This is a genomic window from Streptacidiphilus sp. MAP5-3 (genome assembly GCF_041262505.1).
Classification (GTDB): domain Bacteria; phylum Actinomycetota; class Actinomycetes; order Streptomycetales; family Streptomycetaceae; genus Streptacidiphilus.
In genome coordinates this window covers 1-57,671 of sequence record NZ_JBGCCL010000025.1, presented here as the reverse complement: position 1 = coordinate 57,671, position 57,671 = coordinate 1, and the positions used below count along the sequence as shown (strand labels likewise).

Below are 57,671 nucleotides of genomic sequence, written 5' to 3'. Positions count from 1 at the left end.
CCGTACCCGGACGAGCCGGACACCCGCCGACGCCACCCTCGCAGCACGGCTCACCGCTCGACTGCGCCACCTGGACCAGCGAAGAAGGAGTCGGTCGACGATGGCCCCCGCCGCGGCGCAGCAGTCCGGGCTGCTGAGCGTGCGAGGCGTCAGCAAGCGCCACGGCATCGTCCAGGCGCTGGACGCGGTCGACCTGGATCTCCAGCCGGGCGAGGTGGTCGCGCTGGTCGGCCCGCCGGGCGCCGGGAAGACCACGCTGTGCCGGGCCATCCACGGGACCGAGCCCATCGACTCCGGGGTGATCCTGCTGGACGGCACGCCGCTGCCCGCACGTGGGAGTGCGCTCCGCGCGGTCCAGGCGGACATCGGACTGGTTCCCTTCCCCGACCCGTGGGAGCGCGGCCCGCGCCTCCTGCCGCGCTGCCCTCCGGCGCTTCGTCGCACCGTGCTGGGCGAGCTGACCCGGGCCCAGGTCCGCGCCCGCGGCGTCACCCCGCAGGAGGCGGAGCGCCGCGCCCTCGCCGAGTTGGACCGGGTGGGGGCCGCCGGCGCCGCCCCGCTGGTCCGGGCCGGGCTGAGCGAGAGCTGCCGCACCCGCGTCGCGCTGGCCCGGGCTCTGGCCCTCGACCCCAAGGTGCTGCTGGTCGACGAGCCGACCCCGGCCCTGCACGACCTGACCAGGGAGCTCACCCGCGAACTGGCGGACGACGGGCTGGCCCTGCTGATCGTCACCGAGGAGCCGGACCTCGCCCACGACACCGCCGACCGGGTCCTCTTCATGAACGCCGGACGCATCGTCGAGTCCGCTCCCCCGGCCGAGTTCTTCTCAGCCCCGCGCACCTCCCGCGCCCGCGACTTCGTCTCCCGCCTGCTGCGTCGCTGAGCCGTGCCGCCGAGCCGGCCGCCGAGGGGGCCGCTGAGCGGTGCCGCCGAGTGCTGGTGAGGGCCGCCGCGGCGGGTCGGCGGACGGGCCCAGGAATCGAACATCATCGCGCATGCGTGTGAAGTGAACCGGCGTACGCCCGACGCTGCTTGACGGGGTAGCAGCTGATCTGGTGCATTTCCTTCTATGACTGGCCCCGCCCATTCCGGATCCGACCCTGTGATCATCGCCGGTGCCGGTCCTGTCGGCCTCGCGATGGCGCTCGCCCTCGCCCGGCACCAGGTGCCGAGCATCGTCGTCGACGAGGGCAGCGGGGTCTGTCCGGAGGGGTCCAGGTCGACGGTGCTGCGGGCCGACACGGTCGGCTTCCTGCAACGGATCGGGTACACGCGGGTGGTCGCGGACGGGCGGGGCTGGACCGCCTGGCGGACGCTGCGCCGCAACCGCGAACTGCTGACCGTCCCGTTGCAGCAGGACGACGTGCTGCACCTGGCGCACCACCGGCTGCTGCGCGGCCTGCGCGACGCCGTCTCGGCCACCCCACTGGTGCAACTGATCACCGAGTCCGCCGTGTTGGAGCTGGAACACGACGCGGACTCGGTCAGCGTCCACACCGAGCAGACCTGGCTGCGCGGCAGCCACCTGGTCGGCTGCGACGGCCCCCGCTCGACGGTCCGCAAGCGGCTCGGACTGCGCTTCCCCGGCAGGGCCGCCGCCGACCACTACGCGCTGGCCACCGTCCGCGCCGACCTTCCGTTCCCGGGCGAGGCGCAGCTGCACCGCGATCCCCCGCGCGGCCCGGGTGGGCCGGGAGCACGCGAGGTGACCGCGCGCCCCCTCCCCGACGGGGTGTGGCGGCTCGACTGGCGGCTGCCGACCCGCGCCCCCGCGCTCACCCCCGACCAGCTGATCGAGCAGCTGCGCGCCAGCCTCTCGGCCTGGAACGGCGGCGCCGTGCCGTCCTACGAACTGATCTCCACCGCCGACTACGTGGTCCAGCAGCGCCTGTCGACCCGCTTCCAGGTCGGCCGGGTCTTCCTGGCCGGAGACGCCGCCCATGTGCTGGGCGCGCTGGGCATGCAGAATCTCGACGAGGGGCTGCGCGACGCCGACAACCTCGCGTGGAAGCTGGGCCTGGTCTGGCACGGCTGCGCGCCCGAGGAGTTGCTCACCAGCTACCAGCAGGAGCGGCGCGGGGCGGTGATCGCCCGGCTCCGCGCGGTCGACCAGGCCATGCCGCTGCTCCAGCCGAGCACGCCGCTGCTCGAAGCGCGACGCAGCCTCCTGTCCGGCTCGCTGCGCCGCAACGCGCCGCTGCTCTCCGACGGCACCCTCGGCACCGGTCGGCTCGGCGGCGCGCCCGCCTACCCGCAGCGCTCCCGTCCCGCGCTGACGCCCGCGCTCGCCCCGACCAGCCCTGGCGTGCTGGTCCCCGACTTCACGGTGGTCACCGCCGACGGCGCCAAGGACCGGCTGCGGGCGCGGCTCGGACGCGGCTTCCTGGTGGTGCTGGTGGCCCCCGGTACGGGGGTGTGGGCCAGCGAGCACTGGCTCGGCGCAGGTCTGATGCCGCAGCTGACCGAGGCGACCGAAGCCCTGCCGCTGCCGGCCGAACTGCTGGTCACCGAGGCCTATCCGGGCGCCGCTCCGCACACCGTGCTGCTGATCCGTCCGGACGGCCACCTGGTTGCCGCCCTGCACGGCTGCCGTCCCGAGGAGCTCTACGACCTGGCCGACCGCGCCCGCAGCGGCCCGGCCGACCTCCCCGCCCCGCACGGGGGCACGGCGGACGCCGACGACGCGGGTGAGTCCGGTGACCAGGGCGGCTCCGGTGGCGCGGGTGGAGCCGCGCGCGCTCCTGCGCGTGAGCGACTGAGCGCGGGTCGTCCTTGACCGTCGCTCAGCCCCGTGCTCTACTCGCGACATGAGGATCATGAGCGGGTGGGCTGTCCGCAGCGCACGACCGGACGACGTCCGGTGCCCCCGCCTGTCCTGTATCCCGGGCTGACCTGACGCCCGGCCGGAGAAGCACGCTCCCCCTCTCCCACCGTCGTCATGGACGGCCCTTCACAGAGCCCCGCGCACCCCGCGTGCCGCGACATGGCCTGATGTTTCGCTGAACGCACGGACGACGTGCTGTCGTCACTTCGCGTTGCTGTGCGTTCCCTCACGTCCGTCCGCACGTCCGGCAGGTCCGGCACGTCCAGCATGTCCGGCATGTCCGGCAGGTCCGGCAGCGCAACGGCTCTGCTTCGCTGTGCCCACTGGCCCGTTGACCGGTTCGTTCACCACTGACGCCTTCGAGGACGCCACATGCACGACTCCCTCGCGCCCGTATCACCGCCCGTATCACCACCCGTGTCACCACCTGCATCCCCGCCCGCGACGCTCCCGACCCTCACCGACCTGCTCGCCTTCGCGCGGACGGCCGCCGCCGATCCGGCCGTCACCGCCCGCCTGACGCTCCATCCGACCGAGCGGACCTGGGTCCGCCTGGACGGACCGGGCGGCAGCGAGGCGTGGGTCATCGGCTGGCCACCGGGGTCCGAGACCGGTTGGCACGACCACGGCGGCTCGAGCGGGGCCTTCGTCACCGCCAGCGGCCGACTCAGTGAACTCTCCCTGGTGATGCCGCTGCCGACCGTCGGCTGGCGCAGCCTGGAGCTGGAGGACGGCGTCGACCGACAGCGCACCCTGGGCCCCGGGGCCGGGCGCTCCTTCGGCCCCCACCACGTCCACCAGGTGATCAACCCCGCCACCGACCGGCACGCCGTCTCGGTGCACTGCTACTACCCGCCGCTGCCTGAGCTGCGCCGCTACGCTCGGGCAGGCGACGTCCTGCGACTGGCCCGGGTCGAGGGGAGGACGGACTGGTGAGCACGCCGGACGCACCCCTGGGCATCGACGCCCTCCTGGAGCAGGAACGGGACCATCTCCACCGTCTGACCCCGCATCAGGCCGCCGATGCCGCAGCGCAGCAGGACGCGCTGCTCGTCGACATCCGCTACGCCGCCCTGCGGGACCGGGACGGCCTGATCCCGGGCGCGCTCGTCGTCGAACGCAACGAGCTCGAATGGCGACTCGACCCCCTCTGCGCCTACCGCGCACCGGAGGTGCGGCATGATCACGACCGTCTGGTCGTCGTGGTCTGCAACGAGGGCTACGCCTCGTCCCTCGCCGCCCGCTCCCTGCACGCGCTCGGTCTGCACCGCGCCACCGACCTGGTCGGCGGCTTCCAGGCCTGGGCCGCCGCCGGACTCCCGGTGATCGCCCCGAGCCCGCAACCGGCGGGCGCCGGACCGGCGGACGCTGAACTGGCGGACGCCGGACCGGCGGACGCGTAACAGGCGGATGCGTGAGCGCGGGACGTGCCGCATGCCGACGTGTAGCGTGCCGGGGGTGACCAGCACTCCCACCGCCCTGATCGGACCCGCCGACATCGACGCGGCAGCGGAGCGCATCGCCGGGCAGGTGCGCCCGCTCGCGCTGGCCGAGGCGACGCCCGGCGCCTTCTGCCCACCCGGCTCCGACGCGACGGTGTTGCTGGCGCTGGAGTTCCTGCAGTACACCGGCACCTTCAAGGCCCGTGGCGCGGCCAACCTCGCCGCCTTCCACCGTGACGCGGGCACCATGCCGGAGGCGGGCATCACCATCGCCTCCGGCGGCAACGCGGGCCTGGCCTGCGCCTGGGCGGCGCGGGCCACCGGGACCCGGGCGACCGTCTTCGTGCCGGTCACCGCGCCTGCGGTCAAGGTCGCCAAGCTGCACGAGTACGGCGCGGAGGTGCGTCAGGTCGGCACCGAGTACGCCGAGTCGCTGGCCGCGTCGGTCGAGCACGCCGAGAAGACGGGCGCACTGCTCTCCCACGCCTACGACAACCCGCTGATCGCGGCGGGCGCGGGCACGCTGACCCGGGAACTTCTCGCGGCCGTCCCCGATGTCGACACCGTCGTCGTCTCCGTCGGCGGAGGCGGCCTCTTCGCCGGAACCGCCGCTGCTGCTGCCGCGGCGGCCGACCGCGGGATGCGCGTCCTCGCGGTCGAGCCGGAGAACTGCCGGGCCCTCAACGCGTCGGTCGAGGCCGGCGGCCCGGTCGACGTCACCGTCGACTCCGTCGCCGCAGACGCGCTCGGCGCACGCCGGGTCTCCCGGACGGCCTTCGAGCTCGCCACCCGGCCCTATGTGTCGAGCGTCCTGGTCAGCGACGCCGACATCGTCGCCGCGCGACGATCGCTCTGGTCCGCCCACCGGCTTGCGGTCGAGCACGCCGCCGCGGCTGCGCTGGCGGCACTCACCAGTGGCGTGCACACCCCCGCCTGCGGCGAGAAGATCGCCGTTGTCCTCTGCGGCGCCAACACCGACCCGAGCGACCTGGCCTGACGCACCACCACCCGGCGCGCGGACGGGGCGGGGCTCAGCTGCGGGCGGTCATACCGGTCACCGCGCGGAGATCACGCCGGTCACCGCGCGAAGCTGGTGGCCCTGCTCTCACGGATCACCGTGATCCGGATCTGGCCCGGGTAGGTCAGCTCCGCCTCGATCTCGCGGGCCACATCCTTGGCGATGACCTGCGCCTGAATGTCGTCCACCGTCTCCGGGAGGACCATCACCCGCACCTCGCGCCCGGCCTGCATCGCGTAGACCTTGGTCACACCCTCGTGGCGGCGGGCGATCTGCTCCAGTTTCTCCATCCGGCGTGCGTGCAGCTCCACCGACTCGCGCCGCGCGCCCGGACGGCCCCCGGAGCAGGCGTCCGCGGCCTGGGTCAGCACCGCCTCGATCGTCTGCGGGTCGACCTCGTTGTGGTGCGCCGCGACGGCGTGCACCACCTCTTCCGACTCCCCGTAACGACGCACGAGTTCGGCGCCGATCATGGCGTGGCTGCCCTCGGTCACAGCTGCCCCGCCGACGCCGCCCACGCTGCCGACAGTGCCGCCCGGCGGCTGTGCGACGGTGACTGCCTTCCCTATGTCGTGCAGCAGCGTGCAGCGCTTGACCAGGGCCGGGTCGACCTGCAGCTCCGCCGCCATCATCCCGGCGATGTGCGCGGACTCGACCAGGTGGCCCAGCACGTTCTGACCGTAGGAGGTCCGGTAGCGCAACCGCCCCAGCAGGCGCAGCAGTTCGGGGTGGAGCTCGTCCACGCCCACCTCGGTGACGGCGTCCTGTGCGGCGACCGCGCAGAGCCGCTCCACCTGCAGCTGGTTGCGCTCGTGCGCGTCCTCGATCCGCTGCGGGTGGATCCGGCCGTCGGCGATCAGCTCCTCCATCGTCAGCCGGGCCACCTCGCGTCGCACCGGGTCGAAGCAGGAGAGCAGCACCGACTCCGGGGTGTCGTCGATCACCAGATTGACGCCGGTCACCGCCTCGAAGGAGCGGATGTTGCGGCCTTCACGGCCGATGATCCGGCCCTTCATCTCCTCGTTCGGCAACTGGAGAGTGGTCGCCACCGAATCCGCCGTCTGGCGCGCCGCGACACGCTGCACCGCCGAGGCGACGATCTCCCTAGCCCGGGCCTCCCCCTCGGCGCGCGCCTGACGCTCGATCTCACGGACCGTCAGCACGGCCTCGCGCTTGGCCTGCTGCTCGATCGTGTGGATCAGCTCGGCACGAGCCTCCGCCACGCTGAGCCCGGCGGTGCGCTCCAACGTCCGGCGTCGCTCCGCGCCCAGCTCCTCGGCACGGACCGCCAGTTCGACCGCGGCCTGGGCCGCCTCCCGCTCACGCTCGTGCAGGCGGCGCTGCTCGGCGTCGAGCCGGACCTCCCGCTCGGCGCTGCGCTGCTCCCTGCGCTCCAGCTCAGCGGCCCGTTCCCGTGCACCGCACAGCAGTTGACGTACTGCCAGACCGGCGACCAGCACCAGGATCAACCCGAGCGACAGCGAGAGCAGCGGAACCGCGTCCGTGGTGCCCAGTGCCAGATCCATCGGCCCTCCCGTCCGGGCGCGGGAGCACGCCGCGATCACGGTGCGATCTCGGTGCGAGGTGAGCAGAGGCCCCTCATCGCTCATGGCGAGGCTAGGTGGGTGTTACGAAACGGTCAAGATGGCGACCATTCCGGACCTCGTCGGGCAAATGCTTCGCAGAGCCACGACCGTTGGGGTATCAGGAAGTTGGGCGGATCAATCCGTCGAGTCCAGGTCGAACGACTCCTCGTCGAGCAGCTCCGCGTCGTACGATTCCTCCTCGTCGAGCGCCGAGCGGACCACGCGCAGGGCAAGTCCTTCCGGGTAGCCGCGTCGGGCCAACATTCCTGCCAGGCGGCGCAACCGGACCTGACGGTCCAACCCGGCGGTCGAGCGAAGCTTGCGCTCCACCAGGCGTCGGGCCGCCGCCTCCTCGTCCTCCGGTTCGACCTGGGCGACGGCGCGCTGCACCACGTCGCCCGCCACACCCTTGGCCCGCAGCTCGTTGGCCAACGCCCGTCGGGCCAGGCCTCGATGGCGCTGCCGTTGTTCCACCCATGCCTCGGCATAGGCTGCGTCGTCGATCAGTCCGACCTGTTCCAGGCGGTCGAGGACCTCCTCGGCCACCTCGTCCGGGATCTCCTTACGCCGCAGCGCATCCGCCAGCTGCCGCCGGGTGCGCGCGGAACCGGTGAGCAGCCGGAGACAGATGTCCTGTGCCCGCGCGGCGGGATCAGCGACCTCCGCGCGCGACTCGTTCCCCTCATCGTCCTCGCGGCGTTCGCGCCGCTTGCGCCCACCACGCTCGCCACGCCCGCTGCGTCCCCCGCGTCCGTCGGTACGCGCGCGCGTCACCGAGGCGGACGCCGGTGGCGGCTCGGTGGCAAAGGGCGCAGGCTCCGGGGCCGGAACTGAATCCGGACCCGCAAGGTTCTCCTGCTGCTCCTCGCCACCGATGCCGTTGGCACACCAGTCGCGCGGCCCCCAGTCGCTGTCGCTGATCACCGGGCTCAGGCCTTGGCCTCCACCGGGACCGCCTCAGCGGCGGTGGCAGCCTTCGCCGGGACCGCCTCAGCGGCGGTGGCAGCCTTCGCCGGGACCGCCTCGGCAGCGGCCTTCGCCTTGGAGCCTCGGGCAGCCGGTGTCTTGGCGGCGGCCGGAGCAGCAGCCTCGGCAACGACAGGCGCGGCGGCCTCGGCATTGTCGAGCTTCGGGCCGACGCCCAGCTTCTCCTTGATCTTCTTCTCGATCTCGTCGGCGAGGTCCGGGTTGTCCCGCAGGAAGTTGCGGGCGTTCTCCTTGCCCTGGCCGAGCTGGTCGCCCTCGTAGGTGTACCAGGCGCCGGACTTGCGGACGAAGCCGTGCTCGACGCCCATGTCGACCAGGCTGCCCTCGCGGCTGATGCCCTGGCCGTAGATGATGTCGAACTCGGCCTGCTTGAACGGCGAGGCGACCTTGTTCTTGACGACCTTGACGCGGGTGCGGTTGCCGACCGCCTCCGTGCCGTCCTTGAGGGTCTCGATCCGGCGGATGTCGAGACGGACCGAGGCGTAGAACTTCAGCGCGCGGCCACCGGTCGTGGTCTCCGGCGAGCCGAACATCACGCCGACCTTCTCGCGGAGCTGGTTAATGAAGATCGCGGTGCACTTGGTCTGGTTGAGCGCACCGGTGATCTTGCGCAGCGCCTGGCTCATCAGTCGGGCCTGGAGACCGACGTGCGAGTCACCCATCTCACCCTCGATCTCGGCGCGCGGCACCAGGGCGGCCACCGAGTCGATGACGATGAGGTCGACCGCGCCGGAGCGGATCAGCATGTCCGTGATCTCCAGCGCCTGCTCACCCGTGTCGGGCTGGGAGACCAGCAGGGCATCGGTGTCGACGCCGAGCTTCTTGGCGTACTCCGGGTCGAGCGCGTGCTCGGCGTCGACGAAGGCGACGATGCCGCCGGCCTTCTGCGCGTTGGCCACGGCGTGCAGGGTGAGCGTGGTCTTACCGCTGGACTCCGGGCCGTAGACCTCGACCACACGACCGCGCGGCAGACCGCCGACCCCGAGGGCCACGTCGAGCGCGATCGAACCCGTGGGGATCACCTCGATCGGAGCCCTCGCCTCGTCGCCGAGACGCATCACGGAGCCCTTGCCGAACTGTCGCTCGATCTGGGCGAGGGCTGTCTCGAGAGCCCGCTCGCGGTCGTTCGCTGCCATGGGTGCCACCTTGGGGGTCTGTGCTGAACGCTTCATCACCGAAGACGCTAGCGCGCACCACTGACAAACAGCCCTCCGCGAGCAGCAGCCTGTGGATAACGTGCCGAATTTCAGTATAGGGAACTATAGGGAACGTGCGTTCGATTCTCGCACTCCGCCTCGCCGCCCGCCCCTGACCTGCCACCGTCCCCGCCTGCGTCCTCGGCGTCGTCCTCTCTCCTACTAGAACGACTGGTCGACGGTTCGGTCACGCGACCTGCTCGTCGGTCTCGTAGGGGAAGCGCGCCGACGGCGCCTCCTGCGCGAAGAAGGTCTTGGCGCGGACCATCGCCCGCTCGTCGTTCAGCACCTGCCCCGGGCGGCTGCCGTTGCCGAGCAGGACGCCGCCGAAGCGCATCCCCATGTAGGCCGCACTGTGGTTGAGGGTCAGCACCAGCGGCTGGGCGACGTCCTCCTCACGATGGGCCAGCGCGGTCACGCCCCACAGCGTGCGACCGGCCATCCGGTCCTTGAAGTCGGGCTCCGGCGTGCTCAACCACCGGGACCAGTAGTCGAGGTAGCGCTTGGCATAGGCGGAGAGCGAGTACCAGTACAGCGGCGAGACGATCACCACGTCCGTCGCGGAGAGCGTGGCCTGCCGCAACAACTCCTCGTGCTGCTGCTCCGGCCAGCCCTCGTCGGCGTGCCGGGTGTCCAGGAAGTCCGGCAGGCGCAGTTCGGCCAGGTCCAGCCAGCGCTGCTCGGTCCCGGACGGCAGTTGCTCCGCCGCGCGGCGGGCGAGCAGTTCGGTGTTACCACCGGGCCGGGCGCTGGCGAGAAGGAAGAGGAACGAACGGGACACGGACGACTCCGTCGGTCGGGGCGCGCCCTGAGCGCGGAGCGATCGGGACGGCCGTGCGGATCGGCGACGGCTGCGGTGCCCGATCGCCTGTACGGTCCGCAACCGCCGCCCCACGACTCGTATTCCGTGGTGCTGCGCCCCGCGCCCTACTGCCGGGACGCCGGCACCCCCATCGACGCGCAGACGACCCGCCACACGTCCTTGGCTTCCCAGCCCGCGTCCAGCGCCTCGCGGACCGTGCGGCCACCGAGTCCGCTCATCACGTGATCGGTGGCGAAGCTCTCCGCATAGGCCTCACCGAAGTGGGCGTACATCCTCTTCCAGAACTCGGTCAGACGCATGCGCCCAGTATCCGTCACAGCCCCCGGCCCGAGCGGGGCCGACCGAGAGGGCCGACCGAAGGGGCAGCCGGGCTCAGCCGGGCTCGGGCTGGCGCAGGTCGTGCAGCGTGAACGCCGTCAGCATCACCGCGTAACCGCGCGGGGAGGTGACGTCGACCCCGGTCAACTCACCCGCGCGGGCCAGCCGGTTGTCGACCGTGTTCGGATGCAGTCCGAGCTCGCGCGCCGTGCCCCGCCGATCCTGCTGCAGGGCGAGGTAGACGCGGAGCGTCTCCAGCAGGTCCGGGCGGTCGGCCAACGGGTCGAGCAGGCCGGCCAGCGCGGCACTGCTCTCGTCGCCCCGGGACAGGTGGTACTCCAACAGCACGTCGTCCAGCCGGTAGTGGCCGGGCCTCCGGCCGAGCGCGCGGACCAGGCGGAGCACCTCGGCGGCGGTCCGCCCGGCGGCGGCGATCTGTGCGGGGTCCTCGGCGACGGTCGTGGCCACCCACACGTCGGCCCCCCAGGCCTCGCCGATCCGCTCGCCCAACCCCACGGGCAGCCCGCCCGCCGCCTGCTCACGCGGGACGAGCACGTGGCCGCCCTCGGCCTCGACGACAGCCAGCACCTCGGGCCCGAAGGTCCGTTCCAGCACACCGTGGACGCGCCGCATCCGCCGCCCGAGCGCGATCGACCGCGACGCCTCGGTCCACTCGGACGACTCTGCCGCCTGGGCAGACCGGGCAGACCGGGCCGCCTGGGACGCCTCGGACGAAGACCCGCCGGTCGCGCGTGAGCCGAAGGCCACGACGAGCGCGCCGCGTGCCAGTCCGTTCTCCTCGATCCGGCCGGGCAGCACCGGGAATCCGGCCAGCAGAGCGCGAGCCAGCGTGCGCCGCGACTCCCGCCGCTCCGCCGACAGCGCCGACTGCTCGTCGAGGTAGGTCTCCGCGACCGCGCCGATCAACCGGGACTGGGTGCGGAGCAGCAGGTCGGCCAGCTCCACCAGGGCGGTCTCCTCCCCCGGCCCGGCCTCCTCGCGCAGCGCGGCGAAGAGCGCGTGCAGGCTCACCAGGTGGATACGGAGCAGCAGTTGGAGCGGCATCCCCTCCTCCGCGCGCTGGGCGGCGCGTTCGCGGAAGAGCCGGAACTCCTCGGGCAGCCCGGCACGCCCCTCCCTGACGACGGTGAAGAAGAGCCGGAGGCCGTGCCGGACGGTGGCGGCCATCTCGGTGTGCTTCATGTCCTCCGGCAGGTCCCGGTACGCGGAGAAGACGGCGAAGTCCGCTCCGGTGATCCGGCGCGCGAGCTCGTTGACCCGCGACTCGCAGCGCGTGGCAAGGGCGCGGGCCTGCTCCGACAGGGCGGCGGCCACGACGACGTCCCGGTCGCGCCGGTCGTCCCGGTCGTCCAGGTCGCGCTCCATCCGCACCTCCTGTCGCCATGGCGCTGTGGTTGTGACGGATCACAGTATCCGTCGACTGCCTTTGTGACGCGCTCCGTTGTCCGAGGCAGGGCGCGCACCGCAGACTCCTGGATCACCACCCCGAGTCCGCTGACGCAGCACATTCGCCGTGCGGTCTCCCCACCGTCCCGGAGGTTCGCCTGTGACCACTGTCTCCTCGGGTGGGGCGGGCACGCCGACGGCCGCTCCGGGCACCGGCTGGGCAGGCGGCCCGGCGACCGCCGGGGCATGGCGGGCGACCTGGCTGCTGCTGGCCTTCATGCTGATCAACTTCGCGGACAAGACGGTGCTCGGCCTGGCCGCGACGCCGATGATGCAGGACCTGCACATCACCCACGCCCAGTACGGACGGGCCGCGGCGGCGTTCTTCGCGCTGTTCAGCCTGGCGGCGCTGGGCGTCTCGGCGCTGACGCGGCGGGTCAGCACGACCAGGCTGCTGCTGGTGATGGCGGTGCTGTGGTCGGCGGCGCAACTTCCCATGCTGGTCGGCGGGGCGGGCTTCGGTGTCCTGGTCGGCACCCGGGTGCTGCTCGGAGCCGCCGAGGGGCCCGCCTTCCCGGTCGCGACGCACAGCCTCTACACCTGGTTCTCGGACCGGGACCGCACCCTGCCGACATCGGTGCTGGCGCTCGGTTCGGGGGCGGGGGTGGCGATCGCCGCGCCCGTGCTGACGACCGTGATCACCCACGCCGGCTGGCGCTGGGGCTTCGGCGTGGTGGCCATCGCGGGTCTGGCCTGGGCGGCGCTCTGGTACCGGTTCGGGCTGGAGGGTCCGGAACAGATCCGCGACGCAGCGGTCACGACGGCCGCCGCCCCCGATGCGGCCTCCGCCGACACCCCGCACGTCCCCCTCCGCCGGATCCTGCTGACCGGGACCTGGACCGCCTCCGCCCTGGCGGCCTTCGCCGCCTACTGGCAGACCACGTCGAGCCTGACCTGGGGCGCGGACTACCTGCGCACAGTGCTCGGCATGACGACCGACCAGGCGGGCCTGGTCACCATGGGCGCCGGACTCACCTCGACGCTGGTCCTGCTCGCCTTTGGCGTCGCCGCCCAGCGTGCGCGGCGGGCGGGCGGCAGCATCGCCCGGCTCGCCCCGTGGGCGGGCGGGGCCGCGGTGGTCGCGGGCCTCTCGCTGGCCGCCTTCGCTGTCGTCGGCTCCCATGCCGCGAAGGTGGCGCTGACGGTGGGGCCCTGCGTGCTGTCGGTGGTGATCCTGGTGATCGCCCAGGCCGCCTGCGCCCGGATCGCCCCGCCCCGGCAACGCGGCGTCGTGCTCGGGGCGCTGGCCTTCGTCTACTCGCTGGCAGGCGTGCTCGCGCCGCTGGTGGTGGGCCAGTTGACGACGGGCGTACAGGTGGCCTCCGGCTACCGCACCGGCTATCTGCTCACCGCGGCGATGGTCGCCGTGACGGGTGTGCTGGTCGCCCTGCTGGTCCGACCGGAGCGCGACGCCGCGCGGCTGGGCATCGGACCGCGGTAGCACGCCGTCTTGGGTGCAGGGGCGCTTCAGCCCAGCGCCCGTACCCCGGCCGTGACCAGGACCGCCGTGACCACCACGACCAGGAACGGCGCACGTCGCCACGCGGCGAAGCCGGCGGCGGCCAGACCGGCTGCCCGGGCGTCCACGGTCAGTCCGTGGCTGCCCTGACTGAACGTCTGCAACGCGGTGAGGGCGGCGAGCAGTGCGATCGGCGCGAGCGCGGCGAAGCGCCGGACGGTCGGCCGGTCCAACAGGCCTGTGGGAACGGACAGTCCGAGCAGCTTGAGGCCGTAGCAGCCTGCGGCCGTCCCGAGCACCGCCCACCAGGTCGCGTTCATCGTCCGTCCTCCTTCTCCGCCGGTGCACCCGGCACGCTCTCAGCGACCTCAGCACTCTCAGCACTGACCGTCTCCGCCCCGAGCCGCTCTCGCCCAGCCCGCTCTCGCCCAGCCCGCGCACTCCGTGCCCAGGCCACCGCCGGGACCGCGACCAGCGCCACCAGCACCGGAACGCCCGCAGGCAGCAGCGGAACCGCCGCCAGCGCCAACACCGCACCGAGCAGGCCGACCGCGCACTCCTCACCGCCTTCGCGCAGCCGAGGTGCCAGCAGGGCCAGGAAAACCGCAGGCCCGGCCACGTCCAGCCCGTAGCGCGAGGTGTCGCCGAGCGCGTTCGCCCCCACCGCGCCCGCCAGGGTCGTGGCGTTCCAGACCAGGTAGAGGGTGACCCCGGTGACGGTGAAGCCGATCCGCGCCGAGCGGCGGTCGGGCTGGACGAGTGCTACGGCAGCGGTCTCGTCGATGACCGTCTGTGCGGCGAACGGGCGTGTCCAGCGCGGCAGTTCAAGTCGTGCACCGAGCCGCAGCCCGTAGAAGGAGTTGCGCACGCCGAGGAAGAGCGCTCCCACCACCGCCGCGATCGGCGCCGCCCCGGCCATCAGCGCGCCGACCAGGGCGAACTGCGAGGCGCCGGTGAAGACCAGCAGGCTCAGCGCGCAGGTCTGCCACACCGTCAGGTGCGCGGCGGTCCCGGTCACGCCGAAGGCCACGCCGGAGACACCCACGGTCAGCCCGACCGCGAGCGAGTCCCGCACCACCGCCCGATCGGGGCGGCCGGCGGGAGATCGATCGGAACGATCACTGGATCGTTCCGCGGCACGGTCACCGGATCGTTCATACGTCGGGCTTGAAGCGGTCATACGGTCATGCTGACCGGATCAATCGATCATTTCTTGTACGTTCTTGCGCGCCCGGGCGTAGGCACCGGGCGGAACCCCGACGATCCGGCGGAAGTGCCGGGTCAGGTGCGCCTGGTCGACGAAGCCGACCGTCACGGCCACCTCCGCAGGCGGCGTCCCCGCACCCAGCAGGACCTGGGCGGTGCGAACACGCTGCTGCGTCAACCAGGCGTGCGGCGGCAGCCCGTACGCCTCGCGGAAGGCACGCAGCAGCGGGAACGGGCGGGCGTCGACGGCCGCGGCCAGTTCCTCCAGCGTCGGCGGCGCGTCCATCCGGGCCATCAGCAGGTCCCTGGCCGCGCCGGCCGTCCCCCTGCCCTCCACCGGCCGCCCCGGACCCAGCCGTTGGGACGAGTGCCGTCGTACCGCGACGGCCAGGGCGAGCCGGAGGAAGGTGCTGGCCGCCAGCACCTGGTTCTGCTCGGCCGCCCGGTGGGTCTGCTGTACCAGGCGCGAGAGTTCGTCGTCGTGGACCACGGCGGTCGCGAACCCGGGCGCGCCGGGCAGCACCCCGACCTCCTCGGCGACCTCGACGACCTGGTCGATCCCGGGATAGAGCACGGAGTAGCTCCACCCGTCCGGCACCCCGGCGTGCCCGGTGTGCACCCGGTCCGGCTCGACCAGGGCGACGCTCCCGGCCGGGACGACCTCGACCGCGCCCCGGTAGTGGAAGGCCTCCACACCGGCGGTGACCGAGGCCAGTACGTACCCGTCGTGGGTGTGCTTGCCGAAGCTGTGGCGGACGTAGTGGGCGCGCAGCAGGTCGACACCCGGCAGCGCGGGGTGCTGCCAGTAGTGTGCAATCTCCTTGGCCATGACACCCCGATTGCCTGTCCTGTCCTGTCCTGCCTCGCCGTGCTCTCCCGCCAGTCTGGCACGGGAGAAGCCCGAGGTCAGCGCCACGATCGCCCCATGAGACGCCCGCGCCTGACCGGGCCGCCACCGAGCCACCAAGCCACCCATCCGCCGAGCCACCGGAGCCACCGAGGAGCGGATCAGCGCACGTCGGCCAGGCCGTAGCCGTAGTAGGGCCCACCGGGGCAGCCCTTGCCGCCCAGTTGCCGGGACGAACAGCCCAGCGGCATGGCCTGCTGCTCCAGCAGGCGGCCGAGCGCCGCACCGCGCAGGCCCGGATGGCGCGCCGCCTCCACCGCCGCGACGCCGCTGACGCTCGCCGCCGCCATCGAGGTCCCGGCCAGCGCCGCGTACCGGCCGCCGGGCCAGTCGGAGACCACCGCCTGGGGGATACCGCCGTCCGGGTCGCCGCCAGGAGCGGCCAACGCGACCTGCCCGGCACCCCAGTTGGAGTACCCGGCCAGGCTCCCGTCCTGCACCAGCGCGGTGACGTCGAGGACACCGGGCAGTCCCCCGGGCAGCCGGATGCACTCGGCACCGAGATGCCGTACCGGAGGCGTCTCGCTGTCGGCGTGGTCGTTCGGGCTGCGGTCGTCGATCCGGGGCCCGGCCAGGTCCTGCGCGTCGTTGCCCGCGGAGGCGACGACCAGCGCGCCCTTGTCCTGGGCGTAGCGGACGGCCCGGCCGACCGCCGCGGCGATGGCCGCCTGGTCCGGGTTCTCAGGGCAGTTGTACTTCCACGGGTCGGCGAAGTAGCTGTCGTTGATCACAGTCGCGCCGTGGTCGGCCGCCCAGAGGAAGCCGCAGACCAGGTTCTCGCCGTAGTACTGCCCGGCGTCACCGAGCAGGCGCACGGCCGCTATCCGCGCGCCGGGGGCGATGCCGACCACCCCGTCGCCCGGCCGGTCGGCGGCGATGATCCCGCTGACATGGGTGCCGTGGCCGCTCTCGCCCAGCTCCGGGTCCGGCCGCCAGGCGCCGGGACTGGTGTCCGGCGTGCCGGTCGCGCAGGAGACCGACCGGCTGGGGTCGACGGCACTCCGCAGGTCCGGATGTGTGTCGTCGACGCCCGAGTCGAGGACGGCGACGACGACATGGCGCAGCGCGGTGGCGTCCGAGGCGGGCAGCGGGCCGCTCTCGCCGACCATGTTCTGGAACCACTGCAGCTGCCCGTGCGGGTCCGGAGCCATCGGGATGTCGTCCGAGGGCGCGAGCGTCGCCGACTCCCCGGACTCCTCCGGCTTCGGCGAAATCCGCGCTGGGACCGCCTCGGCGGAGGTTCCCGCTCCGGACGCCCCTACCGACCCTGACGACCCCGACGCCGCAGCGAACGCCTTCACCGCCGCCGCTCCGGTCGAGGAGCCGGTCACGATCGGGCTGGTCACCGGAGCGGTCCGGCTGGCCCCGGCGGCGGCGATCCCGGGCTGCGCCCGCACCTCGGCCCCGAAGTCCGCGTCGGAGCCGTAGGCGAGGACGACCCCGATCTGCGGGTACTCCTGCCCGACCACCCCCTGCTCGGCCCGGATCGCGTGGTCCGCGTCAGCCACGCCGGCGGCGTCCGCCCGATCCGCGACGACAAGGTAGGCGAGGTACAGACGACCGGCCCCGCCGACGTAGGGAACGGCGCCGCCGAGCAGGCAGGTGACCAGGGCGAGCACCACGGTGCAGCGCGTCGTCGCAGATCGCAGGCCTTTCGCGACACGCGCCACCGGGCCTCCACGGTTCGGGTCCGGCGCGCAAAGAAGCGCCCCGGGCGGGGATATTCATACGATATGGATCACTTTTGAACGATGCCTCCGGATGTGCTCCATGCGAGGAAGCGCGCGAGGACGAGAGCAAGGAAGCGAGCGAGGCAGAGAGCACAGAGCGGGTTTGTCAGTCCGGCACGGCACGATGGGCGCATGGCACGCGCGCACCGCACCGAATCCGCCCTGGCGAACTTCGCCGCGCCCACCCGGGCGTGGTTCGAGGGCGCGTTCCCCTCGCCCACCTCCGCGCAGGAGGGCGCCTGGCAGGCGATCGGCGCCGAGAGCGACGTGCTGGTGGTGGCCCCGACGGGCTCGGGCAAGACGCTCGCCGCCTTCCTCTCCGCGCTGGACGGGCTGGCCGCCACGCCCCCGCCCGCGGATGCCAAGCGCCGCTGCCGGGTGCTCTACGTCTCACCGCTCAAGGCCCTGGCCGTCGACGTCGAGCGGAACCTGCGCGCGCCGCTGACCGGGCTGCGCCAGGCGGCCACCCGGCTCGGGCTGCCGGAGCCGGAGATCGAGGTCGCCATCCGCTCCGGCGACACTCCTGCGGCCGACCGGCGGCGCTTCGCCACGCATCCGCCGGACATCCTGATCACCACGCCCGAGTCGCTCTTCCTGCTGCTCACCTCCGCCTCCCGGGAGGCGCTGCGCGGCGTGGAGACGGTGATCCTGGACGAGGTCCACGCAGTCGCCGGGACGAAGCGCGGCGCGCACCTGGCCCTCACCCTGGAGCGGCTCGACCAGTTGCTGCCCGCGCCCGCCCGGCGGATCGGGCTCTCCGCCACGGTCCGGCCGCCCGAGGAGGTGGCCCGGTTCCTCAGTCCCGGCCGCCGGGTGACGATCGTTCAGCCGCCGTCCGAGAAGGCCTTCGACCTCTCCGTCGTCGTGCCCGTCGAGGATCTGGGCGAGCTCGGCGGCGGTCGCGGGCCGGCCGCCGCTCCGGGCGTCGCCGAGGGGGGTCCCGAGCGCGCCGCCTCGATCTGGCCGCATGTCGAGGAGCGGATCACCGACCTGGTCCAGGACCACCGCTCCACCATCGTCTTCGCCAACTCCCGCCGACTGGCCGAGCGGCTCTGCAACCGGCTGAACGAGATCGCGGTCGAGCGCGCCACCGGCCAGGCGCTGCCCGCCGACCACGCCCCCGCCGTGACCATGGCTCAGGCGGGCGCGAACAAGGCCGCGCCCCCGGTGCTCGCCCGTGCGCACCACGGATCGGTCTCCAAGGAGCAGCGCGCCGAGGTCGAGGAGCAGCTCAAGTCCGGCCGCCTCCCGGCCGTGGTCGCCACCTCCAGCCTGGAGCTGGGCATCGACATGGGTGCGGTCGACCTGGTCGTCCAGGTCGAATCGCCGCCCTCGGTCGCCTCCGGGCTCCAACGCGTCGGCCGCGCGGGCCACCAGGTCGGGGCGGTCTCGACGGGCGTGGTCTTCCCCAAGTACCGGGGCGATCTGGTCCAGTCCGCCGTCGTCACCGAACGGATGCGGGCCGGAAGGATCGAGGCACTGCGGATCCCGCGCAACCCCCTCGACGTCCTCGCCCAGCAGTTGGTGGCGATCACGGCCATGGACGAGTGGGACGTCGACGAGCTGTTCACCCTGGTCCAGCGCGCCGCGCCGTTCTCCTCGCTGCCACGCTCGGCATACGAGGGCGTGCTCGACATGCTCGCCGGGCGCTACCCCTCCGACGCCTTCGCCGAGCTGCGTCCCCGCATCGTCTGGGACCGGGTCACCGGCACGGTCACCGGACGCCCCGGCGCGCAGCGCCTCGCCGTCACCTCCGGCGGCACGATCCCGGACCGCGGCCTCTTCGGCGTCTTCCTGGCCGGCGCTGACCCGAAGAAGGGCGGGGGGAGGGTCGGGGAGCTGGACGAGGAGATGGTCTACGAGTCGCGGGTCGGCGACGTCTTCACGCTGGGCACCAGCTCCTGGCGGATCGAGGACGTCACCCACGACAAGGTGCTGGTCTCCCCCGCGCCCGGGGTGCCGGGCAAGCTGCCGTTCTGGCACGGCGACGCGCTCGGCCGCCCGCTGGAGCTCGGCCGCGCGGTCGGCGCGTTCCTCCGTGAGATCGGCGCGCTGTCGCCGGAGCAGGCCACGGCCCGGCTGGCCGAGGCAGGTCTGGACGCCTGGGCGGCGGGAAACCTGCTCTCCTACCTCGCCGAACAGCGCCAGGCCACCGGTCACCTCCCCGACGACCGGACCATCGTCGTCGAACGCTTCCGCGACGAGTTGGGCGACTGGCGGATCGCCGTCCACTCCCCCTTCGGCGCACAGGTCCACGCCCCCTGGGCGCTGGCGCTGGGCCAGCGGCTGGCGGAGCGTCACGGCCTGGACGCGCAGGTGATGCACGCCGACGACGGCATCGTGCTCCGGCTGCCCGACGCCGACCTGCTCGACTTCCCCGACCCCGACGCCCCCGCCAAGGCCGCCGGGCCGGGCGCGGACGAGGCCCCGATCGGCGCGGACGCCGTCGTCTTCGATCCGACCACGGTCGAACAGACCGTCACCGACCAGGTCGGCGGCTCCGCCCTGTTCGCCTCCCGCTTCCGCGAGTGCGCGGCGCGCGCGCTGCTGCTGCCGCGCCGCAACCCCGGCCGCCGCACGCCGCTCTGGCAACAGCGCCAGCGTGCCGCACAACTGCTCTCGGTGGCCTCCGAGTTCGGCTCGTTCCCGATCGTGCTTGAGGCCGTCCGCGAGTGCCTGCAGGACGTCTTCGACGTGCCCGGCCTGGTCGAGTTGATGCGCGACGTGGAGAACCGGGCAGTCCGCATCGTCGAGGTGACGACCCCCGAGCCGTCGCCGTTCGCCCGCTCACTGCTCTTCGGCTACGTCGCCCAGTTCCTCTACGAGGGCGACTCCCCGCTTGCCGAACGCCGCGCCTCCGCGTTGGCGTTGGATTCGCGCCTGCTGGCCGAGCTGCTGGGCCAGGCCGAGCTGCGCGAGCTGCTGGACGAGTCGGTCCTCGCCGAGCTGGAGGCCGAACTCCAGCGGCTGACGCCCGAGCGCCGGATCAAGGACATCGAGGGCGTCGCCGATGCCCTCCGTCTGCTCGGCCCGCTCTCCGACGCGGAGTTGGAGCTGCGCGGCGCGGAGCGCCCCTGGGCGCGCGGGCTGCAGGCCGCCCGACGGGTGATCGAGGTCCGGATCGCGGGCGAGCAGCGCTGGGCCGCGATCGAGGACGCGGGCCGCCTGCGCGACGCGCTCGGCACACCGCTCCCGGTCGGCGTCCCCGAGGCGTTCACCGAGCCGGTCAAGGACCCGCTCGCCGACCTGCTGGCCCGCCACGCCCGTACCCACGGCCCGTTCACCGCGGCCGACGCGGCGGTTCGGCTCGGCCTCGGCCCAGCCGTCGTGGTCGGCACGCTGCAACGGCTGGCGGCGACGGGCCGCGTCGTCCAGGGCGAGTTCCGCCCTGGCGGCTCCGGGACGGAGTGGTGCGACGCCGAGGTGCTGCGCCGCCTGCGCCGCCGCTCGCTCGCCGCACTGCGGCACGAGGTCGAACCGGTCCCGCCACGCGCCCTGGCCACCTTCCTGCCCCAGTGGCAGCACATCGGCGGCGGCAACCGGCTGCGCGGCGTGGACGGCCTGCTGCGCGCCGTCGAACAGCTCCAGGGCGCGCCGGTCCCGGCGTCCGCGCTGGAGCGGCTGGTGCTGCCGTCCCGGGTGGCCGACTACAGCCCGGCCATGCTGGACGAGCTGACATCCCAGGGCGAGGTCTTCTGGGCCGGCGCGGGCGCGCTGCCCGGCAAGGACGGCTGGGTCGCCCTCCATCCGGCGGACGCGGCCCCGCTGCTGCTGCCCGAGCCGCTGCCGCTGGAGCTGACCCCGCTGCACTACGCGGTGCTGGCCGCGTTGGCGCCGGGGTACGGGATGTTCTTCAAACAGCTCGCGGAGGAGGTCGACCGACAGCTCCCGGGCACGGAGACACCACCGGGCGAGCTGGCCACGGCACTGTGGGAGCTCTCCTGGACGGGCAGGGTCACCAACGACACACTCGCCCCGCTGCGCGCCCTGCTCGGCTCCGGCCGCACGCCGGGCGCGACCGCCCACCGCGCGCCGCGCGCCACACCGCGCGCCCGCTACGGCGGCTCGCGGGCGATCCCCCGCGTCCCGTCGCTGCCGACGGCGGGCCGCTGGTCGGTGCTGCCGGCACCGCTGCCCGATCCGACGCAGCGGGCCCACGCGCTGGCGCAGACCCTGCTGGACCGGCACGGCGTCGTGACGCGTGGGGCGGTCCAGTCGGAGCGGGTCCAGGGCGGCTTCGCCGGGATCTACCGGGTCCTGTCGGCTTTCGAGGACACCGGCCGCACCCGCCGCGGCTACGTCGTCGACGGCCTGGGCGCGGCCCAGTTCGCCGGCGACGGCGCGATCGACCGCCTGCGCGCGGTCAACACCGCGCTGGAACGCCGGGCGGAGGCCGCGTCGGAAGATCAGCCCGAGACGGTCGTCCTCGCCGCCGCCGACCCCGCCAACGCGTACGGCGCTGCCCTGCCCTGGCCGGACCCACCGGGAGGCGCGGCCTCCTCCCACAAGCCCGGCCGCAAGGCGGGCGCGCTGGTCACCCTCGTCGACGGCGAGCTCGTCGCCTACGTCGAACGCGGCGGAAAGTCGCTCCTCTCCTGGGCCACGGACCCCACCCGCCTGCACCACGCCGCGGCAGCACTGGCCCGAGCGGTGCGGGAGGGCGCGCTGCGCGACCTGACCGTGGAACGGATCAACGGCGAGCCCGCACTGACGTCCGCGCTGAGCGCGACCCTGGAGGACGCGGGCTTCGTCCCGACGCCCAGGGGGCTTCGCCTGAGAGGGTGAACCTCACACAGACGAGGGACTCTGCCGGTGAGGGACCACGCACTATCCGGGGGCGCGGGGAACCGCCTGCGGGGTGGAGCGTCGCCCGATCCCGCAGAACCTGCGGGCCTGCACCGGCAGAAGGCTCAGGTTCCATCCCCCCGCGAACATCAAGCTCACCCCGGCAGACGTGTGCCCGCTCAGCAGGAACCCCCACGCCGCCGCGCTGAACAGCACGCACAGCCCCCACGTCAGCGGACTCCGCCGGGGTATCGACACCATCGACAAACCCTCCCCAACGGGACAGGCAGGACAGGCCAGGACAGAAACCTCATCGTATCCGCGCGGAGCGCAAACGGCCCCTCCCCGAGTCGACATCGAACACCGATCGACTCGGGGAGGGGCCGTCAAAAACCCAGCGGCGGCGTTACGCCGCGACCACGTCCATAGCGCTCGCCTTCGGCACCAGCGACGGAACGCGTTCCGCCGAAGGCACCTGCACGGGCTCCAGCCGGGCGGGACGGCCCGCCTCGCCGGAGGCCAGCTCGGCGAGCGACAGCTCGTCACTCACCTCGCGCATGACCTCGGACATTCGCACGTCGAGGGCATCGCAGATCGCAGAGAGCAGCTCGGACGAGGCCTCCTTCTGCCCCCGCTCGACCTCAGAGAGGTAACCGAGCGAGACCCGCGCGGCAGCGGACACCTCGCGCAGGGTTCGGCCCTGGCGCTGGCGCTGCCGACGCAGCACGTCACCCAACAGACGACGGAGCAGGATCATCGGTTGCTCCCTCCTAGGACCGCGACTAGAGACCTCACAGCCCCACCGTACCGCCTGCCCCGCATCGCGTGCGGGGAGCCTGGTCGTGTTCACTCTGGGCTGCATCCATGGCCCCTCCCCTGTTGTTCGCGGTATTGTCCGCGAATCTTTCCGGCCCACTGCTTGTGTTCTTCCCGGTAGGAGGCCCGTTCCTAACCCACCGGATTGCCCTGGAGCGCCCGCGTCAGCAAGTCCACCGCGGCCGCCACTGCTTTGCGTCGGATTGTGACACGATCCCCTGACAGCCGGAGCGAAGAGACGGATTCTCCACCCACGCGCGAAATCGCCACGTACACCGTGCCGACCGGGTGCCCGTCCTGGGGCTCGGGACCGGCCACTCCGGTGGTCGCCAGACCGAAGTCCGCTCCCATCAGCACCCGCACGCCTGCGGCCATCTGGGCCGCGACGTCCGGGTCCACCGCGCCGCGAGCGGCCAGCAGGTCCGCGTCTACGCCCAGCACCGAGCCCTTGAGCTCGGTCGCGTAGGCGGTGACCGAGCCGCGGAACGCCTTGGACGCCCCAGGAACCGCCACGAACTCCGCCGCCAGCAGGCCGCCGGTCAGCGACTCGGCGACGGCGACCGTGGCGCCCGCGCGCACCAGCGCCGCGAGGGCTGCCTGCGCGTCGGCGGTCACGACCCCGTGCCCTGTCCCGCACGCTCGGCCAGCCCCGCCCGGCGCAGCACGACAGCCTGGCGGATGTAGTCGAGCCCGCTGCCCACCGTGAGCAGCACGGCCACACCCATCAGCCACCAGCGTGCCGACGCCAACGGCCCCGTGAGTACCAACACGTACATGCCGACCGCGATTCCCTGGATCAGCGTCTTGAGTTTGCCGCCGCGACTGGCCGGGATCACGCCGAAGCGGATCACCCAGAAGCGCATCAGGGTGATCCCGACCTCGCGGACCAGGATCACGATCGTCACCCACCAGGCCAGATCGCCCAGCACCGAGAGGCCGATCAGCGCGGTGCCCATGATCGCCTTGTCGGCGATCGGGTCGGCGATCTTGCCGAAGTCGGTCACCAGGCCCTTGCGCCGGGCGATCTCACCGTCGAAAAGGTCCGTGATCATCGCGACGGCGAACGCCGCCCAGGCCAGGGCGCGCCACTTGGGGTCGTGCCCACCGCCTGCGAACAGCAGCGCGGCGAAGATCGGAACGATCACCAACCGGAGCATCGTCAGCAGGTTGGCCAGGTTCCACAGCCCGGGGCCGGCAGGCACGTCGTCGACCGGAGCCGCCATCGGGGCGCCCGTTCTCGCCGCCCCGCCCCCCGGACCCGGTGTCACGCCGACACCTCGGCGTAGAGGTCGACGCCCTCGCTCGCGGTGACCTCGGCCTCGACCAGGTCGCCCACCGCGAGGCCCTCGACGGCGCCGAGCAGGATGGTGATGCCGTCCGTCTCGGGCGCCTGGTGCAGGGCCCGGCCGATCACGCCGTCCTCCTCGTCGACGGCCTCGACCAGCACGGAGACCGTGCTGCCGATCCGTTCCTCGGCGCGCTGCGCGGTCAGCTCCTCCGCCAGTCGGCTGACGCGGGCCAGCCGCTCGGCGACGACGTCCTCGGGCAGCTTGCCGTCGTACTCGGCTGCCTCGGTGCCGTCCTCGTCCGAGTATCCGAAGACGCCGATCGCGTCCAGCCGGGCGTGGGTGAGGAAGCGTTCCAACTCGGCCAGGTCGTCCTCGGTCTCGCCGGGGAAGCCGACGATGAAGTTGGAGCGCGCTCCGGCCTCCGGGGCCTTGGCGCGGATCTGGTCCAGCAGCTCCAGGAACCGGTCGGTGTCACCGAAGCGGCGCATCCGGCGCAGCACGTTCGGCGCGGAGTGCTGGAACGACAGGTCGAAGTAGGGCGCGACCTTGGGCGTCGAGGTCAGCACGTCCACCAGCCCCGGCCGCATCTCGGCGGGCTGCAGGTAGCTCACCCGCACCCGCTCGACGCCCGGAACGGCGGCCAGCTCGGGCAGGAGCGTCTCCAGCAGGCGGATGTCGCCGAGGTCCTTGCCGTAGGAGGTGTTGTTCTCGCTGACCAGCATGACCTCGCGGACGCCCTGCTCGGCCAGCCAGCGGGTCTCGTTGAGCACGTCCGACGGCCGCCGGGAGAGGAAGCTGCCGCGGAAGGCCGGGATCGCGCAGAAGCTGCAGCGCCGGTCGCAGCCGGACGCGAGCTTGACGGAAGCGACCGGGTTGTCGTCCAACCGCTTGCGCAGCGTGCGCGGGCCGGACGCGGGCGCGAGGCCCTCCGGGAGGTCCTCGATCGGGGTCGCGTCCTCGGTAACACCGTCGGCCTGCTCGGCGTGCTCGGCGCCGTGGCCGGGCACCGCGACGCTCTCGGCCGCGGCCTGCCGCTCGACCGGGCTCAGCGGGAGCAGTTTGCGGCGGTCCCGCGGTACGTGCGAGACGTGCGTCCCGCCCGAGAGGATGGTCTGCAGCCGCTCGGTGATGTCTGCGTAGTCGTCGAAGCCGAGCACGGCGTCGGCCTCCGGCAGGGCGTCGGCGAGCTCCTTGCCGTAGCGCTCGGCCATGCAGCCGACGGCGACGACGGCCTGGGTGCGGCCGTGCCCCTTGAGGTCGTTGGCCTCCAGCAGGGCGTCGACGGAGTCCTTCTTGGCGGCGTCGACGAAGCCGCAGGTGTTGACGACGGCGACGTCCGCGTCGGCGGCGTCGACGACGAGCTCCCAGCCGTCGGCTTCCAGCCTCCCGGCGAGTTCCTCGGAATCGACCTCGTTGCGGGCGCATCCAAGGGTGACGAGAGCGACTGTGCGGCGTTCGGGCATGTCGCCAAGGTTACCGAGGTTTTCCGGCGTCCTGAGCATTGGCCCGGAGAGCGGCCTTCTGAACACCGGGGAGGTTGCACTGCCTCAGGGGCACGGGGACTCCTGCGCAAGGAGCCAGTTGCAACACGCAGGGGCGCGGGGAACCGCGCGACATGCCACCCACGCAGGTACAGCCCCGAACGAGCAGGCCCATCCGCACAGGGTGGATATTCGCGCAGTTCCCCGCGCCCCTCGCACTTCCGTAATTCGCACGATCGTGCGGGATGGGAGTGCAAGCATGGTCGACATGCTCACGAGCGAGTATGACGGGTGCGGCCGGTGCTTCGTGGCGGTGCGCCGACTGTCGCGGACCTCGGACGACACCAGTAGCCCGGAGCGTCAGGCGCAGCAGGTCATCGCGGCAGTTGCGGAAGCGGGCGGGCACGTGATCGCGTATGCGGACGACTGGGAGGTGTCCGGGGCGACGGACCCGGTGACCCGGAAGGGGTTCGGTCCGTGGCTGCGCGGTGAGATGGGCCCGTACGACGGGATCGCAGCGGCGAGCGTGGACCGCATCGGCCGCAACGTGCACGACACCCTGAACACGCAGTTGCTGTTGACCGGCCAGGACCGTTCGATCATCACCGCCGACCACCGGGGAGTGTGGGACTTCACCGACTCCAACCAGGAGACCGAATGGCTGTTCAAGGCCATGGGATCGCAGATGGAGTTGCGGGCGATCCAGAAGCGCAACAGGGACGAGGCGCTGCGGGCACGCGCCGCAGGCCAGCCGCGCCAGATGCCCTCCTACGGCTACATGTACGTTCGCCTCGTGCCCATGGGCAAGGTCGATCACGTCGCGGTCGATCTGGTCGCGCACGCGGTGATCTCCGAGGTAGCACAGCGGATCTTGGCCGACGAGACAGGCAAGATCACCGTTCACTCCGAGGCCGCCCGCCTCACCCGGGCGGGAGTGCCGTCCCCCTCCGACCGACGCGCCCAGCTCTACGGGCGTCCGATCAAGGGCACCCCGTGGAACGCCAAGACGGTGCGCGCGATCTTGACCAGTGACGCCGCACTCGGCTACCTGATGCACGACGGTCGCCCCGTGACCGGCAACGACGGCAAGCCCGTGCGCTTGGCCGATCCGCTGTGGGACGCGGCCACCCATCGCGCCCTTGCGGAGAAGCTGGCCCGCAAGCGGGACGGAGCCCGCACGCCGAAGGGCACGCACATGCTGTCGGGGGTGTCGTGGTGCGGCACCTGCGGAGCACGCCTGTACATCGCCGGTCGCAGCGCTGGTCAGCCCGCCGCCTACGGCTGCACCGGCCGGGTGCGCGGCATCCCCGCGTCCCAGGACTGCAAGCCTGCCCCGGCAATGGCCGTCCCGATGCTGAACCAGGCGGTAGCCGAGTGGTTCGTCAATGAGTACGGGGCGGGGCAGGTCATGGCCAAGGTGTACGACCCGGGCACCGGGTACGCGTCCGAGATCAAGGAACTTGAAGCGTCCCGGGCCCGGTTGCGGGAGGACCGCGCGGCGGGACTGTACGACGAGGCCGACGACGCCGAGTGGTTCCGGACCCGCTACGCCCAGTTGGGGCAGGAGATCGCCGCACTACGGGCACTGCCCGAGCGTGCACCCGGCATGCGGATGAAGCCGACCGGCAAGACCATTGCCCAGGCATGGGCGGACGCCGAAGACGACGACACCGTGCGGCGGGAGATGCTCAACGAGTACGACGTACGGGTCGTGCTGCACCCGGCAGGAGCCCCCGAGCGGTACGCGATCACCGGCGCAAGCCTCACGGGCATGGCCGCGTAAGCGTGATGGTGCTGCCCCGGAGACGAAGGGTCCGGGGCAGCACCGCTCAGGCTACGTCGGCGGTGGCCAGCTGGGGCATGAGGTAGCGGACCAGCCGCCCGCCGCGAGTCTTGATCAGCAGCGGACGCGCCGACAGGAGGCAGCCCACGCCCTGATCTTCCCTCTCGGGTACGAGAGCGACCAAGGTGCGCACCGGGGCGATCTGCCACAGCGGGAACGGCTTGGAGTCGAGCGCGAACAACAGACCCGGTAGGGCGTCGATCTCGACCAGGACCCCGCCGCCCTCACGCCGGAGCGCGACCGGCAGCAGCTCAGCGGGCACCACCGCCCGCCAGCCGCCATCGGTCGAGGAGGCAGCCCCGCCGAGCACGGCCGCCGCCCGTTCGGCCACCTCCTGCGATGCACTGACGATCTGCCAGGAGTCCGCGCCGTCACCGGCCCCGGGCAGCGCGCTGACGCGCCCTGATACCTCAGCCCGCATCACGACCCCCTCCGTCCGACCGCCCATCCGGATGATCATGGTCAGTGCCGGCGGCTGCCCGCCGTGCCCCACCCGCCCACCCGGGTTCGAGCTGCCGCGCCGTGCGTCTGCCCCGGTGCGCCTCATCCGCTTCCAGGTCGGCCAGCGCCGCCCGTCCAATCTGCCGGTTCCTCACGATCGACTCCGCGATCCCGGCCGCGAGTTCAGCCTCACCAGGGGTGTAGCCGCGTCCCACGTAGCGCCAGGCCGCATCCACTCCCACGGCCTCCTCCTGCATGCCTGTCCGCCCAGTCAGGTAGGCCGCACGCTCAGCCCGCAGTGCCCCGAAGGTGGTCGAGTAGCGGTAGGTCTTGGACAGGCAGTGTCCCCGGTAACCCAGCATGTGCGCGCAGGCCCTCAGCCGCAGGCGCTCCAGTTCCGGTAGCGCGCCGAGCCGCCAGCAGGTCCCGACCAGGGCCCGCACATGCCGGGTGGCCTTGAGTCTGCGGATCTGCCCGGCAGCGTCGATGCGCCGATCAAGGACGCCTGTGGCTTCCACGCCCTTGGTGGTGTACTTCGCGACGTAGGCCGCCACGTGGTCATCCGTCATCTGCTCGCCCTCTCCTCCGGTCAGGGAGTGGGCGTCCAGCTCACGACCGAACGTCAACCGCCGCTCTCCGTAGGCCGCCGACGCCGGAACCGGCAGTGCCACCGCCGCAGCGGCCGTGCGGATCGTGTCGAGCAGCAGTTCCACCGTGGCCCAGTCAGGGGGCGGGGAGTCGGAACCGGTCGGCCCGTCCAGGCGGATCACGGCGTGGAAGTGGACCATGCCGCGTCGCTGGTACTCCGCCACCTTCGCCGCCGACACGCGCAGCACCCGGCGCACCGCCGACCGGCCGACACCCGACCGCACCCCGATGTGGTGGTACAGGTTGTCCCGGAACGCCTTCCAGAGCACTCCGGCGTGCGCGTTCCACAGCACGTGTCCTACGTAGTCGTAGCAGTGCGCGCAGAGCGCTTGTCCGACCAACGGGTCTGCGTCGTCGTGGATCTGACCGCAGCCACCATCCGATCCGTGCGGACAAGCCTTGGCGCGGATGGGGTGGCACTGGCCCGACCGGTGCACCTTGCCGAACGAGGGCGCGGTCAGGGTGACGAACGCGCGGGGATGGTGCCGGACCGTGGCCGGGATGCCCTTCCCTCCGGCAAGCCCGGCACGGACCAGGTGGAACGCGTCTCCCTGGTACTGCCAGGAGCACGACGGGCACGAGGCGGCACGCCGGTTGCGGCACCGCACCGCCAGCCGCTCCCCGGGTTCGTCCCGGGTGCTGTAGTGGCTCAGGACTTCACCAGTCGCCCGGTCGTACCGAGTGGTGTGGCCGGACAGGTAGATCGGGTGGGCACATCCACCGGTTGCGGTGATCTGCCCCAACCAGCGTTCCAGGCCGGGCATCTGGCCCAGGCGCACAAGGTCCCGATCTACCGGGCTCAGCTGCTTGATGCGGTCCAGGTGGTCCAGGTAGGCGCGTCGCGCGGCCGGGCTCTCAAAGGGGTTGAGGTTCATGGTGGGTGGCTCCAAGGGAAGGGGGGCCGCCGCCCCGGCCACACCAGGCGGAACCCGGTATGACCGAAGGCGACGGCGGAGCGAGCAGGGACATGGGTGCTTGGTCGTGGTCGCATAGGAACTCCAGTTCGAACTAATGGGCGTTGGTCAGGACCTGGAAGACCTGAACCACGGCGGTGATGATCGATTCGGCGATGCGGCTGCGGTCCAGTTCGAGCCCGAGGAGCCCGACCACCACCACGTGCCAGATGCGCAGTTCGCCAGAGCGCACCAACAGGAAGACGACCACGGCCAGGAAGAGGATCAGCGTCACGGCGCGTCCACCTCCGTCTCGTCGTTCACGGTGCCCAACTCGCTCATGATCGGCGCGAGATGGGCGTACTTGTCGGCGATCCGGCGTGCCTGCTCCGGCGTGGTCAGGATCGAGCGGGCCCGCATCCACTGGCCATCCCAACCGAAGGTCACGCCGACGCCCTGCTGTGCGGCGGTGATCCGCTGAACGGCTTCCACGGCATCCGGGTCCAGGTCGCCGAGCGCCATTTCCGCTGTGCCCTTGTCCAGCACCCGGTGACAGACCCGCCCCGCCAGCTGTGCCCGCAGCGCGGTGACGCCGACACCCAGGTCCGAGCCGACACGCTGACCGGCGATCACCAGGTGAATCCCCAGGGCCGCCCCCAGCTGCGCCAGCCGCAGCAGCGCAGTGGAGACCTGCCCCACCTCCGCCTTCTCCGCCGACGAGGCCATCAGGTACAGCTCTGCCAGCTCGTCCACCAACACGATCACCGGGATAGGACGCCTCTTGTCCGGCAGTTCCCAAATCGAGCGGGCCCCGACCGAACGGCACAAGCCCATGCGGTCCGTGGCGATCGTCACCAGCTTGGAGAGCAGGTCAGCCGCCTCCGCGCGGGTCGTGGCCAGAGCCGTCAACCGCGCCTCGAACAAGGACAGTTCCATCCCGCCCTTGAGGTCGATCCCGACCAGCGCCACCCGCTGCCGTGCCCACACCGACACCAGCGAAGCCAGCAGCGTGGACTTGCCCGAACGGGTCGCCCCCACGATCAGCCAGTGCGGCACCACGCGCAGGTTCACCACCCACGCCGAGCCGTCCTCCCACTGACCCACCACGGCCGACAGCAGCGCAGGCAGCAGAGTGCGCGGCACCGACGGAGCCGCCAACGGATCCCACGCGGCAGCCGTCAACTGCACGAACCCGCGCTCATCCGAGACCACCCGCACCGAGTACATCCGCCACGCGTGCGCCAGCGCATGGGCGGCCATGGCGAACTGATAGGGGGTCTGGCCAGGGTGCAGCCGCACCCGGACCACCAGGCCGCCCCGACGCCAGCGCGCCACCCCGATCCGAGGCGGGATCAGCTTGAGCGCACGCCCCCGCACCACGATGCTGCCCACCAGCCCCAGCCCGGGGCGCTTGGACACCGACAGGTCTTGCAGATCGGTAAACCTGCGCCAGCTCCAGCGCACCCGCACCACCGCCACAGGGAACCCGAACAGCGCCCACCACAAGTGGGGAGCCCTGCGCCGCAGCACCGGAGCCACCAACAACGCCACCAGCCACACCACCAGCGCAGCCAGAAGCCAGAACCCGTACGGCGGCTGGTGCCTCACCGGAACCGTGGTAGCCGGGTGTTCCTGCATCGCGCAGGCCACGCCGATCAGGCCGCCGCAGCCGCTCACCATTCCTTCCCTCACTTCCGGACCTCCGCAATCGCGTTGATGGTTTCGATCTTCACCACGACGGTGTGGCAGATCTGATCGGCCCAGGTCTGCCGCCGGTACTGGAACAGCGGCAGGACGTAGCCGAAGAACACCGGGGCTATGTCCACGACGTGCAGCACGCTGCGGATCACGGACCGGGCCGGGCCGACCGGTGCCCCTGTGTCCGCGTCCACGGTCACGATCCCCATGAGCTTCTGGCCCAGGGACTGCCCCGTGCGCCCGCGCAAGGCCGCCTGCCAGACCAGGAAGGCGACCCCCGGGCCCCAGGACAGGAATCCGAACACCGGCTGCATCTGGATGCCCAGCACCATGCCGACCAGTTCCGCCAGGGCGAACACCGGCTTTGCCAGGTCCATCGCGTACGCGTAGGCCGTCAGGATTCCGCCCGCGATGCTGATTTCGATCAGCGACGCCGACGCCCGCGTGCTCCAGTCCGCCAGGCCCGGAATCGCCACACGCGGGCGCCTCTCACCCCGGGCGGGCGGAACCGCCCCCGGCTCCCACCAGTTGCCGCCACTCACGGCGTATCCCGGTCGGTGTCCAGCGGGGGCAGGATGACGCCGTTCTCCGCAGCCTCGTTCGCTATCTCGGTCTCCAGGTCCCGCGCCAGCCGAGCCGCGTCCTCCGCCATCGGCGCGATGATCTGGTACAGGAACCGGTACGAGCCCACCGGCAGCCCGGGAACGATCTCGTCCGCCAGGTCCGCCAGATCCATCAGCCGCTCCCGCAGGTGCCGCCAGTCACGCGCGCTCACTTGGCACCCGCCCGACCCGCACGCGGCGACTCGACACCCTCAGCCGCCGCAGCGGCGGGGGTGGCGTCCGGGGCCAGCGGCGCGGGAGCCGGGGTGACGCGGTCGGCCCGGAAGCTGAGCCCGGCCTTTCCGGCGATCTCCCACCAGAACGCCTCCGGGTTGTGCAGCTGCACGTACCCGCCGACGACCAGCCCCTCGGGCTCACCCGACACCGACACCTCGATCAGCGCACCCCGGCGGCCCTCCGGGCGCACCGCCACCGAGACCACCCACAGCGGAACCCCCTGCGGGTCTGCCTTGACCGCACCCGTGTTGTCGGTCTTCTGCTCGATGCCGACGCACATCGCCGCCCCGAGCTTCCCCGCATCCAGCGGGAGGTTCTTCAACGACATGACTCCAACCTCCAATGCCGCCCTACAGCAAACCCATGGGGTCAGTTGTAAGCACGTTTGACGTTGGCCCCAGAGTGCGCCCGCTTGACCCGGCAAGCAAGGGGATTCATGCTTACGTCTGACGCCTAAGGGCAGTCGCAGGCGGGCTGATCAGCGGGAACGATCTCGCATAAATGTTCGATAACGGGTAAACGACGGCGGGCAAACCGTCATATTGGGGGCACGGCGGCTATGGCGATCATCAAGGCAGAAGCCCTGTACAAACAGGTCGCGAACGAGATGCGCGCCTCGATCATGACCGGCGAGTGGGAACCAGGACGCCAAGTCCCACCTGAGGAGCAACTCAGCTCCCTCTACGACGTCTCACGTCCGACCATCCGCCAAGCGGTTGCCGCTCTGCGCACTGAGGGACTCCTCGACGTCCAGCAGGGCCGGGGCACCTTCGTGCGCGACCGCCAGACCCACGGCAGCGTGCTCATGGACCAGAGCGTCACCCGCACCGGAAACCGCTACAGCACCTGGGCCGACCAGTGGGCCCAGGTCGGGGAACCGGCCGCCGTGCACCTGCGCATCGACGCAGCCACGGCCGCTCTGCTGGAACTCGCCGAGAAGGACGCGGCGTACGCGGTCGAATGTCCCTTGATCCATGAGCCGAGCGGCACCCGGGCACTGCACCGCATGATCCTGCCCATGGAGAACATCACCGGCACCCCGCTCGCCAAGGACGCCGCCGTATCCGTGGCCAAGGCGTACGCGATACTCGCCACCGCACACGGCGAGTTGGAGTGGCGGGACACCGTGGGCGCGCGGATGCCCCAGCCCGACGAGCGGACGACGCTTCACCTCGCCGAAGGCGTACCGCTGCTGATCGCCCAGCGCCTCACACTCACCAGCGCAGACGATCGCCCGCTCATCCTGGAGACCACTAGCCTTGGCGCGGGTCAGGCGCAGTTCGCCTACGCGATCCAGGCCAGCCCCAAGCCCAAAGCCACCAAGGCCAAGCCACAACGCTGACCGGCCAAGCGCACCGCTGCCCCCGAGCATCTCGCCCGCTCGGGGGCTGTCGCATTTAGCCTTTACTCACTCAAGGGCGGCGCGAGCGCCGCCGGGCGGCCCCTGCCGCCCGGCCCTTGCGCATGCGGCCTTGCGGCCGTTCGCGGGCGGGCGGCCGGACCGCCCCGTGCGCTCAACTCCCCAGAGCAGCACGACCAGACGACGCCGACGACCGGCGGCCAACGCGGGGACCAGTAGCGGTGGCCGGGGGCGGCAGGCAGGCCAGCGGCCTTGGGCCGTGCCGCCCGGACGCGAGCAGCCACGCCGTCCGCCCAAGGCCGCGGGCCTGCCGGCCGCGTGCCCAGTCTGACGCTAAAGTGCAGCTCAGGCCCCTTCGCACGCCGAGGTTCTGCGTTTGGCCGTCCGGTCCAGGGCGGCACCCAACTTGCGGGCCCCTAGCGGTGTTCCCTCCAGATAGACCACGCCGGTCCCGTCCTGTGCCCAACCCGGCTGCGCCCATATCAGCGCCCGCGAGAGCCCGTGTTTCAGCAGCGCGGCGTTCACTGTATCGGCAGCCGCCCGAGCCTCCAGCCAGGCCCCCTCATAGTCCACCCCCGCGACCAGTGGCCCGCCGACGAACTCAGGCCCCGCACACGCAAAGCCGTCGCCCTCTTCGCTGTCATCCCCGTAGCTGTGCACGTTCGCCGTCCTCTGTCCGATTCCGTGCCCCACCGAAACTCCATGCGCGCGGACACCCCTCAACTCCTGGGCACCAGCGCCGAATATGCCGCCGTCATACCCAAAAGTCGGACGCATCCGACCTACCAGGGTGACACACCGTGCCGACAACATCACCCGCCTTACACCGAACCACCACTGACGAGGCGTCAATCCCGCCCCAGCGGCCAGCCCGGCTCCGAACATGCCAAAGCACCCGGGTACCATCGGCACCGGGTTCACACCCACCGGACCACCCCAGCCCGCCAGGTCACGGGTGGTCCGGCAAAATCTTGAGTTGCATGGGCCCCGGCGATCGACCGAACCGGGGCCCCGCCCCAGACACGCAGCGTGTCACCGCCGCACCCGTGCCCGGGAGTCTCAGCGGTTAGCGCAGCAAGCGCCCCTCACCCGGCCGGACCGGATGCCACTTGTGCACGTACAGCACCTGACCGCGAACCGTGGCCAACCGGGCAACCGCCACCCGCACCGGCTTGTAGCAGTAGCCGCACCGAAATCCCTGCTGTTGTGCCTCATGTCTCCGCGTAGCCATGAACCTCACCCCTCCCGCAGTCGCCCCGACACTGTCCCTGCCATCATCGCCGCCGCCACCGAGACCGACCACGGTGCCGACCCGAATGTGCACCGCTGGCAGGCAGCTCCAGGCGGGTCGCTTCCGCTGAGACGGGTCCGTCGTCGAGAAGGATCGCGTTCCACAGAAGCTCATTGAGCTTCCCGATACACGGACCGCATGCGTACGCGGGTGCCTCAGCCCCGGCGACCGACACCGGACCGATCCACAGCACCCGCGTCCACCGGTGACCGCAGTACAGCCAACAGACGCCGTTCACCCAGCGATTGCCGTCGTCCGTCTCGGCGGGGGCAGGTCTGCCGCCCCGTGCGAAGTCAGCTAGACCGGGGATCACTAACTCTGTGAGCGGGATCAACTCCACTCCCCGGGACTAGCCGTGACGTACTCGCCTGCGGTGCGTCGATAGTGACTGTGGCCGGTATCCCGCACGTGTTCCGCGATCCATCGCTCAACCTCTGCTAGCCCGAGCATCACGCCGGACTCGGCACCGCAGTCTGCGGCCTCACCTGAAACACACTCAGCCCCGAACTCCGGCATGGCCGCGCCATCGGGCGCAATCAGGTATTCGCGGAAGCGGAACCGCCGACGTGCCATCAGTGCATCTCTCCTTGGTGCTTGCGCATCAGGACGTTCACGTCCGCCGCTGCGCTGCGATCTCCAACCCCGCGCGCTGCCACTCGTTCTCCGACCAGCGCTTCGCAGTCCGGACAGTTGCCCACCGGTACGGGCTCTGGGAGGGGGAACAGGTCTTCCGGTGCGCCCTCCGGCCCCAGGCAGGCATAGACCACCTTCCCGGGCCCCAGGATGCGCGGATTCCAGCCCCACGACTGTGCCAGCGAGTCCACCAAGTGCAATCCGCGCCCCGACTCCGCCATCGCATCCAGCGAGGTCAGGCGCGGGCGTCCAGGACCGTCATCCGCCACTTCCACCCGCACCCCGGTCTGTCGCCAGCGGTGGAGCACGACGGAGACTCCCCGCGTCACGCCTGCATGCTTGATGGCATTTGTCACCAGCTCGCACACAGCGAGCGCGGCGTCATCGGCCGTCTCGTCGTCCACTCCCAGCGTCTGCATCGATTCCCAGGCCCATCGTCGTACCGCTGGCACACTCGGCAGCTCTCCTCGGAAGCTCCGGTGAAGCACCCGGGCGGTAGAAGCGGACTGCGCGGGCCTCTGCTCCGTTGCCCCCATCACCGGGCCACCGCCAGCGGTCCCGCACCGATCTTCACCCCGTGGATCCGGCGCGCCCCCACATCGACGCCCCATGTCGCCAGTAGCAGCGCGGCACGTCGACGCCACTGCACCAGCGCAGGGCAGAGCCACATAGCGATAACCTCATGCATGTCAGCCTGCTTCCTCAGGTTGGCCACGCCCCGGGGCCGTTCGCGCGGTCGCCGGGGTCCCAACTGTCTGTAAGCATGCCAATACAGAAGGGCCGGAACTATCAGTGATCTCTGATAGTTCCGGCCCTTGAATATGGGTCGTCAGATGTGCAGCCAGGACCCGAAGTTGCCGAAGGAGTCGGGCATACGCCGCTTGGCCGACTCTAGCCCGGCGTACGTCTCACGCACCTTCGGGTGGTAGCGAGTCTGCTGCGGCGCAAGCTTGCGGGCCATCTGCAAGTGCCTGAACGCGGCGTCGATGTGTCCCGTCCAAAGCTGCGCCCACGCAACCTCGGTGTAGTGGTGCGCGACCCGCGAGGGCGGCCAGCCCTCGGGAACACGCGTCTTACCGAAAGCCTCCACGGCTTCGGGGTACTGATCAAGCTCCGTGAGAACCGAAACACGGTGCACGCCAACATTGGTCGGGCCGAATGACAACCAGTGGACCTGCTCAGCAGGCCCGGTGATGCCCGCGAGCCGCTCAGCTTCGACCAGGTGTCGCTCAGCCGTGTGCTCATCCTTGTCCCTGCCCGCGAGCACAGCCGCCCCGAGGTGCAGCTGACCGGTGACAACGTCGCGCACCCGTCCATTGGGCGCAGCCTCCAGCGTCACCATGCCCGCCCGGACCAGGCGTGCACCCGTCCGGTAGTCGCTAGCGCGCAAGTACGCCAGCGAGCGCAGGTACTGACGCATCCCGCTCAGGATCGGATCAGAGGCGCGCTGCGCCGCCCACTCCATGCGGTCCAGTGCAACCGTGCACAAGTCCGCAAAACCGAGCTTCGTCGTCACGTCATAGGCAGTGCGGTAAACACTGGCCAGCAGTTGCCAGCTCTGGTCACTGCCACTGAGATGCGCGGTGGTCGTTGCTTCGCTGATCAGGCCAGGGAGCTCACTGGCCACCAGCTTGATGTCAGTAGCGCGGACCAGAGCGCAGAGCTGCTCCGAGTGCTCAACCAACTCGTGCAGCGGCCGGGGCTCAACATCTGGATCCGGGCCCAGGTCATACACATTGAGGGCTTCTCGGATGGGCTGAATCAGCCCGTCCAACTGGTCCTGCCTGAGTTCCTGAAGGTAGGGCTGCCCGTTGAGTTCAGCGACGGGCATGGAGAGAGCACGAGCCAACGCCCCGACCACCGACGGACTTGCGGGCATCACCCCTTGCTCAATCTTCGTCAGGGTGCTGTATGAGACGTTGGAGAGGTCCGCCAACTCACGCTGTGTCAAATGGCGCACTTTGCGTGCATGTCGGATGCGTGCGCCGGTGTGCTCGAAGACGCCCGGGGGCATACTGTTCTCCGTTCTGCTTCGACAACAGAACAGTACCCCTGGCGCAAGTCGGGGGAACAGCGAACGGCCCCTGCCATCAGGCGGGGGCCGTTGTGCGCCGCTGAAGACTCTCCACCCGTGAGGGACAGCCGACCCTTAGGAACGATGGCTGGGGCGGGCAAAGCTTTACGCACCTTGACGCGGCGGGACCCGCGTCGGGCACTTCTGGGGGGCCACTCGGTCACATTAAGGGCAGGCTAGGAGCCTGCCCGAGTTTGCGCGCAAGCTTACGGCCCCCCAGCAGCGCCCGACCCCAGCCCCGTCAAGGACACCGCCCAAAGCCTTGCCCGCGTGCAGCAGTGCGGGCGGCATCGATGCTGAGATGGTCACGCCATTTTGGCGAAACCCCTGATCAGCGCCTATGCCGCCCGCTACAATTGTGCATAGAGGAAGTGCCTGCCCTGAACAGTGCAACGACAGGTCTCAGCCCGCGACCGGGTCGCCCGGGGTGTAGGTGACGTTGACCACCTGGCCGGTCTGGCCGGCCATGCCGAGGTCCTTGCCGTTGGCCCAGACATGGACGGCACCCGCGTTACCCAGCACCAGCTTCAGCTGCTTCGCGTCCGTGAAGGTCTGGGTCTGGCCCTGGGTCAGGTCAGCCTGGAAGAGAGTCTTGCCGGAGGCGTCCTTCACCAGCAGCCAGCTGTCCGCGTTCTGCGCGACGAGCTTGACGGTGACCTTGCCCGCCGGGGCCGCCGCGATCGCGCTCGGCTTGACCTGGGTCACGGGCGGCAGGCTCGGGTGGAGGACGGGGCCGATCGACGGCGAAGCCGTTGTGGCCGGGGTGACGGCCTGGGCCACCGGTGCCTTCGGGCCGCTGCTCGCCAGGTTGAAGCCGATCACCGCGATGACGACGACGATCGCGGCGACCATCGCCGCCGTCCAGTTCGGGCGGCGTCGCTCGGTCGAGATCCGGCGGTCGCCCGCCGTCTCGAAGAGCGGGACCTTGGCGTCCGCGGGGTTGCCGCCGTGCGCGGCGTCGTAGCGGCGGACCAGCTCGTCGCCGTCGACGCCGACCGCCTGGGCGATGGCGCGAATGTGACCACGGGCGTAGAAGTCGCCGCCGCACCGGACGAAGTCGTCGTCCTCGATCGCGTGCACGATCGGGACCCGGACCCGGGTCCGCGCGCTGACCTCGTCGACGGTCAGGTCGGCGGCGGTACGCGCCGTGCCGAGCACCTGTCCGATGGTGGGCTGGTAGCCGCCCGGCAGCACCGGGGCCTGCGGCGCGTCGGCCGGGTCGAACACGGAGGGTGCCTTCGGGAAGCTGGGCGCCTTCGGCATGCCGGGCACGCTCGACACCGCGGGGGCTGCGGGCGCAGCCGCCGTGGTCTCCGCAGAGTCCGTGGAGTCCGCGGCAGGCACAGTGGGCTCGTTCGGCTCGTTCGATCCGGAGGAGGTCGTGCCGGTCGTCACAAGGGGCGCCTTTCCAACGTGGGCGGCCAGGCTTCGCCCGGGGATCGCCACCCCCGGGAACGCCGTCGAAACACCAGTCTAGGGGGCGGGTCTGAGCCTTGCTCAACCGGGATTCGGCCGAAAGAGAAGGTCCGCATCCGGATCGTTACCCAGTCCGTCCGCGGCACGAACCGTCCCCCGACCCGCAGCGGGACCCGCTGGTCCGACGGGGGATGTGACGGTGCGTCGGAAGCAGTCACGCATCCCCGCGCCTGTCGGTTCCCCCACGCCGACAACGTCTGCGAAGCGGTTCCGGATACGCGTTCGCCCGGTCATTCCCCCCGGAGGGTGAGGAGTACGCCATCCAGCTCGTCCGGCTGGACGAGAACGTCCCTGGCTTTCGAACCCTCGCTCGGTCCGACGATGCCGCGCGACTCCATCAGGTCCATCAGCCGACCCGCCTTCGCGAAGCCGACGCGGAGCTTGCGCTGCAGCATCGAGGTCGAACCGAACTGGGTGGAGACGACCAACTCGGCGGCCTGGACCAGCAGATCCATGTCGTCGCCGATCTCCTCGTCGATCTCCTTCTTCGGGCCCGAGCCGACCGAGACGTCGTTGCGGTACTCCGGCTGGAGCTGCGCCTTGCAGTGCTCGACAACGGCGGCGATCTCCTCCTCGGTGACGAACGCGCCCTGCATGCGCATCGGCTTGCCCGCGCCCATCGGCAGGAAGAGCGCGTCGCCCTTGCCGATCAGCTTCTCCGCGCCGGGCTGGTCCAGGATGACCCGGCTGTCGGCGAGCGAGGAGGTGGCGAAGGCGAGCCGGGACGGTACGTTGGCCTTGATCAGACCGGTGACCACGTCCACCGACGGGCGCTGCGTCGCCAGCACCAGGTGGATGCCCGCCGCACGCGCGAGCTGGGTGATGCGGACGATCGAGTCCTCGACGTCGCGCGGCGCGACCATCATCAGGTCGGCCAGCTCGTCGACGATCACCAGCAGGTACGGGTAGGGCGTCAGCACGCGCTCGCTTCCGAGCGGCGGCTGGAGTTTGCCGGACCGCACCGCGCGGTTGAAGTCGTCGACGTGGCGGAAACCGAACGCGGCGAGGTCGTCGTAGCGGAGGTCCATCTCGCGGACCACCCACTGCAGCGCCTCGGCGGCCTTCTTCGGGTTGGTGATGATCGGCGTGATCAGGTGGGGGACGCCCTCGTAGGCGGTCAGCTCGACCCGCTTGGGGTCGACCAGGACCAGCCGCACGTCGTCCGGGGTGGCCCGCATCAGCACCGAGGTGATCAGGCAGTTGATGCAGGACGACTTACCTGCGCCGGTGGCGCCGGCGACCAGGATGTGCGGCATCTTGGTGAGGTTGGTCATCACCGTCTGGCCCTCGACGTCCTTGCCCATGCCCACCTGCATCGGGTGCGGGTCGGCGGCGGCCGTCTGCGAGCGCAGCAGGTCGCCGAGGTTGACCATCTCCCGGTCGGTGTTCGGGATCTCGATGCCGACCGCCGACTTGCCGGGGATCGGGCTGATGATCCGGACGTCGGGGCTGGCCACGGCGTAGGCGATGTTCTTCGCCAGCGCGGTGATCCGCTCGACCTTGACGGCCGGACCGAGCTCGACCTCGTAGCGGGTGACCGTCGGGCCCCGGGTGAAGCCGGTGACGGCGGCGTCGACCTTGAACTCCGCGAAGACGCCCATCAGCGAGGCGACCACGTCGTCGTTGGCCTTGCTGCGCGACTTGCCGGGACCGCCGCGGGTGAGCAGGTCCAAGGAGGGCAGGCGGTAGCTGTCGCCCGGCAGCTTCAGCTGCTCGGAGCGGAGCAGGGCGCTGCCGTCGGACTCCGCTGCGGCGGCGGCCGAGTCCTCCTTGCGCGCGCCCGGGAGCGGGACCTCGGGGGCATCGGTCGGCATCGGCGGGATCCCTGGGATCCCCGCGTCCGCGAGGTGCTTGTCCATGTCGACCGGCCCGCCGCGGTCCTGCACGCCGTGCGGCGAGCCGTGCTCCGCGTCGTTGTCGAGCGACGGCACGTCGCTGGGCGGCGTGCGGTCCTTGACCCGGCCCAGGACGTCCGCGAGCGCGGGCGAGGGCTGCACGCCGTTCATCACCGCACCGTCGAGTTCGGCGGCGGCAGCGGCGGCCACGCCGATGGTGTCGAACGGGTCCGGCTGCTCCTGGTCCGCGCCAGCCCCGACGCGGCGGCGCGGACGCCTGCGACGCGGGGTGACCGCACCCTCGCGCTCCAACTGGTTGCGCTTGGCGAGCAGCACGGCCCGCTCCTCGGGCGTCCCGGGGCCCCCCTCGAAGTCGTCGATCGACGCGTCGGCGCCGGTCTCCTCGTCGTCCTCGCCGAAGCCGAGGCCGTCCAGACCGGCGAACTCGTCGAAATCACCGCCGTCGTCATGCAGGTCCGAGGGCTCGACCAGCGCGAGTCGCTCGCCCAGGACCCGCAGGCGCTGCGGGATCTGGTTGACCGGCGTGGCGGTGACCACCAGCAGGCCGAAGAAGGAGACCAGCACCAGGAACGGCACCGCCAGCGCCGGTCCGGCCGCGGACATCAGCCAGCGGGAGGCGGCCAGACCGATCAGCCCGCCCGCGTTGCGGATCTGGCCGGCCCCGGCCTGGAGCCCGGGCGCGCCGCAGCTGATGTGGATCAGTCCGAGCACGCCGATGGTCAGCGCGGTCAGGCCGATGACGATCCGTCCGTTGGCCTCGGGCCGCTCGGGGTGACGCATCAACCGCACCGCGATGCCGAAGAGCAGCACCGGCAGCACCACCGTGAGCTGCCCGAACGCGCCCTTGACCACGTCGGTCACGCTGACGCCCAGCCAGCCCTGCGGGTCCGACCAGGACCCGGCCGCGATCAGCAGCGCCAGCGCGATCAGCAGCAGCGCCAGGCCGTCCTTGCGATGGGCGGGATGGAGGTTCTTCGCGCCGTTGCCGAAACCGCGCGCGACGGAGCCGACGCCGTTGGCGACGCCGAGCCAACTGCCGCGCACGGCACGGTAGGCGAGCGGCTTGGGGGGTGCGGGCTTGGGTGCGGGCGCGGCGACGGCCTTCTTGGCCGGAGCCTTCTTCGCGGGCACCGACTTCTTGGCCGGTGCCTTCTTCGCAACGGGCTTCTTGGCCACCGGCTTCTTGGCAGCCGTGGCCTTCTTCGCCGTCCCCGCGCCTCGGGTCTGCGAACCGCTTCCGGACGTGCGTGTGGCCATGGCGTTCAGATTACTAGCGGAGACAGGGGTGCAACACGCGCCGGAGGGGGTTGCCGGGGGTGTGTCGCACAAGAAGTGCACCCGGGGTACGCGTCAAGCGCGACACGCCGTCAGACGGCGTGCGGTCAACCCTCGTTCGGGACGGGCGCGGTGCCGGACTCCGGGTCGAGGGCGTCGAGGGCGCGGCGCAGGCCGGCCAGACGGCGCTCCAGGTGGGTCGCGGTGGCCAGGGCGGCGGGCTCGGCGGCGTCCGCGTCGGCGAGCTGCTTGGTGAGCGCCTCGGCCTGCTCCTCGACCGCCGCCAAACGCGCGGAGAGCTCGGCCAGCAGCGGCGCGCCCGGGCCCTGCCCGGACTCCAGCTGTAGCCGCAGCAGCGCGGCCTGCTCCTTGAGCTGGCAGTTCTTCATGTAGAGCTCGACGAAGACGGAGACCTTGGCGCGCAGCACCCACGGGTCGAACGGCTTGGAGATGTAGTCCACCGCACCGGCCGCGTAACCACGGAAGGTGTGGTGCGGACCGTGGTTGATCGCCGTCAGGAAGATGATCGGGATGTCCCGGGTGCGCTCGCGGCGCTTGATGTGGGCGGCGGTCTCGAAGCCGTCCATGCCCGGCATCTGCACGTCGAGGAGGATGACCGCGAAGTCGTCGTTGAGCAGCGCCTTGAGCGCCTCCTCGCCGGAGCTGGCGCGCACCAGCGTCTGGTCCAGCGCGGAGAGGATCGCCTCGAGGGCGAGCAGGTTCTCCGGCCGGTCGTCGACAAGGAGGATCTTGGCCTTCTGCACCATGGCCTGCCCTCCTCGCCCGGCCCCCGCCGCGGGCGCGACGACTGTCGCCGTCCCCCGGAACGCGTCGGACCCGTTCACCGTTCGTGTGTCCACTGCTGCCCTGCCGACGGTCATGGTATCCGCACCTCACTGCCCGCATCCGGTGACCCAGCCAGTACCGGTAGCAACGCCGAGTGACCTTATCCGGTTCCTGCGGTGCGAAGCCACCACCCTTACGAGTGGGGACAGCCGATTCCAGCGAGATTACCTGTGGGACGCGAGCCGGACCTGACCGGCCGGGTTCCGGTCATGTGCCCGGCGACCAGCCCGGATCAACCCTCTCATGCCCGGACCGGGACGCATATGCCCCCCGGTCCGCGCACGACTGGACGAACGGTCCGGTGTGACGTGCTTCTCAGAACCGGATCTCAGCGTTCCCGGGCCCGCAGCCAGTGCTCCATCACGCCGAGCAGGTGGTCGGTGTCGACGGGCTTGGTCACGTGGTCGGACGCCCCGGCCGCCAGGCTCTTCTCCCGGTCGCCCTTCATCGCCTTGGCGGTCAGCGCGATGATCGGCAGCCCGGCGAACTGCGGCATCCGCCGGATCGCCTCGGTCGTCGCGTAGCCGTCCATCTCCGGCATCATGATGTCCATCAGCACCAGCTCGACGTCCTCGTGTTGCTCCAGCACCTCGATGCCCTCGCGGCCGTTCTCGGCGTAGAGCACGCCGAGGCCGTAGGTCTCCAGGACGCTGGTGAGCGCGAAGACGTTGCGGATGTCGTCGTCGACGATGAGCACCTTCTCGCCGCTGAACCGTCCGGAGAACGGTGCGAACGAATCGTCGTGCGCCCCCGCCGGATCGGATTCCACCGGCGTGACCGGCTCGTCCCCGGTCCCCTCCCTGGCACCGGCCCCGGCTCCGGTACCGGTACCGGCTCCTGCCCCGGGCAACTCGGCGAGGTCGTCGCGACCGGCCTGCCGCGGCTGGCGGGACTGCTCGCCCGGCTCCAGCGCGGCGGGGGTCGGCGCCGGCTCCACCGGACGTGCCGGGCGCGGCGACGCGGGCCGCACCGTCGGCTCCGGCCTGTTCTCCTCGCGCGGAGCCGCTCCCGGACGCGGCAGCGTCGTCGCGGCGGCGGCACGGCGGCGCTCGTGCGCGGCGCCGATCACCTCCTGGGCCCAGAGCTCGGCCGGGTTGACCTGGCCACCGCCGGGCAGTGCACCCGCGATGATCGGGTGCGGCTCGGACTCCTCACGCAGCGGCAGGTAGAGCGTGAAGGTGCTGCCGCGGTCCATCTCGCTCTCGGCGTTGATCTCGCCGCCGAGCAGGCGGGCGATCTGACGGCTGATCGACAGGCCGAGGCCGGTGCCGCCGTACTTGCGGCTGGTGGTGCCGTCCGCCTGCTTGAACGCCTCGAAGATCTCCCGCAGTTTGTTCTGCGGGATGCCGATGCCGGTGTCGGTGACCGAGAAGGCGATCAGCGGCTCCTCCGGGTCGTTGATCGCGCCGGACTCCAGCATCTGCTCCCGGATCAGCTGCGGCACCCGGTGCTGGCCGCCGTTGCCGCCCGCGGGCTGGATCAGCAGCTCGACCGCGCCGGAGTCGGTGAACTTGACCGCGTTGGACAGCAGGTTGCGCAGCACCTGCTGCAGCCGCTGTTCGTCGGTGTGCAGGGTGACCGGCAGCTCCGGCGAGACCCGGACCGCGAAGTCCAGTCCCTTGTCCGCGGTGAGCGGCCGGAAGGTGGCCTCGACGTAGTCGACCAGCTGGACCAGGGCGATCCGGGCCGGCCGGATGTCCATCTTGCCCGCCTCGACCTTGGACAGGTCCAGGATGTCGTTGATCAGCTGGAGCAGGTCGGAGCCCGCGCCGTGGATGGTCTCGGCGAACTCGACCTGCTTGGGACTGAGGTTGCCCTCGTTGTTGTCGGAGAGCAGCTTGGCCAGGATCAGCAGCGAGTTGAGCGGCGTGCGCAGCTCGTGCGACATGTTGGCGAGGAACTCGGACTTGTAGCGGGTGGAGAGTTCGAGCTGCTCGGCGCGCTCCTCCAGGACCTGGCGCGCCTCCTCGATCTCGGAGTTCTTGATCTCGATGTCGCGGTTCTGCGCGGCCAGCAGCTCGGCCTTGTCCTCCAACTCGGCGTTGGAGCGCTGGAGCTCCTCCTGACGGGCCTCCAACTCGGCGGAACGCATGGAGAGTTCGGCGGTGAGTCGCTGCGACTCCAGCAGCAGGCCCTCGGTCTTGGTGTTCACCGCGATCGTGTTGACGGTGACACCGATCATTTCTGCGATCTGATCGAGGAAGTCCATGCTGATCTTCGTGAACGCGTTGAACGACGCAAGTTCGATCACGCCGAGCAGCCGTCCTTCGAACATGACGGGCATCACGATCACGTTGACCGGAGCGGCCTCGCCCAACCCCGAGGCGATCTTCAGGTATCCGGGCGGGGCGTCCCGCAGCAGGATCGGCTTCTTCTCGGTCGCCGCCTGCCCGACCAGCCCCTCCCCGGGGTGGAACGCGGTCGGCATGGCTCGGCGCTGGTACCCGTAGGAGCCGATCAGGCGGAGCACCGTCTCGTGCTCGATCACGCCGTCGCCCGGGTCGGTCACCAGGTCGCCCCGGGTGGACGGCATGGCCAGGAAGAACGCGCCGTGCTGTGCCGAGACCACCGGTGTCAGCTCGCTCATGATCAGTGCGGCGACCGCCTCCAGATCCCGGCGGCCCTGCATCAGACCGGAGATCCGGGCCAGGTTGGTCTTGAGCCAGTCCTGCTCCTGGTTGGTACGCGTGGTCTCGCGCAGGTTGGCGATCATCTGGTTGATGTTGTCCTTGAGCTCGTCGAGCTCACCGGACGCGTCCACGTCGATGCGCAGGCTCAGATCACCGCGGGTCACCGCGGTGGCGACCTGGGCGATGGCGCGCACCTGGCGGGTCAGGTTGCCCGCCAGCTCGTTGACGGACTCGGTCAGGTCCTGCCAAGTCCCGGCCACGCCGGGCACCCGGGCCTGGCCGCCCAGGCGTCCGTCGGTGCCGACTTCTCGGGCCACGCGGGTGACCTCGTCGGCGAAGGCGGAGAGCTGGTCGACCATCGTGTTGATGGTGGTCTTGAGCTCCAGGATCTCGCCGCGCGCGTCGACGTCGATCTTGCGGGTCAGGTCGCCCTTGGCGACCGCCGTGGTCACCTGGGCGATGTTGCGCACCTGGCCGGACAGGTTGTCGGCCATCAGGTTCACGTTGTCGGTCAGGTCCTTCCAGATCCCGGCGACGCCCGGGACCCGGGCCTGGCCGCCCAGGATGCCCTCGGTGCCCACCTCGCGGGCCACGCGGGTGACCTCGTCGGCGAAGCCGGACAGCTGGTCGACCATGGTGTTGAGGGTGTCGGCCAGTGCGGCGACCTCGCCCTGCGCCTCGATGGTGATCTTCTTCGACAGGTCGCCGCCGGCGACCGCGGTGGCCACCTGGGCGATGTTGCGCACCTGGAAGGTGAGGTTCGACGCCATGCCGTTCACGTTCTCGGCCAGGTCGCGCCAGATGCCCTCGACGCCCTTGACCCGGGCCTGGCCGCCCAGGATGCCCTCGGTGCCCACCTGACGGGCCACCCGGGTCACCTCGTCGGCGAAGACCGACAGCAGGTCGACCATGGTGTTGACGGTGGTGACCAGTTCCAGGATCTCGCCGCGGGCGTCGACGGTGATCTTCTTCGACAGGTCACCGCGGGCCACCGCCGTGGTGACCTCGGCGATGTTGCGCACCTGGTTGGTCAGGTTGTTGGCCATCAGGTTCACCGAGCTGGTCAGGTCCTTCCAGGTGCCGGAGACCCCGGGCACCTGTGCCTGACCGCCGAGCCGTCCCTCGGTGCCGACGTCCGTGGCGACCCGGGTCACCTCGTCCGCGAACGAGGAGAGCTGGTCGACCATGGTGTTGAGCGTCGTCTTCAGCGCGAGGATCTCGCCGCGCGCGTCCACGGTGATCCGCTGGGTCAGGTCGCCCTTGGCGACCGAGGAGGCCACCTGTGAGATGTTCCTCACCTGGAAGGTGAGGTTGGAGGCCATGAAGTTGACGTTGTCGGTCAGCCCGCGCCACACCCCGGCCGCGCCGGGGACCATCGCCTGACCGCCGAGGATGCCCTCGGTGCCGACCTCGCGGGCCACCCGGGTCACCTGGTCGGCGAAGCCGGAGAGCTGCGCCACCATCGTGTTGATGGTGTTCTTCAGCTCCAGGATCTCGCCGCGCGCGTCCACCTCGATGGTCTGCGACAGGTCGCCGCGGGCCACCGCGGTGGTGACCTGGGCGATGTTGCGCACCTGGTCGGTCAGGTTGGACGCCATGAAGTTGACGTTGTCGGTCAGGTCCTTCCAGGTGCCGGCCACGCCCGGCACCTCGGCCTGACCGCCCAGCCGGCCCTCGGTGCCCACCTCGCGGGCCACCCGCGTCACTTCGGCGGCGAACGAGGAGAGCTGGTCCACCATCGTGTTGACGGTTTCCTTCAACTCCAGCATCTCGCCCGCCACCTGGGCGGTGACCTTGCGGGACAGGTCGCCCTTGGCGACCGCCGTGGTGACGAGCGCGATGTCGCGCACCTGCGCGGTCAGCCGACTGGCCATCATGTTGACCGAGTCGGTGAGGTCCCGCCAGGTGCCCGACATGCCGCGGACCCGGGCCTGGCCGCCCAACTTGCCCTCGGTGCCGACCTCGACGGCCAGCCGGGTCACCTCGTCGGTGAACTCGGAGAGCAGTTCGACCAGGCCGTTGACGGTCCGACCGATCCGCAGGAACTCGCCGCGCAGCGGATGCGTCCCACCGTCCGGGCCCACCGCGCGCAGCTCCATCCGCTGCTCCAGGTCGCCCTCGGCGATCGAGCCCAGCACCCGGCCGACCTCGGCCATCGGGCGGGCCAGGTCGTCGATCAGCGCGTTGCAGTTGTCGATCGCCGCGCCCCAGGCCCCCTCGCCCGCGCCGATCTCCAGCCGCTCGCCCAGCCGTCCCTCGCGACCCACCGCGCGCCGGACCCGGGCCAACTCGCCGGTCAGGTGCTGGTTCCGCTCGGCGACCTCGTTGAAGACCGCGGCGATCTCGGCCAGCACCGAGTCACCTGGTACGGTCAGCCGCCGTCGGAAGTTGCCGTCCCGCATCGCGGTCAACGCGGACAGCAGCTTGCGTAGTTCGGCCGCGTCCGCGCCCCGGCCCCGGCGTCCCCGCCCCTGCGGGGTACCGCCCCGGGACGCCATGACAGCCGTCGCCCTGCTCGAATCCACCGGCCTGCCTCCAGAGTTGCGTTGGGTGCCGCGGTTGTCCGGCGCGGTCCCGCACGGGACGCACCCCCACAATCTAACGACCGTAGAGGGTTGCGTGAGGGGTACGGCGGGGTATCCGGTCGGGCAACGGGACAGTGATCACGTCCTGTTCGAACCTGATCAAGTCACCGAACGTACCTGCTTCGCTCCCTTAGCGGTACCGCTGTCAGTAACCTGGCGGCGACAAGGGACGTTGGGCAAGTGCCCGGACAGCGGCGCGCTGGACCGCGTGCGCGCCGATCCGAGGGCGCACTCGCTTCCTCAGGTACGCGCCGCCAGGGCCGCCACGGTGGCCGGGACGGCAGAACGACGCCGGTAGCAACGGCGGAAGCCGCAGCGACGGCAGAGAGGAGAGGCGCCTCGTGGGTGACGCCACCGCGCGGGCAGCCGCCACGTTCGAGCCGGTCGGCCGCTCCGTGGCAGCGGCTCGTGCGTTCGTCAGGGACACCCTCCAGGGGTGGGGCTTCGGCGAGGTCGTCGACGACGCCGTGGTGCTGGTGAGCGAGCTGGTCACGAACGCGGTCGTGCACGCCGGCACCTCTGCCGAGGTGCACTGTGTCCGCCGCACCGACTCGGTGCGGGTCGAGGTCGCCGACCGCTATCCGCGCCGCTCGCTGCCGATCTATCCGGGGGCTGAGGACGGTCCGGACCCGGCGGCAGCCGCCGCGCTCGGCCTTGCGGACCTGGCCGCGCCCGGGCTGTCGCTACGCCAGGCGATCCCGGCAACGGTCAGCACCGCCGAACTGGAGCGCGAGGGCGGTCGGGGCCTGCTGCTCTGCGCGGCGCTCGCCGCCCGCTGGGGCGTCGACTACACCGCGACCGAGAAGCGCGTCTGGTTCTCCCTGGAGCTCCCGGCCCGCGCGGCGGGTACCCGTTTCGCCGGACCGGTCACCCCCGACAGCCTGCTGCCGGAGACCGACGCCTCCGTCCACGTCGCGGTGCTCCAGGTGGACGGCGAGGGAGTGGTCTCCGCCTGGAACCAGGACGCCGAGCTGCTGTTCCAGCACGCGGCGGTCAAGGCGGTCGGCCGTCCCTTCGCCGAGTTCGCCGCCTGGCCGCAGACACCGGGAACCGGCCTCGGCATCGACGAGGCGCTGCGGCTCTCCCGCTGGGAGGGCAGCTACGCGATCCGCCGCGCCGACGGGCGGCTGCTCACCGTCTACGGCGCGCATCTGCGGGTCCGCGACGCGCACGGCAGCCCGTCCACCGTCTGTCTGCTCGTGCGCGAGGAGGAGCGCGCGGTGCTGCAGGCGCCGCTGCGGGCCCAGTCCACCGAGAGCGGCACCGGAACCCGCCACGAGGGCGCCGACGCCTTCCTCGGCTCGCTCATGGGCGGCCAGGCCCCGGACGACCTCGACGGCCTGCTCCAGCGCACCGTCGAACGCGCCCGCGACATGCTCGACGGGGACGCCGCCTACCTGCTGCTGGCCACCGACGACGAGACCGAGCTGGAGGTCCGCGCCAGCACCGGCCTGCCATCGAACCGGCAGCGGTTCGCCCGGGTCCCGGTCGAGTCCAGCGTGGGCCGCTACGGCTCGGCCCGGCTGCCCGCCGTCCACGAGGACCTGGCCGACTCCCCCGGCGCGGTGCCGCTGCTGACCGGGACCGGCCTGCGCTCGGTGCTCACTGTCCCGCTCAAGGTCGAGGGCCGGCTCACCGGCTCCCTCGGCGTCGCCGCGCAGACCCCGGGCCAGTACGGCAACGCGGACGCGCTGCGGCTGCAGTTCGCGGCCGACCGGATCGCACTGGCCGTCGAGAGCGCCCGACTCACCGAGCTGGAACGACTGCGCCGCGGCTCGCTCTCCTTCCTGGTCGAGGCCTCCGACCTGCTGGCCGGAACCCTGGAGCGCGACCAGACGCTCGCGCTGATGGCGCAGATGACCGTGCCGACGCTGGCGTCCTGGTGCGCCGTCTACACCACCTCCACCGGCATCGACCCGTCCGTGCCCGAGCTGGCCTTCGTGCTGCACGAGGACGAGGAGCGAATCGACGCCCTGCGCGCCCTCCTCGGCAGCATCGCGCCCCCGGAACCCCTCAACACCCCCGGCGCACGCGACTGGCCCGCGCCCGGCGACGCCGCGATGCGCGCCGCCATGGCCTCCCGGACCCTCGCGGGCGCCGCGACCGCCAGCCCGCAGTCGACGGAGGCCGCCGCGCTCGCCGCGACCACTGTGGGCGGTGAGACGGTGGTGCTGCCGCTGGTCGCGCGCAACCGCGTCATCGGCATGCTGACGCTGGGCAAGCCCACCGACGAGAAGTTCCGCCGCGAGATCCTCGAACTCGCCGAGGACCTCTCCCGCCGGGCCGCGCTGGCGCTCGACAACGCGCGTCTCTACTCCGAACGCACCGCCATCAGCCGTGCCCTGCAACGCAGTCTGCTGCCGCCCGCGATGCCGCGGGTGCCGGGCGTCGAGGTCGAGGTCATCTACCGCGCCGCGGGCGAGGGCAACGAGGTCGGCGGCGACTTCTACGACGTCTTCCCGATCCGTCCGGGCACGTACGGCTTCGCCATCGGCGACGTCTGCGGTACCGGCCCCGAGGCCGCCGCCGTCACCGGCCTGGCCCGTCACTCGCTCCGCCTGCTCGCCCGCGAGGGCCTCTCCGCGCCGGAGGTGCTGCAGCGTCTGAACGCGGCGATCCTCGACGAGGGCGACCGCGGCCGGTTCCTGACGCTCCTCTACGGCGAGATGACGCCGCACGACGACGGCACCGTCGAACTCAGCACGGTCTGTGCGGGCCACCCCCTCCCGCTCCGGCTCCGCCCCGACGGCACGGTCTCCGCCGCAGCGTCCCCGCAGCCGCTGCTGGGTGTCATGGACGACCTGGAGCTGGAGGCCGAGAGCCTGGTCCTGGATCCGGGCGACGTCCTGCTCTGCGTCACGGACGGCGTGACGGAACGCCGCGAGGGCTCCCGCATGCTGGGCGACGACGGCCTCGCCGACGTCCTCTCCGGCTGCACCGGCCTCACCGCGGGCGCGGTCGCCACCCGCGTCCTGCGCGCGGTGGAACGCTTCGCCGCGGACCCGGCGTCGGACGACATGGCCATCCTGGCTCTCCGCATCCCGACGCACTGAGCAACCGTTCCCGCAGGCGAGGCAGTTGCACTGCCTAGGGGCGCGGGGCTTTGCTTGATCAACTGCGCGCGAGAGAAACCACTGATGAGCGGATGACCCTGCGCGTTCGGTGCTCTACCTGTGTGGGTGGCTCGTCGCGCAGTTCCCCGCGCCCCTGGGTAGTGCAACTGGCCCACTGCAAATGAGCTCAGGAAGCGCACAGCTTTCACGCGCGTTCAAACCTCAAGCCCATGACGCACGCTAAACCTTCACATCAGCTCCACCCCATTTTGTCCCCCTCCGTACCGCTAAGTGCCGCCGTGGCAGGCAAGTGACCCCTGTTGCGCGACATATCGCGCTCCTAGCATCGCCGGGGTGTCCCGCACCGTCAGTACCCCCGGCTCGCGATCCGTCGGCGTCACAGACGCCGACCTCCCGCCGACGGCGCGCGGCGGCGCCCTCGGGGCGGTGATCACCGTCGTCACGCTGCTGCTGGTCTGCCTCGCCGCCGCCTACGCCGACCCGACCGGGCTGCTCGCGCCGCTGCCGTGGTCGGCGCTGCAGGTGACCCCCGTGCGCGGGCTGTGGTCCGTCGCCGGGGCGGCCGTCTTCCTGCCCGTGCTCGTCGCCGTCACCGCGTGGGCAACCGTCGTCGCCTTCCGCAGCGCCGCGCCGGAGACCCGTCGCGGGCGGATCGTGCTGCGGCTCTGGGGCGGGACGGTGCTCGCCACCGCCATCGCGCGCCTCGCGCAGCTCCTCGCCGAGACGGCCGGAGTGGGGATCCACGGCGGAGCGCGGACACTGGCCGCGACCGCCCTGTGGGACTGCGGCCTCACCGCCGAGCGGACGGCGCTGATTTCCTGGCTGCCCGCGCTGCTCGGCGCGCTCGCCTACCGCCCGCGATTCGCCGCCGGGGACCCCGACTTCACGCCCGTACGGCGCAGCCGCACGCTCCCGCCGCGCTACGGCTGGCGGTGGTCGCTGACCGGGACGGCCCTCCCGCTGGCCCTGCTCGGGCCACTCCTCGGGCCGCTGCTCTGGGAGGGCTCACCCGCCGCCGCGTTCTACGGCGAGCCGCTGAGCCTGCGTCGGATGCCGTTCGGGTTCGACCTCGGCCCGGCGCGCTTCGCAGTCGAGCTCGGCACCGCCGCGATCGTGACGGCGGTGCTGCTGACGCGTTCGTGCCGCCGGTTCGACTACACCCGGCCTCGTCACCTGCTGCTGGGCGGCTGGCTGGCCGCCCTCGGCGGCGGTCTCGCCGCCGGCGCGGTGCAGGCGCTGCTCGCACTGCCGCGCGACCTCGGCTGGAGCTCGGCGGGCGGCGGGACCGGCGGCGACCTGTTCTTCGTGCCGGACGTCGCGCTCCGTCTGGGCACCGGGCTCTCCCTCGGCGCCGCGTTCGGCTGGGCCGTGGTTCCGACCCTGCTGCTGCTCAGCCGCCTGCTGGAGATGATCTCCGGGCAACGCCGCCGGATGGCCACCGTGCTCGCCTCCGCGACCGTACTGGCCGTCGGCTCCTGGCTGTTGGCGCAGGCGACACCGGTGACCACCGCGGCGGCCCCGACCGTCAACGCCGCCGCCCTCTCCACCGCGGCGCAGCCGTTGCCCGCCCTCACCGTCCGCCCGGCGTCGGGCAGCGCGCCGGCGGAGATCACCGACGTCAACGGCCGTCAGCTGCTGCTGCGTGGCGTCAACGTCAACCAACTGGTCGACTACGCCCCGCCCACGCCGGGGGCGCCGACCGTCCGGCCGCTCACCGACGGCGACTTCGCCCAGATGGCCTCGCTCGGCTTCGACGTGGTCCGGCTCGACATCTCCTGGTCCGCGCTGGAGCCCACCCGCGGGCAGTATGAGCAGGCGTACCTGGCCCGGATCCGGGCCACCGTCGCCATGGCGGCGAAGCACGGCCTCTACACCGAGCTCGACATGCACGAGGACGCCTGGGGACCGGCCGTCGCCGCGCCGCCCGGGACCAGCTGCCCGTCCGGCAGCACGCCCGCGCTCGGCTACGACGGCGCCCCCGCCTGGGCGACGGTCACCGACGGCGCGTCCAGCTGCCAGACACTGAGCCGCGATCTCACCCCCGCCAACGCCCGTGCCTTCACCGCCTTCTACCACGACGTGAACGGCATCCAGAGCGAACTCGTCTCCACCTGGGGCATGTTGGCGCAGACCTTCGCGGGCGATCCTGCCGTCGCGGGATACGGACTGCTCAACGAGCCCGGCATCGGCGACGACCCGCCCGCGACCTCCTCCATGCTGCTGGGCGCCTACTACGACCACGCCGTTCAGGCGATCCGGTCCGCCGAGCGGCAGACGCCCGGCGGCTTCCCCCATCTGGTCCTCATCGAGCCGAGCGTGCTCTGGTCCGGCCTCGGCTTCGACGCCGCCCCGCCGCGCGGCTTCAGCACCGACCCGTACCTGGTCTTCGCGCCGCACCTCTACAACCAGTCGATCACCATGGACCAGCAGTTCGGCCTGACCCTGGTCTCGGTCGAACGCGGCTTCACGCTCGCCGAGCAGCAGGCCAAGTCGTACGGCATGCCGCTGTGGGTGGGCGAGTGGGGCTGGTTCGGCTCCAACACCCCTGAGAACGGCGCGATGATGCGCCGCTTCGCCGCCGCCGAGGACGAGGCCGGGATCGGCGACGCCTTCTGGGTCTGGAAGCAGGCCTGCGGGAGCCCGGAGAGCGACCCGCATGCGGCGACTGCCGGCAACCTGATCGGCGAGGACTGCGCCACCGGCAAGGACCTCCCGCCGGCCGGCGACGTCGTCTCCGTGCTGTCCCGGCCCTACCCGCAGGCCGCGCCGGGCACGTTGACCGGTCTCAGCTCCGACCCCGACACCGGCGCGCTCACCCTGACCGGCACCGCACCCGCCTCAACGTCTGCCGCGTCCTCGGCCTCGGCGTCCAGCCCGGCCTGCACGCTGACCGTCTGGTATCCGGGGCGCACCCGGCCCAGCACGCCGCAGACACAGGGCATCAGCCAACTGACGCTGCGCCAGGTGCCGGGAGGCTGGTTCATCACCGGCTGTGCGACGGGGAGTTACCGGCTCTCGGTGGGGTGACGGCGAGTCACGGCGGAGGAACCCGCGCCTCCGCTGCCCCATACACCTCTTAGCTGCACCATTACGGCAAATCTTCGGAAATGTTCGATATCAAGGTGATTACGGAAGGTTGATACTCCGTCACCGTCGGGAACGGAACAACCATCAGACAAAGGCGGCCACGACCCGATCGCCGCCGGGCAGCATTACCAGTGAAAGGAGCCCCCGTGAGCAACGAAGCCGCGGTGGCCAGCAACCGCTCCCTCACTCTCGGTGCCGCAGCAGGACCGCTCGGCTACCTCGCCCTCGGTCTCACCCTGCTCGCCTACGGCCTGGGCAGCACCGGTGTCATCCACAACGTCGCTGCCTCCGACGCCAAGAACCTGAGCTTCTGGGTGGGCGGCGTCACCCTCTTCATCGCCGGCCTGATCGAGTACCGCTCCGACAACGCCGCCACCGGCACCGCCTTCGCCGGACTCGGGGCGCTCTGGGTCACGGCCTCGCAGGTCACGCCGATGTCCGCCAATGCAAGCGGACTCTTCTTCGTCCTCTGGGCCCTGCTCGCGCTCTCGCTGACCGGCGCCGCCTGGCGCAGCGGCGGCACGCTGGTCCGCGGGACGTACGGCCTGCTGACCGTAGCCCTGATCCTCTGGGCCATCGGCGCCTTCGGCGGCAGCTCCGGCCTCGACAAGGTCGGCGGCTGGGTCGCCGCGGTGGCGGGCCTCTGCTCCTGGTACGCCGCCACGCTCTCGCTGACCGGCGGCTCGTTCGGGCCGGTCAGTCTCCCGTCGGTGTGACCCAGGCCCTAGCGACTCCGGTCCCGTCAACCTCGGTCCCGGCGACCTCGGTCCCGATGACCGACTGACGTTCCACCGCACCGGGCGTGCCTGACACGCCCACCCGGGCCGGCCGGGGACCGAGGGGGGTCCCCGGCCGGCTTTCCGGCTGCCTGGCCAGGAACGACCGATGGATCCTGCTCGCCTGCCACTGCACCAGGTAGGCCAGGAGCAGCAGGGCGACGGCCGCGACGCCGTCCAGCCAGTAGTGGTTGGCCGTGACCACCACGACCGCGACCGTCAGCGCCGGATGCGCGATCACCAGCCAGCGCCACCGGCTCCGACTCACCTTGATCACCGCCACGGCCACCAGCACACACCACGCCACGTGCACCGACGGCATGGCGGAGTACGAGTCGGCCTGCAGGCCCCCGAGGGTGGTGCCGTAGACGGACTGGTTGTAGTAGACGGCGAGGTCGAGCATCCCGTCACCCGGCAGCAGCCGGGGCGGAGCCACGGGTATCAGCTGGATCAGCAGCGAACCGGCCGTGACCAGCACCAACGTCATCCGCACCCACGGGTAGGCCTCCCGGTGACGCAGGAAGAGCCAGACCAGCAGCGCGATCATCACGCCGAAGTGCATGGACGCGTAGTAGTAGTTGGCCGCCTGGGCCAGCAGGGGATGCGGCAGCACCCAGCCCTGGAGCGTCTCCTCACTCGGGAGATGCAGCCACCGTTCGGCGCTCCAGATCGCCTGCCCGCGCGCCACCGCCCCGTCGGTGCTCATCACGGACAACTGCCCGGCGAACTGCCACGCGGCGAAGAGCGCGAGCACCGTGCCCAGCTCGCGGACCACCAACCCCACGTTGACCCGGCGCTCCGACAGTGAACCGACGCGCCGCAGCGCAGCGGAGGCCCCGTAGGCGACGACCGCGACAGCGCCCGCCGACTGCCAGCTCAGCGTCAGGTTCTGCACCGTGATTCCCCCTTCCAGCGCTCACCGTAGTGCCACCCGCTGACAACGCGCGCGTCAAAGCGACGACACCTGCGGGCTGCTTTCCGGTCGGGGTCGGCTCAGTGCTCCGGCTGGTGCCGGTCTTGTCCGGAAGGCCCCAGAGGATGCCGGATCAGCAGCGACGCGAGCACCGGCTCATCCCCCAACGCGGCGTAGGTGTGGGGAGTGTCGGCGACGAAGGAACCGTGGTCACCCGCGTGGATCACCAACGGACGACCGACCGGACCGACCTGGGCCGTCCCCGAGAAGACGGTCAGGTACTCGGTCACTCCGTTCGGGTGGGCGGGCGACGTCTGCAGGAGTCCGGGGCGGATCTCCAACCGGTACAGCTCCGTGCTCATCTCCTCGTCCCGGAAGACCTCGAGCAACTGCGCCACCACGGCCGTGCCGTGCACCTCCGGCACGCTGCGCCCGACGCCCTGCGCCGAGAGCAACTCGGCCAGCGGGACGCCCAGCTGCCCGGCGATGGCATACAGCGTCTCGGCCGTGGGATTGCGCGAGCCGGTCTCCAGCCCGGAGAGGGTGGCCTTGCCGATACCGGCACGCCGCGCCAGCTCGGAGAGGCTGATCCCGCGCTGGGCCCGGAGCGCCCGGATCCGCGCACCCGTCGCCGAGGCGGCAGCCGGGGTCCAACTGCCCGTCACCACGCCCTTTCCCGCACGGCCGGTCTCGGAGCGGGCGATGCCAGAGCCGCTGACGTGCGAGCCTCTGATGTCAGAGCCTGAGATACCCATGGCGCCGAGTATCGCCGCTCCGCTAGCGTTCCGATCACTCCAGTCGTTCCATAAACGGAACACTCGCACACTCAAGGAGGGAACCCGTCCATGCCCGCACGTCTGCGTCTCCCGACCCAACCGCTCACCGCCGGACTCGTCACCGCCGTGGTCGGGTTCAGCAGCTCCTTCGCCCTGGTCCTGACCGGCCTGCGAGCTGTCGGAGCGGACCGGTCGGAGGCAATCTCGGGACTGCTGCTGCTCTGCCTCAGCATGGGCGTGCTCGCCATCGTGCTGGGACTGCACTTCCGCCAACCGCTCAGCTTCGCCTGGTCCACGCCCGGCGCTGCACTGCTGGTCTCCGCCGGCCGTCAGCCCGGGGGCTACCGATACGCAGTCGGCGCCTTCGCCCTCTGCGGGCTGCTGCTTGCGGCGACCGGCCTCTGGTCACGCCTCAGCCGCCTGGTGGAGGCGATCCCGGGCAATCTCGCCACCGGCCTGTTGGCCGGCGTCCTGCTCTCGCTCTGCCTCGCCCCCGTCCAGGCCGCCTTCCAACTCCCGGCGCTGACACTGCCGGTGATCGGCATCTGGGCCGTACTGACCCGCCTGGCCCGGCGCTGGGCGACGCCCGGCGCGCTGCTCACCACCCTGGTCATGATCCTCGTCCACACACACGGCCGTCTCGGCTCGGCACACGACCTGCTGCCACGCCTCACCGTCACGGCCCCGGCACTGAACTGGCAGAGCGTCATCGGGATCGCACTCCCGCTCTACATCATCACGATGGCCTCGCAGAACATCCCCGGCCTGGCCCTGCTCCGGCACTTCGGCTACCGCCCGCCGGTGCGATCCGTGCTCACGACGACAGGTCTCACGACGGCTGTCACAGCGGCGGGAGGCGGCTACGCGGTCAACCTGGTCGCGATCACGGCCGCCCTGGTCGCCGGACCGGACGCCGGCCCGGAGCGCGAACGCCGGTGGATCGCCTCCGTGACGGCGGGGGCCTGCTACATCGTGCTCGGCCTCACTGCCGGAGCCTCCGCGGTCCTGCTCACCGCGGCACCACCGCTCTTGGTGGAGGCCGTCGCGGGACTGGCACTGCTCCCGACGCTCGGCTCCTCCCTCTCCACCGCGCTCGCGCAGGAGAAGGGACGCGAAGCGGCCGTCGTCACCTTCGTGGTGGCGGCCTCCGGCGTCTCAGCGTTCGGCATCGGAGCGCCGGTCTGGGCACTTGTGGCGGGGGCGGTGATGCGCTTCCTCGTCTGACCGGCCTGCCCGTAAACGCAGTGAAGCCCCCTGACACATGGTCAGGGGGCTTCACTGGAAAGATTGTTCGGCGGCGTCCTACTCTCCCACAGGGTCCCC

43 protein-coding genes are annotated in these 57,671 nt (G+C 71.5%); 13 read left to right on the top strand and 30 right to left on the bottom strand.

Going from position 1 to position 57,671, the window contains the following annotated elements; all coding sequences use genetic code 11:
* The first annotated feature begins 100 nt into the window (after window positions 1-100).
* The 5 genes from ABH928_RS28290 to ABH928_RS28270 all read left to right on the top strand — a co-directional run bounded on the left by ABH928_RS28290 (window position 101) and on the right by ABH928_RS28270 (window position 5,263).
* Window positions 101-883, top strand: a complete 783-nt coding sequence (locus ABH928_RS28290; RefSeq protein ID WP_370071448.1) for an ATP-binding cassette domain-containing protein — start codon at window positions 101-103, stop codon at window positions 881-883.
* Between the two features lie 186 nt (window positions 884-1,069).
* Window positions 1,070-2,776, top strand: a complete 1,707-nt coding sequence (locus ABH928_RS28285; RefSeq protein ID WP_370071447.1) for an FAD-dependent monooxygenase — start codon at window positions 1,070-1,072, stop codon at window positions 2,774-2,776.
* A 420-nt stretch (window positions 2,777-3,196) separates the two neighbouring features.
* Window positions 3,197-3,760 (top strand): cysteine dioxygenase, encoded by a 564-nt coding sequence (locus tag ABH928_RS28280; protein WP_370071446.1) that lies wholly within the window; start codon window positions 3,197-3,199, stop codon window positions 3,758-3,760.
* A complete protein-coding gene (locus ABH928_RS28275) occupies window positions 3,754-4,227 on the top strand; it encodes a rhodanese-like domain-containing protein (RefSeq protein WP_370071489.1) in 474 nt (157 codons plus the stop codon). Before ABH928_RS28280 ends, ABH928_RS28275 begins: the two co-directional genes overlap by 7 nt.
* A gap of 31 nt (window positions 4,228-4,258) precedes the next feature.
* Window positions 4,259-5,263, top strand: a complete 1,005-nt coding sequence (locus ABH928_RS28270; RefSeq protein ID WP_370071445.1) for a serine/threonine dehydratase — start codon at window positions 4,259-4,261, stop codon at window positions 5,261-5,263.
* An 80-nt stretch (window positions 5,264-5,343) separates the two neighbouring features.
* On the opposite strand, the gene rny is transcribed toward ABH928_RS28270, so the two are convergent.
* From rny to ABH928_RS28240, 6 genes are all read right to left on the bottom strand, one after another.
* The gene (gene rny, locus ABH928_RS28265; RefSeq protein WP_370071444.1) at window positions 5,344-6,810 is read right to left on the bottom strand and encodes a ribonuclease Y; all 1,467 of its coding nucleotides are present in this window, start codon (window positions 6,808-6,810) and stop codon (window positions 5,344-5,346) included.
* Between the two features lie 195 nt (window positions 6,811-7,005).
* Window positions 7,006-7,794 (bottom strand): regulatory protein RecX, encoded by a 789-nt coding sequence (locus ABH928_RS28260; RefSeq protein ID WP_370071443.1) that lies wholly within the window; start codon window positions 7,792-7,794, stop codon window positions 7,006-7,008.
* Between the two features lie 5 nt (window positions 7,795-7,799).
* Window positions 7,800-8,993 (bottom strand): recombinase RecA, encoded by a 1,194-nt coding sequence (recA, locus tag ABH928_RS28255; RefSeq protein ID WP_370071442.1) that lies wholly within the window; start codon window positions 8,991-8,993, stop codon window positions 7,800-7,802.
* Window positions 8,994-9,240: 247 nt separating this feature from the next.
* Entirely contained in the window at window positions 9,241-9,834 is a 594-nt protein-coding gene (locus ABH928_RS28250) for a flavodoxin family protein (protein WP_370071441.1), read from the bottom strand.
* Between the two features lie 146 nt (window positions 9,835-9,980).
* Window positions 9,981-10,175 carry a DUF3046 domain-containing protein gene (locus ABH928_RS28245; protein WP_196198640.1) on the bottom strand — a complete coding sequence of 65 codons (195 nt, stop codon included), beginning with the start codon at window positions 10,173-10,175 and terminating at the stop codon, window positions 9,981-9,983.
* Between the two features lie 73 nt (window positions 10,176-10,248).
* Window positions 10,249-11,580, bottom strand: a complete 1,332-nt coding sequence (locus ABH928_RS28240) for a PucR family transcriptional regulator (protein ID WP_370071440.1) — start codon at window positions 11,578-11,580, stop codon at window positions 10,249-10,251.
* 181 nt (window positions 11,581-11,761) lie between these two features.
* Between ABH928_RS28240 and ABH928_RS28235 the strand changes: the two genes are divergently transcribed.
* Entirely contained in the window at window positions 11,762-13,102 is a 1,341-nt protein-coding gene (locus ABH928_RS28235; RefSeq protein ID WP_370071439.1) for an MFS transporter, read from the top strand.
* 26 nt (window positions 13,103-13,128) lie between these two features.
* Here ABH928_RS28235 and ABH928_RS28230 read toward each other — a convergent pair whose 3' ends face one another.
* The 4 genes from ABH928_RS28230 to ABH928_RS28215 all read right to left on the bottom strand — a co-directional run bounded on the left by ABH928_RS28230 (window position 13,129) and on the right by ABH928_RS28215 (window position 16,903).
* Window positions 13,129-13,440 (bottom strand): AzlD domain-containing protein, encoded by a 312-nt coding sequence (locus tag ABH928_RS28230; protein ID WP_370071438.1) that lies wholly within the window; start codon window positions 13,438-13,440, stop codon window positions 13,129-13,131.
* The gene (locus ABH928_RS28225; RefSeq protein ID WP_370071437.1) at window positions 13,437-14,300 is read right to left on the bottom strand and encodes an AzlC family ABC transporter permease; all 864 of its coding nucleotides are present in this window, start codon (window positions 14,298-14,300) and stop codon (window positions 13,437-13,439) included. The genes ABH928_RS28230 and ABH928_RS28225 overlap by 4 nt, the downstream gene beginning before the upstream one ends.
* 18 nt (window positions 14,301-14,318) lie before the next feature.
* Window positions 14,319-15,155: an AraC family ligand binding domain-containing protein gene (locus ABH928_RS28220; RefSeq protein ID WP_370071436.1), complete on the bottom strand. Its 837-nt coding sequence runs from the start codon at window positions 15,153-15,155 to the stop codon at window positions 14,319-14,321.
* Window positions 15,156-15,334: 179 nt separating this feature from the next.
* A complete protein-coding gene (locus ABH928_RS28215) occupies window positions 15,335-16,903 on the bottom strand; it encodes a S8 family serine peptidase (RefSeq protein WP_370071435.1) in 1,569 nt (522 codons plus the stop codon).
* Between the two features lie 192 nt (window positions 16,904-17,095).
* Here ABH928_RS28215 and ABH928_RS28210 point away from each other — a divergent pair, with 192 nt between their 5' ends.
* The gene (locus tag ABH928_RS28210) at window positions 17,096-21,748 is read left to right on the top strand and encodes an ATP-dependent helicase (protein ID WP_370071434.1); all 4,653 of its coding nucleotides are present in this window, start codon (window positions 17,096-17,098) and stop codon (window positions 21,746-21,748) included.
* Between the two features lie 406 nt (window positions 21,749-22,154).
* Here ABH928_RS28210 and ABH928_RS28205 read toward each other — a convergent pair whose 3' ends face one another.
* The 4 genes from ABH928_RS28205 to rimO all read right to left on the bottom strand — a co-directional run bounded on the left by ABH928_RS28205 (window position 22,155) and on the right by rimO (window position 25,316).
* Window positions 22,155-22,505, bottom strand: coding sequence for a helix-turn-helix domain-containing protein (locus ABH928_RS28205; RefSeq protein WP_370071433.1), 351 nt, complete (start codon window positions 22,503-22,505; stop codon window positions 22,155-22,157).
* 191 nt (window positions 22,506-22,696) lie between these two features.
* Window positions 22,697-23,179 carry a CinA family protein gene (locus ABH928_RS28200; protein ID WP_370071432.1) on the bottom strand — a complete coding sequence of 161 codons (483 nt, stop codon included), beginning with the start codon at window positions 23,177-23,179 and terminating at the stop codon, window positions 22,697-22,699.
* Window positions 23,176-23,787: a CDP-diacylglycerol--glycerol-3-phosphate 3-phosphatidyltransferase gene (pgsA, locus tag ABH928_RS28195; RefSeq protein WP_370071431.1), complete on the bottom strand. Its 612-nt coding sequence runs from the start codon at window positions 23,785-23,787 to the stop codon at window positions 23,176-23,178. The genes ABH928_RS28200 and pgsA overlap by 4 nt, the downstream gene beginning before the upstream one ends.
* 41 nt (window positions 23,788-23,828) lie before the next feature.
* Window positions 23,829-25,316, bottom strand: coding sequence for a 30S ribosomal protein S12 methylthiotransferase RimO (gene rimO, locus ABH928_RS28190; protein ID WP_370071430.1), 1,488 nt, complete (start codon window positions 25,314-25,316; stop codon window positions 23,829-23,831).
* A 286-nt stretch (window positions 25,317-25,602) separates the two neighbouring features.
* Here rimO and ABH928_RS28185 point away from each other — a divergent pair, with 286 nt between their 5' ends.
* Entirely contained in the window at window positions 25,603-27,117 is a 1,515-nt protein-coding gene (locus ABH928_RS28185) for a recombinase family protein (RefSeq protein ID WP_370071429.1), read from the top strand.
* Window positions 27,118-27,163: 46 nt separating this feature from the next.
* On the opposite strand, the gene ABH928_RS28180 is transcribed toward ABH928_RS28185, so the two are convergent.
* The 7 genes from ABH928_RS28180 to ABH928_RS28150 form a co-directional block, all read right to left on the bottom strand.
* Complete coding sequence (locus ABH928_RS28180) at window positions 27,164-27,598, bottom strand: hypothetical protein (protein WP_370071428.1); 435 nt, start codon at window positions 27,596-27,598, stop codon at window positions 27,164-27,166.
* Window positions 27,588-29,141 (bottom strand): replication initiator, encoded by a 1,554-nt coding sequence (locus ABH928_RS28175; RefSeq protein WP_370071427.1) that lies wholly within the window; start codon window positions 29,139-29,141, stop codon window positions 27,588-27,590. Before ABH928_RS28175 ends, ABH928_RS28180 begins: the two co-directional genes overlap by 11 nt.
* A 133-nt stretch (window positions 29,142-29,274) precedes the next feature.
* Complete coding sequence (locus ABH928_RS28170; protein WP_370071426.1) at window positions 29,275-29,454, bottom strand: hypothetical protein; 180 nt, start codon at window positions 29,452-29,454, stop codon at window positions 29,275-29,277.
* Window positions 29,451-30,836 carry an FtsK/SpoIIIE domain-containing protein gene (locus ABH928_RS28165; RefSeq protein WP_370071425.1) on the bottom strand — a complete coding sequence of 462 codons (1,386 nt, stop codon included), beginning with the start codon at window positions 30,834-30,836 and terminating at the stop codon, window positions 29,451-29,453. Before ABH928_RS28165 ends, ABH928_RS28170 begins: the two co-directional genes overlap by 4 nt.
* A gap of 11 nt (window positions 30,837-30,847) precedes the next feature.
* Window positions 30,848-31,333 carry an RDD family protein gene (locus tag ABH928_RS28160; RefSeq protein ID WP_370071424.1) on the bottom strand — a complete coding sequence of 162 codons (486 nt, stop codon included), beginning with the start codon at window positions 31,331-31,333 and terminating at the stop codon, window positions 30,848-30,850.
* A gap of 62 nt (window positions 31,334-31,395) precedes the next feature.
* Complete coding sequence (locus ABH928_RS28155) at window positions 31,396-31,632, bottom strand: hypothetical protein (protein ID WP_370071423.1); 237 nt, start codon at window positions 31,630-31,632, stop codon at window positions 31,396-31,398.
* Entirely contained in the window at window positions 31,629-32,024 is a 396-nt protein-coding gene (locus ABH928_RS28150; RefSeq protein ID WP_370071422.1) for a hypothetical protein, read from the bottom strand. The genes ABH928_RS28155 and ABH928_RS28150 overlap by 4 nt, the downstream gene beginning before the upstream one ends.
* Window positions 32,025-32,255: 231 nt before the next feature.
* On the opposite strand from ABH928_RS28150, the gene ABH928_RS28145 reads away from it, so the two are divergent.
* Entirely contained in the window at window positions 32,256-33,038 is a 783-nt protein-coding gene (locus ABH928_RS28145; protein WP_370071421.1) for a GntR family transcriptional regulator, read from the top strand.
* Between the two features lie 1,881 nt (window positions 33,039-34,919).
* On the opposite strand, the gene ABH928_RS28140 is transcribed toward ABH928_RS28145, so the two are convergent.
* The 7 genes from ABH928_RS28140 to ABH928_RS28110 form a co-directional block, all read right to left on the bottom strand.
* Window positions 34,920-35,516, bottom strand: coding sequence for an ATP-binding protein (locus ABH928_RS28140; RefSeq protein WP_370071420.1), 597 nt, complete (start codon window positions 35,514-35,516; stop codon window positions 34,920-34,922).
* Window positions 35,516-35,668 (bottom strand): hypothetical protein, encoded by a 153-nt coding sequence (locus ABH928_RS28135; RefSeq protein WP_370071419.1) that lies wholly within the window; start codon window positions 35,666-35,668, stop codon window positions 35,516-35,518. Before ABH928_RS28135 ends, ABH928_RS28140 begins: the two co-directional genes overlap by 1 nt.
* Window positions 35,669-35,809: 141 nt before the next feature.
* Window positions 35,810-36,994 carry a helix-turn-helix domain-containing protein gene (locus ABH928_RS28130; protein ID WP_370071418.1) on the bottom strand — a complete coding sequence of 395 codons (1,185 nt, stop codon included), beginning with the start codon at window positions 36,992-36,994 and terminating at the stop codon, window positions 35,810-35,812.
* A gap of 462 nt (window positions 36,995-37,456) precedes the next feature.
* Complete coding sequence (locus tag ABH928_RS28125) at window positions 37,457-38,449, bottom strand: helix-turn-helix domain-containing protein (RefSeq protein ID WP_370071417.1); 993 nt, start codon at window positions 38,447-38,449, stop codon at window positions 37,457-37,459.
* A gap of 311 nt (window positions 38,450-38,760) precedes the next feature.
* Window positions 38,761-41,643: a DNA translocase FtsK 4TM domain-containing protein gene (locus ABH928_RS28120; protein WP_370071416.1), complete on the bottom strand. Its 2,883-nt coding sequence runs from the start codon at window positions 41,641-41,643 to the stop codon at window positions 38,761-38,763.
* A 125-nt stretch (window positions 41,644-41,768) separates the two neighbouring features.
* Complete coding sequence (locus tag ABH928_RS28115; protein WP_370071415.1) at window positions 41,769-42,428, bottom strand: two-component system response regulator; 660 nt, start codon at window positions 42,426-42,428, stop codon at window positions 41,769-41,771.
* Between the two features lie 407 nt (window positions 42,429-42,835).
* Complete coding sequence (locus tag ABH928_RS28110; protein ID WP_370071488.1) at window positions 42,836-47,635, bottom strand: HAMP domain-containing protein; 4,800 nt, start codon at window positions 47,633-47,635, stop codon at window positions 42,836-42,838.
* 428 nt (window positions 47,636-48,063) lie between these two features.
* Between ABH928_RS28110 and ABH928_RS28105 the strand changes: the two genes are divergently transcribed.
* From ABH928_RS28105 to ABH928_RS28095, 3 genes are all read left to right on the top strand, one after another.
* Window positions 48,064-50,775 carry a SpoIIE family protein phosphatase gene (locus ABH928_RS28105; RefSeq protein ID WP_370071414.1) on the top strand — a complete coding sequence of 904 codons (2,712 nt, stop codon included), beginning with the start codon at window positions 48,064-48,066 and terminating at the stop codon, window positions 50,773-50,775.
* Between the two features lie 354 nt (window positions 50,776-51,129).
* Window positions 51,130-53,823: a cellulase family glycosylhydrolase gene (locus ABH928_RS28100; RefSeq protein WP_370071413.1), complete on the top strand. Its 2,694-nt coding sequence runs from the start codon at window positions 51,130-51,132 to the stop codon at window positions 53,821-53,823.
* Between the two features lie 206 nt (window positions 53,824-54,029).
* The gene (locus tag ABH928_RS28095) at window positions 54,030-54,599 is read left to right on the top strand and encodes a GPR1/FUN34/YaaH family transporter (RefSeq protein ID WP_370071412.1); all 570 of its coding nucleotides are present in this window, start codon (window positions 54,030-54,032) and stop codon (window positions 54,597-54,599) included.
* On the opposite strand, the gene ABH928_RS28090 is transcribed toward ABH928_RS28095, so the two are convergent.
* Both ABH928_RS28090 and ABH928_RS28085 read right to left on the bottom strand, forming a co-directional pair.
* Window positions 54,580-55,554: a phosphatase PAP2 family protein gene (locus ABH928_RS28090; protein WP_370071411.1), complete on the bottom strand. Its 975-nt coding sequence runs from the start codon at window positions 55,552-55,554 to the stop codon at window positions 54,580-54,582. The genes ABH928_RS28095 and ABH928_RS28090 overlap by 20 nt on opposite strands.
* Before the next feature lie 98 nt (window positions 55,555-55,652).
* Complete coding sequence (locus ABH928_RS28085; RefSeq protein WP_370071410.1) at window positions 55,653-56,327, bottom strand: helix-turn-helix domain-containing protein; 675 nt, start codon at window positions 56,325-56,327, stop codon at window positions 55,653-55,655.
* 90 nt (window positions 56,328-56,417) lie between these two features.
* Here ABH928_RS28085 and ABH928_RS28080 point away from each other — a divergent pair, with 90 nt between their 5' ends.
* Window positions 56,418-57,572 carry a benzoate/H(+) symporter BenE family transporter gene (locus ABH928_RS28080; RefSeq protein ID WP_370071409.1) on the top strand — a complete coding sequence of 385 codons (1,155 nt, stop codon included), beginning with the start codon at window positions 56,418-56,420 and terminating at the stop codon, window positions 57,570-57,572.
* The last annotated feature ends 99 nt before the right edge of the window (window positions 57,573-57,671 follow it).

Coding starts and splice junctions, on each gene's coding strand:
- ABH928_RS28290 (WP_370071448.1), top strand. CDS start 101: ATGGCCCCCGCCGCGGCGCAGCAGTCCGGGCTGCTGAGCGTGCGAGGC.
- ABH928_RS28285 (WP_370071447.1), top strand. CDS start 1,070: ATGACTGGCCCCGCCCATTCCGGATCCGACCCTGTGATCATCGCCGGT.
- ABH928_RS28280 (WP_370071446.1), top strand. CDS start 3,197: ATGCACGACTCCCTCGCGCCCGTATCACCGCCCGTATCACCACCCGTG.
- ABH928_RS28270 (WP_370071445.1), top strand. CDS start 4,259: ATGCCGACGTGTAGCGTGCCGGGGGTGACCAGCACTCCCACCGCCCTG.
- rny (WP_370071444.1), bottom strand. CDS start 6,810: ATGGATCTGGCACTGGGCACCACGGACGCGGTTCCGCTGCTCTCGCTG.
- recA (WP_370071442.1), bottom strand. CDS start 8,993: ATGGCAGCGAACGACCGCGAGCGGGCTCTCGAGACAGCCCTCGCCCAG.
- ABH928_RS28245 (WP_196198640.1), bottom strand. CDS start 10,175: ATGCGTCTGACCGAGTTCTGGAAGAGGATGTACGCCCACTTCGGTGAG.
- ABH928_RS28240 (WP_370071440.1), bottom strand. CDS start 11,580: ATGGAGCGCGACCTGGACGACCGGGACGACCGGCGCGACCGGGACGTC.
- ABH928_RS28230 (WP_370071438.1), bottom strand. CDS start 13,440: ATGAACGCGACCTGGTGGGCGGTGCTCGGGACGGCCGCAGGCTGCTAC.
- ABH928_RS28225 (WP_370071437.1), bottom strand. CDS start 14,300: ATGACCGCTTCAAGCCCGACGTATGAACGATCCGGTGACCGTGCCGCG.
- ABH928_RS28220 (WP_370071436.1), bottom strand. CDS start 15,155: ATGGCCAAGGAGATTGCACACTACTGGCAGCACCCCGCGCTGCCGGGT.
- ABH928_RS28210 (WP_370071434.1), top strand. CDS start 17,096: ATGGCACGCGCGCACCGCACCGAATCCGCCCTGGCGAACTTCGCCGCG.
- ABH928_RS28205 (WP_370071433.1), bottom strand. CDS start 22,505: ATGATCCTGCTCCGTCGTCTGTTGGGTGACGTGCTGCGTCGGCAGCGC.
- pgsA (WP_370071431.1), bottom strand. CDS start 23,787: ATGGCGGCTCCGGTCGACGACGTGCCTGCCGGCCCCGGGCTGTGGAAC.
- rimO (WP_370071430.1), bottom strand. CDS start 25,316: ATGCCCGAACGCCGCACAGTCGCTCTCGTCACCCTTGGATGCGCCCGC.
- ABH928_RS28185 (WP_370071429.1), top strand. CDS start 25,603: ATGCTCACGAGCGAGTATGACGGGTGCGGCCGGTGCTTCGTGGCGGTG.
- ABH928_RS28180 (WP_370071428.1), bottom strand. CDS start 27,598: ATGCGGGCTGAGGTATCAGGGCGCGTCAGCGCGCTGCCCGGGGCCGGT.
- ABH928_RS28175 (WP_370071427.1), bottom strand. CDS start 29,141: ATGAACCTCAACCCCTTTGAGAGCCCGGCCGCGCGACGCGCCTACCTG.
- ABH928_RS28150 (WP_370071422.1), bottom strand. CDS start 32,024: ATGTCGTTGAAGAACCTCCCGCTGGATGCGGGGAAGCTCGGGGCGGCG.
- ABH928_RS28145 (WP_370071421.1), top strand. CDS start 32,256: ATGGCGATCATCAAGGCAGAAGCCCTGTACAAACAGGTCGCGAACGAG.
- ABH928_RS28140 (WP_370071420.1), bottom strand. CDS start 35,516: ATGGGGGCAACGGAGCAGAGGCCCGCGCAGTCCGCTTCTACCGCCCGG.
- ABH928_RS28135 (WP_370071419.1), bottom strand. CDS start 35,668: ATGCATGAGGTTATCGCTATGTGGCTCTGCCCTGCGCTGGTGCAGTGG.
- ABH928_RS28130 (WP_370071418.1), bottom strand. CDS start 36,994: ATGCCCCCGGGCGTCTTCGAGCACACCGGCGCACGCATCCGACATGCA.
- ABH928_RS28120 (WP_370071416.1), bottom strand. CDS start 41,643: ATGGCCACACGCACGTCCGGAAGCGGTTCGCAGACCCGAGGCGCGGGG.
- ABH928_RS28115 (WP_370071415.1), bottom strand. CDS start 42,428: ATGGTGCAGAAGGCCAAGATCCTCCTTGTCGACGACCGGCCGGAGAAC.
- ABH928_RS28110 (WP_370071488.1), bottom strand. CDS start 47,635: ATGGCGTCCCGGGGCGGTACCCCGCAGGGGCGGGGACGCCGGGGCCGG.
- ABH928_RS28085 (WP_370071410.1), bottom strand. CDS start 56,327: ATGGGTATCTCAGGCTCTGACATCAGAGGCTCGCACGTCAGCGGCTCT.
- ABH928_RS28080 (WP_370071409.1), top strand. CDS start 56,418: ATGCCCGCACGTCTGCGTCTCCCGACCCAACCGCTCACCGCCGGACTC.